Origin of the sequence: Streptomyces sp. MK7, assembly GCF_032658145.1 — a bacterium.
Taxonomy (GTDB): Bacteria; Actinomycetota; Actinomycetes; order Streptomycetales; family Streptomycetaceae; genus Streptomyces; species Streptomyces spiralis.
This window is the reverse complement of the sequence record NZ_JAVACL010000042.1, coordinates 1-57,671: the sequence shown is the minus strand read 5'-3', so window position 1 is coordinate 57,671 and position 57,671 is coordinate 1. Positions and strand designations below refer to the sequence as shown.

The following is a 57,671-nucleotide window of genomic DNA, read 5'->3' as shown; positions in this document are numbered from 1 at the left end:
TCGAAGCGCTTGCGGAAGCCGGCGTCAGGACTTGGGCGGACAAGGGCTGCCAGGGAGCCCGGGGCACGATCCGCGTGCCCTACCGGGGCCGCTGGAGCACGCTCCCGGCCGGCAAGCGAGCGGTGAACTCCTGCCACGCCAAGATCCGCGCCATCGGCGAGCAGGCCAACGCCACTCTCAAAGGCTGGCGCCTCCTGCGCAAACTCCGTTGCAGCACCACCCGCATCACCGACATCGTCAAGGCCGTCCTGGCCTTGCGACTCGCAGGGTCGGTCTGAGACCGGCAAGGCCGCTCACAGTGCGAACGAGGAAAATACCGACATCAGCTACACCAAGGAGCCGGCTCACCGTGGCGGAGGTCAAAGTCACCTATGACAAATCCGTGGACGCAGCGTACGTGTACTTCACCGAGCCCCAAGCCCGAGTGCACTCCGCGAGCATGTACGCCTGCGACCCGGTGGACGTCGACGGCATGATCAACCTCGACTTCGACGAGGAGGGCCGCCTCATCGGCATCGAAGTGTTGGCGGCCAGTTCAAAACTGCCCGAGTACCTGCTCCAGTCCGCAGAGCGACTGGACACCGAAGGCGCATGAGCGGTCGAGCATGGCAATCGCGGCCAACCTGCCGCAGGTTGGAAAAGGCTCACTGTCCCGGATCGAACGCCAGGTGACCAAGCCGACCGTGCCCTGGGCGTACGGCGGCCCGGTGTCGGGCTCGTCGGCTGCGGCAGAGGCCCGCGCCCGAAGGATGGATCTTCACCCCGTGGCGTCCCGGAACGCCACCCGGAGTGCTGCTTCACCTCTTGGTGGAGGAGGGAAGGGTGGGGAGGCTGGCGTCACTGTCGCCCGCCTGGCAGGGACGCGCCACCCGGCCCCCTTGACCACCGTTGGCCCCTGAAACAATCGCCCGCATCGCCCCGAGACCCGCGAGATGGTCGAAGCTCTGCCCCAGCCACATGCGAAACGTTCCGCGTGTCATGTGGCTTGTGACGCAGGTGGGGCCAGTGGCGGACAGCCTCGGGACCCACCGCCGTTCACGGTGTGAATCCGTCAGTCACGCCATCGCCGTTTGCGCGGGCTGGGCGGCCTTCCTCCGGGTGGAAGGATCGGTGCTGGGCTGCCGACGCTGCTCCTCCACCTGCTCGGCTCGCTTCCGTGCCGCTTGCTCGCGCGTGATCACTTCGGTGGCGGCGCCGATGGCGACAGCGACCGGCCACTCCAGGGCTCCGGCCACGGCCATGCCGCCCAAGACCCCGTAGCAGGTCATTTTGCGGAGCGAGGGGAACCGCGAGGTGGCTCCACGAACTCCCTTGAACATGTCGCCCGGGGTCACATACGGGATGGGAATCCGGGGGTGCGCAGTGTGCAAGTGCACCACCTTGCCCATCGGGCCCGCCTGGCGCTGCCCCTCCCCCGGGCGGCGCTCCGTAGCCGCCTCGGGGGCCTGCTGCGTCTCTTCTGCCGTTCGAGGCGTCTCACCCGGGGGCGGTGGTGGTTCTCGCCGTGCCTTTGGGGGAGTCATCTTGTCCTCCCGTGGTGGGGAGCTCGTTTCCCTTCGGCCACGTTCCATGTTTGGAGGTCGATAAACGCGGACCAGGTGGAAGCATGAGGTGGTCAGATACGCATGACCGATCAGGCGTGCGCGGTCGCCGGCTGCCGGCCGGCGGTGAACGTCTTCCAGAGCTGGGCGGACAGGCGAAGCAGCGCGGCCTCCAGCAGGGCGACCGCCACCTGGGTCAGTATCTTGGTGAGAATGTGCGGCATGATCGGCCGTCTTTCATGAGGATTGTGCTGGGGACCTCTCCTTTGTCCGGTCCCACGGCATCTGGCAGGCGGCAGTCACATGACCTGAAGGTGAACTCTCTCTTTCCGGGGTGCCATGTTCCCCGCCTCGGCCGACGGGGGACGTCTGTCACCACGGTGCGTAATACCCCGGATGCCGTCGCCGACGTCAGCGCGATCGTCCAGCCCGTTGAGCCCAGGGGGTCGGCTGCCGAATAAGTGGCTCAGCCCGGGCACTGTCACGATCATGCCCCGCATCATCAGAGATGTCATCACTGCTGCGGCGACCACCGGGTCGCGGCCCGCGTCCTGCAGCCCCTGAAACAACTGGGATGTCACCAGGCGAGCAGGGCGACGGCGCCGCCGCGCCCCCGGGTTCCGGTCGCCCCGGCGACCGCGCAGGCCGCAGTGGCCGCCGCCGTGGTGACGGTGGCACACAGCCGGATGTGGGGCGTGAGAGCCGCGGCGAGCGAAGCCTCGGGGCCCCTCCGCGCGTAGTTTCCCCGCGCGGTCGGCCGGCGGCCGGGCGGCGATGTTCATGGCGGGCACCATGTCCGTGAGCAGGTTGACCAGGAGCAGCTGGCGGGCGTTCGGCGCGCTGTGCCCGGTGAGCAGGCTGGTTGCCAGGGTGAAGGCGATCTCCCCGAGATTGCCGAGCAGCACGCCCGGCGCCTTGCGCACCGAGACCCACATGGCCCGGCCCTCGACGATGGTCTCGATGCGGCCGTTGGTGACCACCACGTCGGCGGCGGAGCAGGCCGCTGGAGTCGCCCGGGAGTCGAACGCGATGCCGACGTGGGCGATCCGGATGGCGGGCGCGTCGTTGGCGCCGCCGCCGGTGACGGCGACGATCCAGCCGACTGAGCGCAGCGTGGTGACGATGCGGACCTTGTGCGCCGGGGTCACCCGGGCGAAGACCATGATGCGCGGCAGGGTCCGCACGAGCGCGGCATTGTCGAGAGATTCAAGTTCCGTCCCCGGTCGTCAGCTGCCGTTCCTCCTCCGACCGCGGTTCCCTCGCGCGCGATGGTGTCCGGCGCGGCGACCACCGCGACGACGCGCTCCAGATCGGCCTGCGCCTTGCAAGCGACGTACACGCAGCCCAAGTGCCGTTCACCCCGGCACGGCATATCCTCGGCAACCCCGCAGCGTGGTCTCCGCCACGCGTATCGCGCCCGCCGTCTCGCGCCATACCGGGCGAAGGACCTCGATATGCACGCCGCCGGGCGTCCGCCAGAGCCGGGGTGCATGCACGGCGCGCACGGGACCGCGGCGGTGCCCCGAAGGTCGGCGCACGGTCTCGTTCAGTGTCGGGGGCCCGTGTGGTGCTCGGGCTCGTGGCGGTGTGCCGGCTCGTCCAGACGGGTGGGCCTATTTTGTGGCTTTTATCCGTTTTTGCGATGCTCTTCTTCTCTGACGCCTGCGGCGCCGTGACGGTCCTGGACATGTTTGCGTGGACTGCGTCCCGGCGAGTGGGGTGCTGTTGCAGGACGAGTGAGAGCAGGAGTTGCCGGTGCCACCGTGGAGCGGGCTTCCTCTTTCCTGGCTGGGCGTGGTTCTCCAGCCGATTCCGACCGCGTTCACCGCGCCCGTGGGAGCGGCCGCGTCGGCTGCCGGCTCGGCGCGAGCCGCGTTGGCCGATACGGCGCAGAGGGGGCGACGCGCGGTGGGCGATGTGGTCGCGGGCGTGCCGGCCGGGCTTGTCGAAGCGGTGAGCGTGCTGCTGGACGCGGGTGCGGACCGTGGGCACCGGCGGGTGTGGGCCCGGTCGGGCCGGGCGCACATTGAGGTGCGTGGACTGAGTGGGTGCGGTGAGCAGCATGAGCGGCCGGCTCACGAGGTGACCGGTGCGCTGTGCGGGCTTCAGGGTGTGGCATGGGCGGAGGTGAATGCGGCACTGGGACAGGTGGTGGTCGGTGTCGAGGAGGACCGCCTGGATGTGGGCGCCCTGCTGGAGTTGGTGGAGAGCGTGGAGGAGGCGCACGGCTGTGGCGGGGAGCCGTTCGCGGGCGATCGTCCGCATCCACCGTTCGACACCGTCCCGGCCGTGCTGGCCGGGGCGTCGCTGGTTGCGGACTCCTTGGGGCTGCTGATGGCCGCAGCCCGCCGGGTGACGCCACTTCCCGTGCTCTCTCCGGTGCTGCGGGTGCCCGTCGTCATGGTTGAGACTCAGCCACGGCTGCGCAGGATGCTGGAAGGCCGGCTGGGGCGGGCACACGCCGAGATGGTGCTCGGGGTGGGCCAGGCCTGCGCGCATGCCGCGACGGCGGGTATCGCACCGCTGGTCCTGGACGGGGTCCAGAGCGCGTGGCAGTTGGCGGAGATCCGCGCCCGGCAGGCGGCGTGGCGGCGGCTGGAGAGGGAGCTGGTCGGCGTGGCGGCGGCTGGAGAGGGAGCTGGTCGGCGTGGCGGGGGGACGGTTGCCGCGGCACGCGCCAAAGCGACAGCCCCGGCCGGTGCCGCTGCCAGCCGGGCCGGTGGAGAAATGCGGAGAACGGACCTCGCCGGCCTCCCTGTTGGGTGCGGCAGGTGTGTGGGCCTGGGTCCGCAGCCCCGAGGCCGCCGCGCAGGCGATCCTGGCCACGGTGCCGAAGGCCACGGGTATGGGGCGGGAGGCGTTCTGCGCGCAGGTGGGCCGGGACCTGGCCCGGGACGGTGTGGTCCCGATGGACGGGGCGGTGCTGCGGCTGCTGGACAGGGTCTCTGCTGTGGTGATCGACTCGTCGGTCTTGTGCACGGCTCACCCGAGGCTGCTGTCGGTGACCGCCACGGATGCCGCGGACGGCCTCGACGAGGCCGCTGTATGGGCCGCCGCGCAGCCGTTGCTGGCAGACCCGCGCACCGCCTCGTAGGGCGCCTCGCGGGCGGCGGACTGAGGGTCCTGGCCGTCGCCCAGCGCACACCCACCACTGCGACACACCCAGCCGATCAGCTGGCCGAACTGGTCGATGAGATGACCCTGCTGGGCTTCCTGGCGATCTCCGACACTCCCCGGCCCGGGGCGGCCGAGACCGTCAAGCGGCTCACCGCCGCGGGTGTGCGAGTCATCATGATCACTGGTGATCATCCCGCCACCGCCGCGGCCATCGCCTGCGACCTGGGCATCCCGCAGAACGACACCGTCCTGACCGGGGCCGACCTCGACGCCCTGCCCGAACCGGAACGCATCGAGGCGACCGACGGGACCGCGGTCTTCGCCCGCGTCTCCCCCAAGCACAAGGTCCGCATCGTCCAGGCGCTGCAGCAGACCGGGCACGTTGTCGCCATGACCGGCGACGGAATCAACGATGCCGCCGCAATCCGCCTGGCCGACGTCGGCATCGGACTGGCCGCCCACGGCTCCACCTCGGCCCGCGCCGCGGCCGACCTCGTCCTCACCGACCTCGACCCCAGCCGCATCCTCGATGCCGTGCACGAGGGCCACGCCCTGTGGCACAGCGTCCGTGACGCCGTCGCGATCCTCCTCGGCGGCAACGCCAGCGAAGTCGCCTTCACCGTGCTCGGCACCGCTCTCTCCGGACGAGCCCCTCTTGGCACCCGGCAACTGCTCCTGGTCAATCTCCTGACCGACATGCTGCCCGCGCTCGCCGTCGCTATCGCTCCCTCCCGCACGCCCCGGTCCGGCGACACCCCCCCATGCCGCCAGACCGACTCCCACGCTCCTGGGACCCGAACTCGCGCGCCTCCTCGCCATCCGTGGCACCGCCACCGCACTCGGCGCCTTCAGCGCCTGGCAGACCGGGCGCCTCACCGGCCGGCCACGCCGCGCCGGCACCATGGGCCTGGCCGCCCTCATCACCACGCAGCTCGGCCAGACCCTCATCACCGACTGGCACAGTCCCCTCGTCCTGGCCACCGCGGCACTCTCCGCCGCCACCCTGATCACCATCGTCCAGACCCCTGGTGTCAGCCACTTCTTCGGCTGCACCCCGATGGGCCCCGTCGCATGGACCACGGTCACCGTCTGCGCCACCACAGCCACCCTCGCAGCGGCGGTGCCCCCTCGCTTCCTGCCGCACCACGCCCCCGAGGCCCCGTGAACGACACCGCTATGCAGGGCTGATTGACCGGTGCGATTCCCTTCCTGAACTCACCGGCGGCAGACGCATGACGCAGGAAAGTGTCACCTCTCACCGTTGAAGCGCTCCGGTACCTCGCTGCTTCAGGCACCGGAGTCACTCGTACACCGTGTGGCGTCGTACCCATTGCGTACCTCCCGAGCGGACAACCACGGTCAACAGCGGTGCCCGTCAGGCCGATGCCCCTTCATGACCTGGAGAACGGGCCAGAGGGCGATGTCGACCGGACCGGCCCGTGGGGTACCAGCTATGCCGGCGGGCACGCCATCCTGTTGGGTGCGACCCACCGCCCACTGCGCGCCGTCGTCTCCAAGGTGCCGATCATTAGCGGGTTCGAATAGGACCTGTCTACTGCTCACGGCGGCGCGTCACGAGGGCCTGGAGGGCCCGGAAGGAAAGGTTCGGCGAACGCTCACAGTGACCGCATCGCGAACGCATCCCAATCCCAACTTTGGTAATAATACGGCTAGTTGTGGTCGTTCATTGTGATCATCCCAACCCGGACCCGGCCTGGGCGCCACTCCCCCACCGCCGTCCGTGGCCTGTCAGCGGAACACCACCGCGGAGTGGGCCATCAATGGCGCCGGCGGATGCGGGGGTGACGCATCCGCATGTGCAGCAGATTTCCGCCTGAACTGGGAAACGCTCACCGCGGAGTGTTGTCCGGGCGCTCGGCTCCGTCGAGCAATCCCCGGACGGCGTCGTTGAATCCCGCCGTGTCGGCCAAGCCGAAGGCCACACGCTGGAGCAGGAATCCGTGCAGCAGACCGATCAATACCCGTGCGCCACTCTCCGGCTCCACGGCTTGGACAGCGCCCGCCGCTTGTCCGCGGCGCAGGGCGTCGGCGATGCTGCGACGGACCCTTTCGAAGCCTTCCAAGGCGCGAGCCTGCAGGCCGTCGTTGCGCAGCAGTTCCGACCAGGTCTGCACGACGCACTGCAGCAGTTCCTCGACCGGCACCACCTGCCCTGCAGCGTCCGTGACGGTCTCGGCACTCAGCGCCTGAAGGGAGGCGGCGAACAGGTCGCCCAGGGAAGGGGCGTCAGCGGCCACGGCCACCCGCTCCATGGGCTCGAAGATCAGCCGGAAGGCGTCTGCGGCGATGGCCAGGATGATCTCCTCCTTGCTTGCGAAGTAGCGGTAAGGGGCACCCGCGGAAACGCCGGCTGCGGCGGCGATGTCCGGCATCGAGGTCTGGTGGAAGCCGCCCCGCGCGAAACACCGGCGCGCTGCCGCCACGATCTCCGCATGCTTGGCTTCCCGACGCTCGGGCGTGATGCGCGGCATATGGCCCGCCTCCCTCAAAGTGAATGATCATTCATCTTGACATCGAACCATATCGGACCCATCGTGAAAATGAAAGGTCATTCACGGAAGCGAGGATCTTGATGAGCATCGAGCTGACCATCGGCACCTACCGGTACGAGCACACCGAGGCGCTCTTTGACGGCCGCGTGAAGATCGACGGGGTGGACGCCACCCTTGAGACGGAGCCCCTGGTCTCGGACCTCTTCCGACACATGCTCGAAGGCCGCTACGACATAGCGGAACTCGGCTTGACCTACTTTCTGCGTACCTTCGACCTGGCGGACGCGCCATTCATGGCGCTGCCGATCTTCCCTAACCGTAACTTCCGGCACTCCGCCATCTTCGTGAACACCGAGGCGGGGATCGAGAAGCCGCAGGACCTCGCCGGCAAGACACTCGGCGAGTTCGCGCTCTTCGGACACGACGCCGGGGTCTGGCCCAAGGGCATCCTGTCGGACGAGTACGGCGTGACCGTCGACCAGTGCCGCTGGGTCATCGGCGGCACCGACCATCCCATCCCCGCGTTCGACTGGCTCCCGCAGCCGGTGCCGGACGGCGTGCACGTACGGCACGCCGACGACGGCCAGACCCTGGGCGCCATGCTCGAGTCCGGAGAGATCGACGCGCTCATCTCGGTCGACGTGCCCCAGGCCATGTTGCGGGGATCGACGAAGATCGCCCGGCTCTTCCCCGACTATGAGAACGTCGAGCGCGACTACTACCGGCGCACTGGGATCTTCCCCCCGATGCACATCGTCGCGGTCCGCAAGGACCTGGTGCACCGTTCCGAGGATCTGCGCTCGGTCTACCGCGCCTTCGTCAAGGCCAAGGACCTGGCCGAACGCAAATACATCGAGGACGCCGCGAAGCAGCACATGAGCCTGGTGACACCCTGGTTCAGCAGCCTGTTCGAACACAACCGCAGCCTGTTCGGCGAGGACTGGTGGCCCTACGGCATGCGCGCGAACCGCAAGGCGGTCGACACCTTCCTGCGCTACCACCACGAGCAGGGCCTCTCCAAGCGCCCGCTGACCAGTCGCGACATCTTCATCCCCGAGTTCCTCGACACCTAGTCGCACCGATTAGGGGGCCAAAAGCACCCACCGGTCCCGCAAGGACACCGTGTTCCATCGCGATGCCTTCGCCGGCAACTGAGACCCGTACAGGGCGGCATGGAAGGCGGCGGCAAGCTCGCGGGCCCGCTCCTCACTCCGCACGCCGTGCAGCATGAAGTACACCGGACCTACGTGATCCACGCCGGCTTAAGGCGCTGAACAGGTCCTCCGCCAAGGTCTCCCGCGAGCGTAGGAGCTCTTCGACCCGGGACTGCTGCGCTGTGGCTGGGGTGCCAGCCGCCGCAGCCCGCACGAGGGCGCCTTGTAGTCTGGCCGCGGTCGGTGTACGTGTACGACGTCACCTTCGGGTCGGTGTCCGTCTCGCTCTTGCCCACCGAGACCGTCTTGACCAGTTCACGCAGGTCGTACGTGTGGATGCGGTCTCGAGGAGGTCGCAGGCGAGCGGCGCGTCGGCCTGGCTGCGCAGGGAGTCGGCCCAGGTCGTGCTCCTACGATGGTCGCGACGGAGCAGGCCAGGAGCAGCGGCCGCACTCCAATAGATCGATGATCAAGGCTGTGACCTGGGCGGATGTTTTTTCGCACCCGCAGGCATGCGCAACGACGCACCCGCTGCCTCGCCCGGCCGTATGCCCTCCCACAGTGTCGTGGCGAGAAAGGCTCCTGCTCCAGCCCGCATATGTGTGCGGGCCGGAGCGGGAGCGGCGGGCGGCGGGTCCCCGGGGGCAGCGGCGCCTGGGGGCAGGGTGCCCGGTCAGCCCCCGGTCGTGGCGTGCGGGGTGACGACCATCCAGTCCAGGATCGGAGTGCTCTGAAGGTAGACGAGTACGCACATGAAGGCCAGGAAGACCAGGCTCCAGACGATCACCCGGCGGAAGAGGATGCCCTCGCGGCCCTCGAAGCCGACGGCAGCGGCCGCGATGGCGAGGTTCTGCGGGGAGATCATCTTGCCGAGGACGCCGCCGGAGGAGTTGGCCGCCGCCATGAGGGTGGGTGACAGGCCGGCCTGGTGGGCGGCGGTGATCTGGAGTGCACCGAACAGCGAGTTGGAGGAGGTGTCGGAACCGGTGACCGCGACGCCGAGCCAGCCGAGGATCGGCGAGAGGAAGGCGAAGGCGCCGCCCGCGCCCGCCACCCAGAGCCCGAGGGTCGTGGTCTGGCCGGACTCGTTCATGATGTAGCCGAGCCCGAGGACCAGCATGACGGTGAGGATCGCGAACTTCAGCTGGTCCAGGGTGCGGCCGTACGCGCACAGGCTGCGGCGGACGCCGACCTGCAGCAGCAGCATGCTGAGCACCCCGGCGATCAGCAGCAGCGTGCCCGCCGCCGACAGGTAGTTGAGCTTGAAAGTGGTCGCGACCGGGTCGCCGCCGGCGTTGGTGATGTGCAGTCCCGGCCAGTTGACGATGTGCGTCACCGATTCGATGCCGGTGCCGGTGTCGCCGGCCTTGGCCGGGGCCTTGCCGGTGATCGCCGGGACGCGGGTGGCCAGCACGAACACCACGATGATCGCGAGGTAGGGCGCGTACGCCTTGAAGATGTCCAACGGCGAGTCGCGGGTGGGACGTTCGGTGTCGGAGCTGACGCGGGTGAGCAGGTCGGAGTCGGAGGAGCCGCTGTACTGGCCCTCGCCGCTGCCGCCCGGCAGCCCGCCCCGGGAGTCGGGTCCCGTGCCGTCGCCGGTGCGGCCCGCAGCGCCGCGGCCGCCGTCGGCCGCGTTGCCGAAGCCGTCGGTGTCGGTGTCCGTCTCCGTGTAGGTCTCGCTGGCGTGCCACAGGCGGGTGAGCAGCAGCAGGGCCAGCGCGGCGGCCAACGCGGCGATGATGTCGGCGAGTTGGACGGACCAGAAGTTCGAGGACAGGTACTGGAAGACGGCGAAGACGACACCGCAGAGCACCGCGGGCTGCCAGGTCTGCCGCAGCCCGCGCCTGCCGTCCACGATGAAGACGAGCGCGAGCGGTACGAACAGGGCGAGCACCGGTGTCTGCCGTCCGACCATGGCGCCCAGGTCGTCGACCGGCAGACCGGTGATGCCCGACAGCGTGGTGATGGGCACGGCGATCGCGCCGAAGGCGACCGGTGCGGTGTTGGCGACCAGCGCGACGCTTGCGGCCTTCAGCGGCCGGAAGCCCAGGGCGATCAGCATGACCGAGCAGATCGCGACGGGTGTGCCGAAGCCCGCCAGCGCCTCCATCAGGGCGCCGAAGCAGAAGGCGATGATGATGGCCTGCACGCGCTGGTCGTCGCTGATCGACGCGAACGACCGGCGCAGGACGTCGAAGTGCCCGGTCTCCACGGTCAGGTTGTAGACCCAGATCGCGTTGATGACGATCCACATGATCGGGAAGAAGCCGAACGCGGCACCGAGCAGCCCGCTGTTGAGGGCGTCCCCGAGGGGCATCGAGTACGCACCGGTGGCGATGACCACGGCGACGACCAGCGAGATCAGCGAGGCCAGCCACGCCTTCATCTTCAGAACGCCGAGCAGCACGAACAGCACGAGCAGCGGGAGGATCGCGACGAGGGAGGACAGTCCGAGCGAGTCTCCCAATGGGCGGTAATCCTGTTGGTAGTTGGCAAGGAGCATGGTGCACCCTTTTTCTACGACGCTGGAGAGGACGGGTTCACGCCACGGGAGGGCTGCTCCGTGGTGACGGTCTCGGGGTGGTGTCGTACGGCAGGACCGTGCCGGGGCCGTCGAGCGCTCGTGCGAGCATCCGGTCCACGGGGACGCCTCTGATCGAGGCGTCGAGCACCTGCACGGTGTGGGCCACGGGCATCCGTTCACCCATGCGGGTCAGGGTGGTCGCGACCTGCATCCAGCAGCCGGGATTCGCAGTGACCATCACCTGGGCTCCGGTCGCCAGCACGGCCTTCGCCTTGCGCTCGCCGAGTTCACGGGCGGGCTCCGGGTGCAGCAGGTTGTAGGTGCCCGCGCTGCCGCAGCAGATCTCCGCCTCCGCCAACTCCCGTATTTCCAGGCCCGGTACGCCGCGCAGCAGGTGGCGGGGCTGGTCCCGGACGGACTGGGCGTGGGAGAGGTGGCAGGCGTCCTGGTAGGCAACGGTCATCGGGAGGGGGTGCCGCGGGGCCACCGGGCCGAGCTGGTCCAGGAGTTCGGTTATGTCCATGGCCTTGGCCGCGAGGGCTTCGGCACGTTCGGCCCAGCCGGGCTCGTCGCGCAACTGGTGGCCGTATTCCTTGAGGTTGGACCCGCAGCCGGCGGCGTTGACGACGACCGTGTCCACGCCCGCCGCCTCGAACGTCTCGATGACGGATTTGGCGAAGCGCTCGGCCTCGGGGGCCCGGCCCGCGTGTGCGGACAGCGCCCCGCAGCAGCTCTGGCGGCGCGGCACGATCACGTCGCAGCCCTCGGCGGCGAGCACGCGTACGGTGGCGGCGTTGACGTCGGGGAAGAAGGTGCCCTGGACGCAGCCGGTGAGCAGGCCGACGGTGCGGCGTCGGGTGCCGACGGCGGGGGTGTGCTCCGGCAGTTTGTCGACGTGGCCGAGCTTCGGGGCCAGCGATTCCATGGCCTGGAGTGGGCGCGGCAGCCACCTCAGCACTCCGGCGCGGGCGAGCAGCCGTCCGATGCCGCTGGCCTGGTAGGCGCGCAGCGGTCCGCGCAGGGCACGCAGGCGGCGGGGGTAGGGGAAGAGGTGGTAGATCAGGGCGCGCAACAGGCGTTCGCCGCGAGGTCGTCGGACCCGGCGTTCGAGTTGGGCGCGGGTGCTCTCGATGAGCTTGTCGTACTGCACGCCCGAGGGGCAGGCGGTCATGCACGCCATGCAGCCGAGGCACTGGTCGAGATGGCGGACGCTGTTGGCGTCGAAGGCGTCGCCTTCCAGGCCACCCTTCATGATGTCGATGCGTCCGCGCGGGCTGTCCATCTCCTCGCCCCACAGCACGTAGGTGGGGCAGGTGGGCAGGCAGAAGCCGCAGTGCACGCAGTCCCCGATCAGCGCGGCGTCCGGCGGGTGGACCGCGTCGAAGGGGCTGCCGGGGGGTGGCGCGCTGGCCGGCATGCCGAGTGCGACGGTGGCGGCGCCGGCGCTGGGTGCTACGGGGACGCCGAGCACGGGCGGCGAGGCCGGTGCGGTGGCCGGACGCTCCACCGTACCGTCTGCCGAATTCCTTGCGGGTAGCGGCCCGTTGGGGGTGTCCGCGGTCATCTAGAGTCCTCCGAGCAGTCGGCCGGGCGACAGGCGCCGCTCCGGATCGAACCGGTCCTTGACCCGTGTCATGAGGCCGAACGAGTCACCGACCGGCCCCCAGTGGTCCGGTGCGGCGCGCGCCGCGTCGTCGGCGGCGATGACGACAGCGGAGCCGTCGTACGGCGCGATCGCCGCCCGCAGCGCCGTGAGGTCGGTGTCCGGCGGCACCGCGAAGTACCCCACCCCGGAGCACGCCGAGACGGTGCCCGAGGCGCCGTCCGGCAGTGCGTCGAGCACCCGTGGCAGCGCGAAGGGCTCGTAGGCCAGCCGCAGGACGAGGGGGCCGGCGGGCCGGATGCCGAACCAGGCGGGCGGCCTATCGGCCGAGGTCCCGGCGCCGAGCAGGGCGATCGTGGCCCGGATCTGCGCCTGCACGGAAGCGGCGGTGCTCTCGAAGAGCACCGCCAACTCCCCTCCGTCCGGGCCCCAGTGCAGTTCGACGGCGGTGGGGGTGAGCGTGGAGCGGGAGAGCAGCGCGGCGTGTCGCCCGGCCTCCGCCGCGTCGTGCACGGGGACGGTGACGGCCCCGCTGGCCGGTGGCAGCGGGTGCAGCCGCCAGGTCGTGGAGGCCAGGACGCCGAGGGCGCCGTGTGCTCCGGTGTAGAGCTTGCCGAGGTCGTATCCGGCGACGTTCTTGACGACCTTGCCGCCGGACCTGGCGACGGTGCCGTCCGCGAGCACGACGGTGACGCCGATGAGCAGGTCGCGGGCGGTGCCGTAGCGCAGGCGGCGCGGTCCCGAGGCGTTGGCGCTGACGATGCCGCCGAGGGTCGCGCCGGGTTCCGGCGGGTCGAGGGCGAGCATCTGGCCGTGTTCGGCGAGCTGTTGTTGCAGGGCGGCGAGCGGGACGCCTGCCTCGGCGACCACGACGAGGTCGCCGGGCGCGTGCTCCACCACCCGGTCGAGCCTGGTCGTGCTCAGCAGCAGATCGCAGGAGGTGGGCGGGGCGGCCCAGCCGGTCTTGGTGCCGGCGCCGACCGGGACGACGGTGCCGGTGGTGGACCGCAGGACGTCGGCGACTTGCGCGGTGGTCGTCGGCTCGACGGCGTCGGCCGGTACGGTGCCCGCCACGGTGACGGCCGGGCGTATGTGATGTAGCGCGGTCATCTCAGAACACCTCACCCAGCGCCGGGTCGTGCGTGTCCGCGGCGGTGCGCACCCCGGGCCGCTCGCCGCACAGCCGGGGTGTCGGGAACTGCTTGCCGGGGTTGGCGATGCCGTCGGGGTCGAAGGCGCAGCGCACGCGGTGCATGGTGTCCAGGTCGTCGGCGGTGAACTGTCGGGCCATCCGGGACTTCTTCTCCAGGCCGACGCCGTGTTCCCCGGTGATGGAACCGCCGGCGTCGACGCACAGGTCGAGGATGGCGAAGCCGAGTTCCTCGGCGGCGTTCGCGGCGCCCAGGACGGTGTCGTCGAAGAGGATCAGTGGGTGCAGATTGCCGTCGCCCGCGTGGAAGACGTTGGCGACGCGTATCCCGGCGGACTCGGCGAGACGACCGACCTCAGTGAGGATCTCGGGCAGCCGGGTGCGCGGGATGACGCCGTCCTGGACGTAGTAGGCCGGGCTGATCCGGCCGACGGCGGCGAAGGCCGACTTGCGGCCCTTCCACATCAGGGCGCGCTCGGCGGCGTCGCGGGCAATCCGGGTCTCGAACGCGTGGCGTGCGGTGGCCAGTTGTTCCACCTGGTCGAACTGCTCGGCCACCTCGACCTCGGGGCCGTCGAGTTCGATGACCAGGACGGCGACCGCTCCTTGCGGATAACCGCAGTTGACGGCGGCCTCGGCCGCCTCGATGGCGAGGGCGTCCATCATCTCGATGGCGGCGGGCACGATGCCCGCCGCGATGATGTCGCTGACCGCTCCGGCGGCGTCCTCCACGGTGTGGAAGCCGACGAGCATGGTCCGTACGGTCTCCGGGGCCTGGATGGTGCGGACGGTGACCTGGGTGGCGATGCCGAGGGTGCCTTCGCTGCCGACGAACGCGCCGAGCAGGTCGAGGCCCGGGTGTTCGGGCGCGGTGCCGCCGAGGTGCACCACCTCGCCGTCGGGCAGGACGACTTCGGCGCCCATGACGTGGTTGACGGTGAAGCCGTACTTCAGGCAGTGGGCGCCGCCCGCGTTCTCCGCGACGTTGCCGCCGATCGAGCAGACCTGCTGCGAGGACGGGTCGGGCGCGTATGCCTGGCCATAGGGCGCGGCCTCCCGGGTGACCCACAGATTGATGACGCCGGGCTCGACGACGACACGGGCGTTGTCGGGATCGACGGCGAGGATACGACGGAGCCGGGAGAGCACGATGAGCACTCCGTCGGCCACGGGTACGGCGCCGCCGGACAGTCCGGTGCCGGAGCCGCGGGCGACGAAGGGGACACCGGCCTCGGCGCACAGCCGTACGGTCTCCACCACGTCGTCGCGGTGGGCGGCGAGGACGACGACGGCGGGCCGCACCCGGAAGTTGGTCAGGCCGTCGCATTCGTAGGTGCGCAGTTGGGCGGGGTCGGTGAGGACTTTGTCGGCGCCGATCCGGGCCCGCAGCCGGGCCGCGAGCCGTAGCGCCTTGGGGGTGGACCGAGCCGCGTCGGCCGGGACGGCGGTCATCGCGATCTCCTCCGCTGTGTTGCCTGGGCCGCTCTGGGTGCGGCGGCCGGGAAGGTGGGTAGAAGGAGAGCCCGGGCAGCGACCATCCGTCGGCTGCCTCCCGGGAACCCGTAGCCGTCATCGGCGACATGCCCTTCGGCGTGTCGGATGACGTGTCCGATGGCCGCCTACTGGTCGTTCTGGAAGCCGAGCGCGGTGCCGCCGACGTAGGCCACCGTCTGCGGGTGGCCGTGGTCGTACACGGTGGACAGGAAGGACAGCGTGCCGGGGGGTGCGGCCGGGAGCGATGTGGCAGCAGCGTCGATCACGGGACCTCCTTGAACCGTGACGAAGCAACAATTAACGAGAAATTCCGTAATTTGAAATGCAGGGATCGCGATACGGAACCTAGGCCCTATGCGTCTATGAGTCAATGCGTCGTTGCATCTATGTTTCGTTTGAGCGGCGGCCCTCGCCGTGAACGGGCCGGCGCATCCACGCACCGGGCGGCGCCGCAACACAGACGCGGCCGTCCAACCGCCCGGCGGCGTTCGATCACCCCGCCCGGACGGCGGCAGCTCCACCTGACTAGGGCGCGATCCTCGGCCGGCGCCGCAACCTCATGCGCCGCCGCCACGCTGATGTCACCCGCCGCGCGATCCGGACCCTCGTCCTGCGCCTGGCCCGCGAAGACAATCGCTTCCCGCCGCGACTCCCCCAGGTGCCCTGCGGGATGTCCGGCCCACGGGCGAACGCCCGGAACCAGCGGGCCGGGCCGACCACGGCCACGGCCCACCGCATCCGCGGTTCCGCTGCGGGCTGCGGCTGTACGCCGTTGCACACACCGCGCGACTGCCGACGCGGGCGCCGGCCGAACCCGAGCCCGGCGGGTACGAGGCACCGGCCGCGATGCCTCAGGCCGATGCCGAACCGGTGCGCGGCGGACCGGGCCTGCTACTGATCAGCGACCAGGGCCTGACCTCGAAGGCCTTCCAGCGGCCACTGCCCGAACCGGCATCACGCTGCTGCGACCGCCGAGGAAGAAGGAGATCCCGCAGGCAAGCTGATGCCCGACAAGGCCCGCCGGCCGGTCCGGTCGGCCGACGAAACCCTCAAGGGCCGGCTCGACCCGGAACAACACAGCGGGTGAACCGCCGACGGCGGCGCCGTCCGCGACGCCCCGCACGTACTCCCCCTGGCCGCCGCGTTCGGGCACACCCTCCGGACCGGCCGGCCGTCCAGCAGCTCACCGACCGCGGATGGCCAGTGCCCATGTCCGGAAAGACCCGTCCGACGCTCACCCCCCGTGCAGAACCGCTGCCCGAGTGCCGCCCAGGTGCTCGCGCAGCGCCTTGCGGTATCCGGCGATGTCGCCGCGTTCCAGCAGGTCCACCAGCTTGATGTGCTCGCGGTTGGTCGTGCTCAGCCGGTCGTGGTCATGCGCCACCGCGGACAGGCCCATGCGCTGCTGCCGGTCACGCAGTCCCGCGTAGAGGTCGAGGAGTATCGGGTTGTCCGCGGCACTGACGATCAGCTGGTGGAAGGCCTGGTCCGCGGCGACGAACCCCTTGCCGTCGCCCGCCTCCCGCAGCTGTGTCTGTTCCTCGATCCGCGTACGCAGGACCTCGACAAGCTGCGCGAGCGCCTCGTCCCCCAAGCGGGCGATCTTCTCCGCGGCGAAGGACTCGATCAGTTCCCGCGTCTCCAGCACGGCCTCCACCTCCTTGGCGGAGACGGGAACGACCACCGCTCCCCGCTTCGGATACAGACGCAGCAGCCCCTCGGCCTCGAGGCGGAGGAACGCCTCACGAACGGGCGTACGGCTGATGCCCAGGGCCTGAGAGATCTGCCCCTCGCTGATCAGGGCGCCGCCGGCGAGAACGCCGTCGAGGATCTGGGCCTTGGTATACGTGTACGCACGTTCCTTTACGGGGACACCCCTGCCCAACGTCATCCCCTCCTCTGCCTCTTGGATTCATTCTTCCATCCAAGAAGACCGACTCACCACAAGGACGCCGTCTTAGTAGGTTCTGCGGCGCAGGCTTTGCACGAAGAGCGGCACCGACAACAGGAGCAGGACGCCTTCGACAGCCAGGCTGACCAGCCCGAGCGGCTCCGTCCAATTGCCGATGTCGTCGCTGTAATCGGGCAGTCCCGGCCCCCTGGAGAGGACGTAGCCCAGCAGGGGGCCGACGGCGACCGCGGCTGCCAGCAGCCATCCCGCTCGGACGAGACCGAAGAGCAGCAGCACGGCCGCGACCACGGCCGCGATCTCCAGGACGTGGTAAGCGACGCCGACATAGTAGGGGTCTCTCGTCGTCGTGATGCCGCCCTGGTCCACAACGTGGATGGCAGCCACCGCGAGACACAATAGAACTCCCGCCCACCTGGCCGTCCAGGTGGCCTCGAGCGTCATCGCAACGTGGTGTGACATGCGGAGGTACCTTCTCCTTCCTTCGGCCGCGCGTGTCCGCCGTACCGCGATCCCGCCGAGCCGGTCGGCTCCACGCCTTCAGCCAGCCACCTTCGCGCGAGCTCGCAGATCATGGCCCCGCATCGGGCGCTGACGGGCAGATCCACGAGCCTGCGCGATCCCAGGGGCGGGCGTAAGGGGCCGTGATCACTCGCGCCCAAGCAGTTCCCGGCGAAAGTTGCTAGGCCGACCGCGCGACTTGCTGACAGGCCTCACGTGGCGCCGAGGCGCCCCTCGAACCCACGGGCCTGCGGATCCATGCTCATCGACCGCAGCCGCCACAGGACGTGCTGACGGAGCGGTCCGCGAAGTCCTTGGTCTCCGGTCCACTCCGCTCCGAGTCACTAGTAGTTGTCAAAATCAGTAACCATGGTCACCGTGGTCGCGGTCACCAAAATCGCGGTCGCGGTCGCCGTGGTCCTCGTGGTCACGGCTCAGAGCGGGGAAGAGAGCCTTGAAGATCGCCAATGGCGTTCCCCTTGTACGCCGAAGGCATATCGAATATGTTCGAGGGTGATACGTACCTGGTTGGGGATTAGATGGCATTTTGAGTAAAAAGACGGCAAACGCCTGCCGGGCCAGATGCTGGCGCTCTGGTCACCGGCTCGACCGAGCCATCGGGACGCCGTCGATCATGTGGGACGACCACCCCGTCGCCAATCTTGGCCTCTGCGCCTTCGGCACGAGCCGCCCACCCCGGGGAAGCTTCAGGCGGGCGGCTCCGTCATGTTCAGGCCACCCAACCGACCCTCCTCCGGCAGCTCTGCCGGAGCCTCTTCCTCTCGGAACGCAAAATCCACCCGGTACGGCATTGCGCACCACCACGCCCGAGACCCGTGATCACGTCACCCGCCTGCCCGACAGGGGCAGGCACCGCCTCGTCGTCGACCTGACGGGGGTGCCGTTCATGGACTCCTGGGGTCTCAGCGCACCTGTCGGCATCCGTAACCGGCTCATCGTGGACGCCGGTGTGCTGCGGCTGGTGATCACGGAGATGGGTGTCCGCAAGATCTTCCTGGTCACTGGGTCCGAGGGCCACGTTTTCCTGATGTATGACTCAGCGGAAGCGGCGATGACATGAAGGACTGGGGGCGGAGACACACGTCGTCGGCGAGGACGAGCGGGACTGCGGCCGCGGCGACGACGAGTGTGCGCCACGGCTGCCGTAAGACGGCTGGGCGGGTCGCCCGGTAGGTGCGCCGGTCCACGCGCAGGCATGAGCAGGGCGCTCCCGCACGCACAAGGGAGGGGGCCGTCCGGCCCAAGCGGACCGCCACGAGGCCGTGCATGCTGGATTTACGGGGCAGTACCCGGAGCTTGCCATGGTGACCCGGCGGCAGGAACCGGCCGGTTGGGGAAGCCCCGACGAGGAGTGAGGGACCATGGCCGAACAGACACCGTCGCATGTCACGGACCAGCCTCTGCAGGGCGACCTCGGACGGCGCATCGAACGGCGGCGCAGGGAACTGGGGCTCACCCGGGAGGAAGTCGCGTTCCGTGCCGACATGACCCCAAGCCGTGTCGCGCACCTGGAGCAGTTCAGCACGGCGGCACCGGATGCGGGCACCCTGCTCCGGCTGGCCGGAGCCCTGCGGACCACTCCGACGGAACTCGGCGGCGGAAACGTCGACCTGCCACCCGGTATCGGGCGCGCCGCTCGCAGTCCCCGCCTCACCGAACTGAACGAGGAGGAGTGCCGCGGACTGCTCTCGACGCACGGCGTGGGTCGCCTGGCGGTGCCCACCGAAGGCGCACCGGTCATCGTCCCCGTCAACTACTCCATCGTCGACGACGCCGTCGTGTTCCGGACCCGGGCGGACTCGGTGCCCGCCCAGGGACGCGGCCGCGAGGTGGCCTTCGAGGTCGACCGTGTGGACGACGCGTTGAGTCAGGGCTGGAGTGTCCTGGTACGCGGGCGCGCCGAAGCCGTGACCGACCCCGACTCCGTACGCCGCTTCGTAGAGCGCGCCTACAGTGAGCCGTGGGCCGGAGGGGAACGCGACCTTTGGATGCGGATCGAACCCACCGCGGTCACGGGGCGCCGCATCGACACGTGGTGAGCTTCCCCGGCAGGCGCCCGAACAGGTCCGCCGCATGCCTCTGGCCTGTCGGACCTCCCGTCCCCGTCGGCCCGGCAGGCTCCCGAGTCTCGCCGCCGAATGGGCCGCCGCGAGGCCCCGCGCCGATGACGGGAGTCGCCGTACCACAACCCAGCCCCGAGCGGTCCGCGTGCCCCGCAGGGCCGGCCCAGCGCCTGCGACGCCGGCCAGGGACCAGGAGATGCGGCAGATCATCGCCGAAGGCTTCAAGGACGTGTATTTCCAGGACTGCGGAGCCCGCGCCATGGGACTGTCGGACTTGGCCATCAACGACATCGACTACCTGGATCCCGACTTCCGGATTCGGAGAACCGCCCAGCTGCTGCCCCGCCTGATCGCCGGACGTGCCCGCGGCCCGCTACCGGTGGGTGGCCGGCGGGCGACCCCTCGACGGTCGGGCCGACGGGGCGTCTGGGACTGGACCGGGAACCGGCCCGCGCTGTCCGGACAGCTGAGGCTCAGCTGTGTGTCGTGCCCGCCGCGCCCGAGCTGGGCGGCGAGCAGCGTGCCCAGGGCGGGCTTGTCGTCCTCGGGCACGAGCACGACGGCCGCCCGCCAGGCGCTCCTGGCCACCTCGTCGTCCGCGTCGCACAGCAGTGCCTCGGTCATCGCCGGCCACGCCTGCCGGTCCCGGATCTCGGACAGGGTGCGCAGCGCCTGGCTGCGCGCCTGCGCCCGCTCCGAGCGGAGTTCGCGCAGCAGCGCGGGCAGCGTCAGGGACACGGGGTGGCGGGTGAGCGCCCAGGTCAGCATGTCGCGGACGAAGAACTCTGGTTCGGCCGCGCAGCGCTCGACGAGCTTGCCGACGAAGCGCGCCTCGAGCGCCGTGCCGACCGCCAGAGCGGCCCGCAGGCGCACCGGCGCACGGTCGTCGTCCAGGCCGCTGAGCGCTCGCATCGCATCCGTGTCCTGCTGCGTCATGGTCATCGGGACCACCTCCATGGGCAGCGGTGAACACCTTGTCACGGTGTCAAGGTCAACCGGCTCAATGGCAGGGGTCGGGAAGGAGCCAGACGGCCGTGTCGGCCGGGATCGTCTGCCGGCCTGATGGGTCCTTCTCCAGGGGGCCGCTGGCCAGGACGACATCGCCCGCGGGCAGGGGTACTGACTCGCTGCCCAGGTTGAGGGCGCACACCAGGCCGGTGTCCCGCTGGAAGGCGAGGACCGCTGCCGCGGGGTCCGGCTTCAGCCAGGTCAGGTCGCCGGCGCCGCCGTGGCGTCGGCGCAGGCGCAGGGCTGCCCGGTAGAGACTGAGCACCGAATCGGGGTCGTCGCTCTGCGCGGCCACCGACCGCTGAGACCAGTCCGCGGGCTGCGGCAGCCACGGCGGCGCGGAGCCGAAGCCCAGCGAGGGCCCGGACCGCTGCCACGGGATGGGCACGCGGCAGCCGTCCCTGCCCTTCCTGGCCCGCCGTGAGCGCACCCGCACCGGGTCCTTGAGGACGTTGTCGGGCAGGTCGGCGACTTCGGGCAGGCCCAGTTCCTCCCCCTGGTAGAGGTAGGCGGCGCCGGGGAGTGCCAGCAGGAGAAGGGCCGCGGCGCGGGCCCTGCGCTGCACGGTCGTGGGGTCCAGCGGGGGCCGCGTGCCGTCGCTGAGCAGCCAGGCGTTCGGATCCGTGCCGGGGGGCAGGGCCAGCCGGGAGGCGTGGCGGACGACGTCGTGGTTGGAGAGCACCCAGGTCGGCGACGCGCCCACGGCGTGGGCGGCGGCGAGGGAGGTGTCGATGACCCGGTGCAGTGCGGACGCCTCCCATGGGGCCTGGAGGAAGTCGAAGTTGAACGCCTGGTGGAGTTCGTCGGGCCGGGTGTAGAGGGTCCGGCGGGGGCCCTCTGCCCAGGACTCGGCCACGGCTGCGCGTGGCGGCTCGTAGGTGTCGAGCAGGGTGCGCCAGCCGCGCAGGATGTCGTGGACCTCGTCGCGGTCCCACAGGGGGTGGTCGCCGTTGGCGCCGGCGCCCACGATGCCGTGGTGCACCTGGTCGGGGCCCAGGTCGCGCAGGGGCTCGACGAGGTCCTTGGCCATGCCGTGGGCGACGTCGATGCGGAAGCCGTCGACCCCGCGGTCGAGCCAGAAGCGCAGGGTCGACTCGAAGTCGGCCCGGACGTCGGGATGGCTCCAGTCGAGGTCGGGCTGTTCGGGGGCGAACAGGTGCAAGTACCACTGGCCGTCTCGAGTGCGCTGCCAGGCGCTGCCGCCGAAGACGGACTGCCAGTCGCTCGGCGGCAGGGAGCCGTCGGGTCCCTTGCCGTCACGGAAGATGTAGCGGGCGCGTTCCGCGGAGCCGGGGGGCGAGGCCAGTGCCTCACGGAACCACGGGTGCCGGTCGGAGGTGTGGTTGGGGACGATGTCCACGATGACGCGCAGGCCGAGCCGGTGGGCCTCGGCGACGAGTTCTTCCGCGTCGGACAGGGTGCCCAGGGCCGGGTCCACGCCGCGGTGGTCGGCGATGTCGTAGCCGCCGTCGGCCATCGGGGAGCGGTAGAAGGGTGTCAGCCACACGGCGTCGGCCCCCAGGTCGGCGATGTGCGCCAGCCTGGACGTGGCGCCGGGCAGGTCGCCGACGCCGTCCGCGTCAAAGTCGGCGAAACTGCGGACGTAGATCTGGTAGATGACGGCGTGCCGCCACCAGGGGTCGCGCCCGGCTCCGTGTGCGGCAGGCCGGGCGGCGGGGGCAGGGGAGCTTTTCATGCGGCCTCGCCTTCCTTGGGGCGGGCGGGCCAGTGCACGCTGTGCCGCTTGGCGAGGTCGGTGATCTGCGCCGGGTCCAGGGGGCGCGTTCGGCGGCCGTGCAGCAGCAGGTGCAGGCGTGCGGTCTCCTCCACCTCGATCGCCGACCAGACCGCCTGCTCCACGTCGGTTCCGGTGACGACGAGTCCGTGGTTGGCCAGCAGTGCCGCGCGGAAGGGGAAGGGGACGGCCTGGACATGGGCGGCAAGGGCCGGATCGCCGGGGGCCGCGTAGGGGATCAGCGGAGTGCGGCCCGCGCGCATCAGGAAGTAGGCGGTGAGCGGCGGGAGGCAGCTGTCGGGGTCGTCAGGTTCCAGGCAGGAGACGGCGACGGCGTGGGTGGAGTGCAGGTGGACGACCGCCCGTGCCGACGGGTCACGGGCGTACAGGGCCAGGTGCAGGGGCACCTCCTTGGTGGGCGGCGGTCCGGAGGTGTGTGCCCCGTCGGCGTCCAGTGCGGCCAGTTCTTCCGGGGTCAGTTCGTCCAGTCCGCGGCCGGTGGGGGTGAACAGGATGCCGTCGGGGGTGCGCACGCTGATGTTGCCCGAGGCGCCGGGGCTCAGGCCCAGCGCGTGCAGGCGGCGGCCGGCCTCGGTGACGGCACGGCGCGGGTCGTTCACTTCAGGGCCTCCTGGGCGGTGGTGAAGAAGTCCGGGGCGCCGAAGTTTCCTGATTTCAGCGCCAGGTTGACGGTGTGGCCTGCGTAGGTGGCGGAGGTCCAGGGAATGCCGGGGGCGGCGGCGGGGCCGATGCGCAGGCTTCGCAGGCCGAGAGCGGAGACGACGGCGCCGGAGGTCTCCCCGCCGGCGACGATGAGCCGCCGTACGCCGGCGTCGAGCAGTCCGCGGGCGCAGTCCGCCAGTGCGTGTTCGACGAGAGCGGCGGCCTCGGTGGCGCCCAGGGCCCGCTGGGCCTGCTCGACGCCGGCGCGGTCGTCGGCGCTGTGCAGCAGGACGGGCACGGCCGGGTCGAGGTGGTCGCGGGCCCAGGCCAGCGTCTTGGCGAGGGTGCCCGCCGGGTCCGCGCGCAGGTCCTCCCACGCGAGTTTGCGGTGCGGCAGACGGCGGCGCGCGTGGGCCGTCTGGTCGAGGGTGGCCACGGAGACGCTGCCGGCGAGGACGGCCGCGGGGCCGGAGGCGATCTCGATGCGGTCGGCCGGGGCCCGCTTTCCGGCTGCCCGGGGCGGGGGAAGAACATGGGCCAGGCCGGACCCTCCGGTGACCAGGCGCAGGTGGCGGGTGGCGCGTTCGATGACGGGCAGGTCCTCGTTGCCGGTGGTGTCGGCGATGACCATGCGTATGCCCTGTGCCGTCAGCCGGTCCAGATGGGCGCGGGCGGCTCCTTCGGGGGCGCGCAGCACGGCGTGCGGCAGCAGCCCGACCGGCTGGGTGCTCTGGGCGGCGAGGATGCGGCGCAGGTCGGAGTCGGTCATCGGGGTGAGCGGGTGGTGCCGCATGGCCGACTCCGACAGCAGCGTGTCGCCGACGAACAGGTGGCCCTGGTAGACGGTGCGCCCGTTGTCCGGGTAGGCCGGGCACAGCACGGTGCACTGTTCTCCGAGGGCGTCCAGCAGGGCCTCGGTGACCGGCCCGATGTTGCCCTGAGCGGTGGAGTCGAAGGTGGAGCAGTACTTGAACCAGTAGCGCTCGCAGCCGAGGGCGGTCAGGTGGCGCAGAGCGGCGAGGGAGGCGGCGACGGCCTCCTGCCTGGGCGCGGTGCGGGATTTGAGGGCCACCACGACGGCGTCGGCGTCGCGCTCGTGCGGAAGGGGCCGCTCGGGTACGCCGACGGTGAGGGTGGTGCGGAAACCGGCGGCGACCAGGGCCGCGGCGATGTCGGTGCCGCCGGTGAAGTCGTCGGCGATGCACCCCCACACGGGGTGGCCGCGGTGCCCGCTCACCGGGCGGCTGCCTGCGCGCCGGGCAGGGCGGCGAGTTGGGCGGCGCCCGACCGCGGGGAGGTGAGCACGGGGACGGTGAGGCGGTCGGTGGGCAGGCTGCCGACCGCCTGTGCCATGGAGGCCTGTGCGAGGACCAGGACGTCGGTGCGGGCGGCGAGCCGTTCCGCCTCGGCGGCGATCAGCCGGTCGTGCTCCGCCACGTCGCCCGCGCTGCGTGCTTCGTACGCTCCGGGGCATATGGAGGTGATCAGTTCGACGTCGGCGCCCTCCTGGGCGGCTGTGCGCCGGATCAGGTCCTCGGTGGGGCCGAGTGTGGAGGGCAGGGTGGCGAGGACGCCGATGCGGCGACCGGTGTGCACGGACTGCCGTGCCATGGGCTCGTCCACGCGCAGGACGGGGATGTTGACGTGCGGGCGGACGAGTTCGGCGGCGCCGCCGATGGAGGAGCAGGTCACAAGGACAGCGCTCGCGCCCGCTTCCTCGGCGAGCGCGGCGTAGGCGGCCAGGCGGCGCACCGTGCGGGGCAGCATGCCCTGGGCGACGGTGTCGGCGAGCAGGCTTTCGTCCACCACGTGGTAGGCGTCGACGCCGGGGGCTTCCTGCGGCAGAAGGGCGGCGAAGACGGCCGGCAGGGTGGTGACGGTGTGCAGCACGCACACCCTGGGCCGGTGGGTGGTGGTTGTCATGCCGCGCCTCCCGGCGCCGTGGCGGCCCGCGCCTGCTGCCAGGGGCGGCCGTACCGGTCGACGATGTCGGCGAGTTCGCGCAGCCGGGCGGCGGAGGCGCCGCGCAGCACGGGCAGCGGGTCGGGGCCGGCGAGGGCGTCGGTCCACAGGGCTCTGCCGGCCAGGAAGCCGGAGGCCCCGGCCTGGCAGACGGCTTTCACGGCGTGGGGGAACGCCTGCGGGTCGACGCCCTGGGAGAGCACCACCCAGGGGCAGTCGACCACGGCGTCGATGCGTTCGGCCTGCCGTGCGAGGTGGGAGATCGACCCGATGCCGCGGTCGGGCACCTGGCACTTGTACAGCGAAGGTCCCAGCGGGGCGAGTTCGGCGGCCGCCTCGACGATGGAGGCGTTCAGGTCGAAGGTGCCTGCCGCCTCCTCCGCGGGCGTGGGGCGGGTCACGGGCTCGAGCACGGAGGCCAGGCCTGCCTCGCGGCAGCGGGCGATGAACCGGGCGGCCAGTTCGACGCGCTGCTCGCGGCGCGCGTCCCGCCGCCAGACGACGAGCAGTTTGAGGGCGGCGGCTCCGTCGGCGCGGGCCTGTCCCGGGTCGACCTGCTCGTCCAGGTCGGTATCGGTGACGACGCCGCCGGGCTGGTCGAGTGCGTCCGCGGCGAGGACGAGGGCGCAGTCGGCGGGGAGCAGCCGGTCGGCCACGACCCGGTCGTGGCCGTATTCACGGTCGATGAGGAACGCGGAGGCCAGCGGGGCGAGTTCGCGGGCGACGGACAGTTTGAAGGCCACCATGGCCTCGTCGCTCACGTGGCCGTCGGCTATGTGCCGGCTCATCATGACGCGCAGTGACTCGCGCTGGTCCATGGCGATCATGGCGAAGGTGCCGGACGGCCGGGCGAGGGCGGCCGGGGCGAGCGATCCCGAGGCCAGCGGTGGGACGGGCTGGACGATGGTCACGGTGAGTACTCCATGAGGTGGTGGCCAGGGGGCAGAGGTGCGGATGCGGTTCGAGGGGGATCAGCGGCCCGCGCCGGGCGCCGGGCCCGCGCCGGGCCGGGATGCGGTGGCAGGGGCGGTGACGGTGGGCAGGAACACGCTCTGGTAGGCACGTCGGTAGGCGTCGGCCGCTTCGCGAGGAGCGTCCACCGGGCGGCGAGCGGCCACCGGCGCGGCGGGGTCGAGGCCGAGGGCGGCACCCGCCCAGGCGGCGGCGCCCAGGCATGCGGCATCGGGCGCGTCGCACATCAGGGTGCGCCACGGTGAGACGGCGGCCTTGATCGCCGTCCACGTCCGCTGGCGTACCGAGCCGCCGAGCAGGGTGAGGGTGTGCGGTGGTCCACCGGCCAGTTCCCCTTGCACTTCGGCCATCCAGCGGGCCTGGTACGAAGCGCCCTCGAGGAGCGCCTTGGCCACCTCGGGCAGCCCGTGGCGGGGCTGAAGGCCGTGCAGAGTCAGCCGCCGGGCGAGGTCCGGGTGCGGGGCGGAGCGGCCGTGGAGATACGGTTCGGCGCACACTCCGGTCGGCTCCTGCCCCGCCTGTTCGACGAGCGCGGCGAAGCGCCGGTAGCGCTCCTCGGGCGAGGCGTGGCCAAGGCCCAGCAGCCGGTCGCAGAACCATTCCACCAGGGCTCCGGAGCTCGACATGCCGGCGACCGTGCACCAGCGGACGCCGTCCACGTGCCGACCGTAGGACATGCCCTGGCGGCCGGTGGCTCGCGCGTCCGGCGCGGCGTCGGCCAACGTCACGACGGCTTCGGCGGTGCCCATCGAGTCGGCCGCCTCCCCGGCCGTCCGTACGCCCGCCGCCCAGGCTCCGACCAGGTGGTCGTGCCCGGCGACGACGACGGGCACGCCCGCCGTCATGCCCAGGGCGCCGGCGGCGGCGGTGCCGATACGGCCGACCGGCGCCCCTGGGGGGTGCACCGCCGGCATCCGGTCGGCGTCCAGGCCCGCGAGAGCGAGCAGGTCGGACCGCCAGACGCCGGTATGCACATCCCAGGCCATGGTGCGCTGGGCGAACGTGGCGTGGGTGCCGACGGCCCCGCTGAGGGCGTGGGCCACCAGGTCCGCCGCGCCGGCCCAGGTCCGCATGCGGCGCACCACTTCGGGGTGTTCCTCGCTCAGCCACAGCCACTTGGCCAGCGGCACCTTGGGGCTGGGCAGCACGCCGGTGGCCTCGTGCAGTTCGGCGGCGCCGTGCTCGCGGCGCAGGCGCTCGGCGTGGGCGGCCGGCCGCGGATCCGACCAGGACAGCGCGGGCAGCAGCGGGGTGCCGCCGGCGTCCAGCGGTGCGCCGGTCTCCGCCATGCCGGTGATCCCGACGGCGTCGGGGCCGTATCCGGCGGCGGCCGTGCAGGCGGCGAGCGCATCCAGGGCGGCGCCGACCAGCCGGTCCGCGTCGTGGGCGTGGCCGGAGGCGTCGACGGGCGTGCGGCGCTGGGCCTGGGCGAGGACGGTGCCGTCCGCCGTGCACAGCACGGCCTTGCAGTGCGTGGTGCCGACATCCACTCCGGCCAGCACCGGGGTGCGCCGCCTGCCGCTCATGGTGTCGGCCCGCCTTCCGGCCGGTCGGCGAGCTCGGGCAGCTCCAGTGCCGCCTCGGCCGCGTACAGCAGCAGTCCGGCGCACCAGGCGTGCGAGAGGGTCAGCAGCATGCCTTTCGCCTGGAAGCAGGAGGTCTGGTAGAACCGCTCGCTGACCATGCCGCGGTAGGCGTCGAAGTCGCCGTCCTCGCGGGCGACGAACTGCCGGAAGCAGTCGAGGTTCTCCCGGGTGGACTCCAGGTAGTAGCGGTCGCCGGTGCGCCGGGCCAGGCGTGCCATCTCGGGCAGGCACACCAGGCCGTAGGAGTGCAGGTGCTGGTTGGAGGGGGAGGCCTGGTCGCCGCCACGGGTGCGGAAACCGTAGCGGCCCAGCAGGGTGCGCGGGGAGAATTCCACGTCGTACGTGTAACGGAAGGTCAGCATCCAGTCGGCGCTGCGGCGCGCCAGGTCGAGCCATTCGGGTGTGCCGTCGGCCTCCAGCAGCGCGGTGTAGGCCATGACCGCGGTGTAGCCGTCCTCGGAGGTGGGGGCGAGATCGACGTCCTCGGGGGCCCCGCACAAAAACTCCGAGCGCACGTCACGGGCGTAACAACGCCCGGCGCGGCGGGCCGCCTCCAGGTGGCCGGGCAGTCCGAACGCCTCGGCGGCCTCCACCAGAGCCGGCACCCAGGTCAGCCCGGCGGCCCCGGCGCGGGAGAGGACGGCGCCGGTGGCCTGGTGGTAGGCGGAGCCGAGGTGGCCGTCGGCGTCCTGCGCGGCGAGCGCGACGGCGAGGTTGCTGCGCACCGCGTGCTCCCAGGCGGGGTGGTCGCTGCCGTGCCGCCGCTCCTCGGTGAGGGCGCGGAGCATGAAGAGGGTGGCCTCGGCGAGGGTGCGGGCGTGCAGCCGGTCGCGGTCGGGGTGCCAGCCGGTGGTCCAGCCGCGCGTGGCCGTCCACTGTCCCCAGAAGGTGCCGCCGGGGGCCAGATGGCCGGCGATGTGGTCCAGTACCGCCTCCGCCGCCTTGCGGTAGTCGGCGCGGCCGGTGCGCCGGGCGTGGCGCAGCAGGGCGTACGCGTACGGCACTCCGCTGACCCAGCCGACGTGCATGGCCTGCCGGTCGCCGCGTTCGCCCAGCGCCTCGCGGTCGAAGGCGGCGGTCTCCAGCAGCACCGGCGGATCGGGTCGGTAGTGCCAGCGGTACAGGCCCCAGGCGGCCAGGTCGGCGGCCTCCCCCAGGCCCACCCAGGCCGCCGGGCCGCGCTCGGGACGGTCGCGCTCGTGCACCTCGCGCAGCACCGGGGCGTAGGCGTGCGGGTCGGCGTCGAGCAGGCCGATGCGGAAGGTGACGGTGCGGCTCTCCCCCGGTTGCCAGGTGTGCAGCCGGGCCTCGGCGGGCAGCGGCTGCGCGGAGCCGTAGTAGACGACCGGCTCTTCGCGGTAGGGGAAGTGCAGGCGCAGGGCGGGGCGCGCGGTGTCCGGGTCCAGGGACAGGCCCACGCCGGACAGACCGAGTTCACTGCGTTCGCCGGTCACCAGCACCGCCCCTCCGTGGGTGTCGCGGGCGAAGACGGCGGGGGTGGCGCAGCGGTCGGCGCGGAAGGCCCAGGTGTGGCTGACCATGGCGTCGGGGTCGTCGGCGCCGGCCTCGAAGCGGGGGAAGACCCGGTCGCAGTCGGGTACCCGGTTCTCGCCGTAGAACAGGCCCGGTATCAGCCAGCCAGGGTCGTCGATGGTTCCCAGCTGGACCTCGACGCGCAGGCCGGCGGTGGCGGGCTGCTCGCCGGTCCGCGTGACGGTGAGTGCCATCTCGCGCAGCCCGGCCGCTCCGGCGGGTGGGGCGAGCACGGCACGGGCGCGGAAGCCTGCGGCCTCACCGGTCAGCACCATGGAGTCGTCGGCGGCGTCGCTGCTCTCCTCGACGGGTACGGGCACGGCAGTGCCGTTCGCGTCCAGGAGGGCCACGAGATAGGGAAGCCGGACGCATCCGCCGTCGGCCTGCGTGCGCAGCTCCACTGCGGCGGCTCGGCCGGAGGTCACGTCAACGGACATGGCGTTCTCCCGTGTTCCAGCCCGATACGCGCACGACCCGGTCGTCGGGAGGCGCCTCGCGCCACACCACGTCCACGGATGTCTCCTCTCCGGGCAGCAGGTCGATCACGTTGTCGCCGAACACCGCCCAGCCCGGGCGGTCGTAAGGGCGTGCGTCTTCCAGGAGCAGACCGGTCGCGGCGGGGCCGTCCACATGCCGCAGCCGGATTCTGCCCCGGTCGTCGCTTCCCTCGTGGGGTTCGGCGACGGCTTCGATGCGTGCGGGTGGCAGATCGAGCAGCGGGGCCAGGTCGGTGGTGCGGCTGCACAGGTAGCGGTTGCCGGCCAGTGGTGTCCCGGCGCCGTCGTACAGGGCCAGGTCGAGGAAGAAGACGTCGGTGCAGACGGCTTCGAGGGGGGCGCAGAGGGTGCCCAGGTGCAGCGGCCGGCCGGGCTCACCGGCTGCCGTCGGGGTGAGCGGCCAGGTGCGGCGGGCGGCCTCGGTGCCGTGGGCGTCCACGATCCGGGCCACGGCCGTGCCGGCGGGCAGCGATGCGGTCGCCCACGCCCACACCTCGGCCGTCACCGTCTCGCGTCCGCCCCAGGCGGGTCCGGTGAAGGCGGCGCACACGTGCAGCGGGCCGTAGGCGCGGCGTACGCCGTGATAGGCGGGCTTGGGATCACCGCGGTGGTCGACGGCCGCCGTGCACCAAGCGTTGGGGACGGGCTCGTTGAACTGCCAGGGAAGGGTGCCGCTGCTTCTGAAGGCGCGGCGCCGGTTGGCTTCCAGGGCGTAGCGCAGCCCGTCGTACTGCAGATGCTGGCTGGCGCGCCGCATGGTGTCGACGTCGTCGATGCGTGCGCCGAAGGAGTCCTGGACCAGCGAAGCGTTGTTCCACCAGGCGCCGAGGTGGGCGTAGAGCGGGTTCTCGCGGCCGGCGGGCCAGCGGTCCGCCGCGTCGGGGAGAAGGTGTTCGAGGGTGCGGCGGTTGGCCATGCCCTCGACGCCGAACTCGCTGTGCAGCAGGCAGGTTCCGGAGTCGTACAGGCGGTTGTGCTCCACGAGGCCCTGGTGTTCCCAGGGTCCGTGGACGTCGTGCAGGCCGTCCGGGTTGCGGGCGATGTTGTCGGCCCGGTTGAGGAACTCCACGCCGGAGGGCGAGCTGGGCAGCCAGGCCCGCTCGGGGTCGAGCCGGCCGATCGCGTCGCGAAGGGCGCGCAGCACAGGGGGCGGACTCGTCCAGGGGGTTGCCCTTCTCGTCCTGCAGTTCGTTGCCTCCGCACCACAGCACGAGTGAGGGGTGGTGGCGGCGCGGCGGTACGACGGCGTGCGCCTCGCGCACCATCAGGTCGACGAACTCCGGGTCCGAGGCCGGGGTGGAGGCCATGCCGGAGCTGGACATGCTGAACTCCTGCCAGACCATCAGGCCAAGTTGGTCGCAGAGGGTGTAGAACTCCTCGGTCTCCAGCAGTCCCCCGCCCCATACGCGCAGCAGGTTGACATGCGCGGCACGGGCCAGGTCCAGCAGGTGGGCGAGCTTGGCCGGGCGCGGGACGCCGTACTGGGCGTCGAGGGGCACCCAGTTCCAGCCGTTGGCGTACAGGCGGCGGCCGTTGACGGTGAGGGTGTAGGGCAGCGCGTCCTTCGGGGCACCGTCGTTGGGGACCAGTTCGACGCGCCGGAAGCCGACCTGGAACCGGCGCGTGGTGGTGTGCGGCCCCGAGGTGAAGGTGACCTCCACCTCGTGGAGGTGTTGCTCGCCCGCGCCGTTGGGCCACCACAGCCGTGGCTGCGGCACGCTCAGTTCGATGTGCGCGCCGGCGTCCTCGGTCATGCCCGTGAGGTCGCGTTCGGTCTCGGCGACGACCCGGTCCCCGTCGCGCACTCGTACGGCCAGCCGGGTGCCGTCGGGTGCGCGCTGCCCTTCGGCGAGGGTGAGGTCGGCCTCGATGCGCACGGCGCCCTCGCGCAGCCCTTCGGTTCCGGGCCCGAGCGAGGCGCTCGCGGTGACGCCGCGCAGCCGCGCCGGCCCGCTCACCACCAGCCGGACACCGCGCCAGACGCCCTGGTGGACCATGGGCGGGCAGAAGTCCCACCCGTAGCCCATGCGCGCCTTGTGCACGCGGACCCGGTCGGTGCGGCCGACCTGCGGCTCGCTCTGAGGCGCGGGGTGCACGACGACGGCCAGCAGGTGCTCTCCCCCGCCGCGGACCAGGTGGGTGATGTCGGCCTCGAAGGGACGGAACATGCCTTCGTGGCGGACGACGACGGTGTCGTCGACGAGCACGGTGGCCTCGTGGTCGACACCGTCGAAGCGGAGCACCGCCCGTTCGTGCGGCTCCAGCGGGGGCAGCGTGAAGGTGCGGCGGTAGGCCCAGTTGCGGTTGGGCACCCACTCGCTCAGCAGGCTGTTGCGGCCGACGTACGGGTCGGGGACCTCGCCGGCGCGGTGCAGGTCGTCCAGGACGCTCCCGGGGACGCGGGCCGGGAGCCAGCCGGCCGTCGTGAACGGCTTGTGGGGGCCGATGTGCCACTGCCATTCGTCCCCGACGAAGCCGCGCAGCTGCCAGGCGCCGTCGGCGTCGTCCAGCACTGTCTCGGTCATCCGGCGGCCTTCCCCGCCGTCGCGCCCGCGCCGCCGGATTCCTGGCCGGCGCCAGCGGGGGCCGTCCCGATGGGCTCGTCCAGCGGCCACTCCAGCAAGTCGGTCTCGGTGACCGGCTGTTCCGGGTCGAGCGGCACCCGGAAGGTCTTGATCTCCGCCGGGCCGAAGTCGGCCTCGACCGAACGGGAGAGCAGCGGCAGGTCGATCGTCGTGCGCACCGGCTGCCCTGCCGTCTCCACGGCCCTGACGACGAGGGCGTCGCTGTCGTCCTCGTCCCCCTTGACCACGCTGACGACCACCGAGTCCGCCGCCACCTCCACGTATCCGCTCCTGCTGGGCAGCGGGCCGGGGTGGTAGGTCTCCAGCAGCGGGAAGGCGGGCTGGTTGAGCTGGGCGGCCAGCCGTACCGTGCCGGCGGCGCGCCAGTCCCCGGCGTGGGGCACCAGGCGGTAGCGGAACTCCTGGCGGCCCTGGTCGAGGTACTCGTAGACGCCGTCCTCGGCCAGTCCCATCGGCTCGTGCCAGGCGTAGGCGGGGCTGCGCAGCGCGGTCATGCCGATGGTGCCGCCGCGCGCGTCGTGGCCGTACTTGCCGTCGTTGAGCACGGAGAGTCCGGCCCGGCGCCCGTCGGGCAGCGTGCCGCTGACGTCCACCCACGCCTGCGCGGACTCCTCGGCGCCGTCGGCGGGGCGCTCGATGTGGCCGTAGGGGATCTCGAAGGTCGCCGACGCGGTGTCGATCGCGGTCGGGAAGCGCAGCTTGAGCAGGCGCAGGCGCTCGTGCCAGTCGACGACCGTGCGCACCTCCAGGGCGCGGGCGCCGGCGGACAGGACCAGTTCCTCGGCGAGAGTGGAGTTGCCGTATGTGCTCTCCACCCGGAGCACCGCGCGCACGGGGCCGTGCTCGATGAGGCGCACGCGGGTGCACCCGAAGGAGCCGAGCTCCTTGTCGTAGGCGTCGATTCGGTGGCCCCAGGTGTCGGAGGGGTCGTCCACGACGACGGCGTGCGGGCCGGGGGCCTCGGGCAGCAGCTCGGCGTCGTTGTCCTTGTCGTACAGGCGGCGCAGCCAGCCCGTCGACGGATCGACCTCGACCAGGAGGTGCTCGTTCTCCAGGACGGTGTCCGTGGCCCGTACGGCGGTGCCGGGTGCGGACTCGCCGGGCAGCAGCCGGTAGACGCGGTAGCCCAGCGGCGGGATCTCGGCGCGGAACGCGAGGCGTCTGCGGCTGCCGGCCATGGTGGCGTACGAGCGTGTGCGCTGCACGGGCACGTCGGTGCCCTCGTCGTCCACCATGCGGGCGGGAGCGTTGCCGGGGAAGCCGGTGAACTCGAACTCGACGTCCTCGGTGAGCGTCCAGGGATGCGGGTTGAAGACGACCAGCGGGTACATGTCCGCTTCGGCCGGGATGTCGATGAGCCGGCTGATCGACTGGACGGCGCGGTTGAAGGCGGTCGCGGCGATCGAGCAGGCGTGGCCGTACTGGTCGCGGCTGTCCTCGTAGGCCGGGGCGATGGACGTGCCGGCGAGGATGTCGTGGAACTGGTTGAACAGCACCAGCTGCCAGGCCTCGGTCAGTTCGGCGCGCGGGTAGGGGACTCCGGCGACGACGCGGGCGACGGCCGACCACTTCTCGGCCCGCTGCAGCAGGTTCTCGGCGCGGCGGTTCCACCGCTTGACACCGGAGTGCGCGGAGTAGCAGCCCACGCCGTGGTGCTGGAGCTCGCCGGTGTGGACGGGTATGTCGTCGCGGTCGCGGACGGCGTCGAAGAAGGCCTGGGGGTGGCTGAGCGGCAGGCGCGGCAGCCCGCCGAGCTCGTCGAGCCGGCGGATGCTGTCGAGATTGGCCTTGGTGGGGCCGCCGCCGTGGTTGCCGACGCCGTAGAAGATCATCAGCTCGGGTTCGTCCGGCGGCATCACGGCCAGGGACTTGTCGATGTGGTTGCCGATGTCCGAGCCGGGCGTGCAGTACTCGTGGGGGATGCGGTAGGCGAGGACCCGCGAGCCGTCGGCGGACTCCCACCAGAAGTGCTGGCCGGGCAGCGGCAGTTCGTGGGGGCCTGGGCGCAGGAACGTGTAGGAGTCGATGCGGCTCTTGCGCAGCAGCTGCGGCAGTGCGGCGTTGTGTCCGAACGGATCGACGTTGCAGCCCACCGTGGCCACGATGCCGAAGCACTCGTGCAGGTAGCGCTGCGCGTACAGGGCCTGGCGTGCGAAGGACTCGCCGCCCGGGATGTTGCAGTCGGGCTCGATCCACCAGCCGCCGACGATCTTCCAGCGTCCTTCGGCGACCCGCTTGAGGATGGCCTCGAACAGCTTGGGGTCGCTCTCCTCGACCCACTTCAGGTACAGCACCGAGTCGCAGGTGAAGACGAAGTCCGGGTACTCGTCCATGCGGTCGATGGCGGACTGGAACGTGGCCCGCACCTCCTGGTAGCCCTCGGGCCACTGCCAGAGCCAGACGGGGTCTATGTGTGCGTTGCCGACCATGTGCATGGTGCGCTGACGGGGTCGCATGGGTGTTCCTCTGCTGGGGCGTGCGGCGGTTTCAGGGGCGGGCGGTGGACGGGGGTAGCGGGGTCAGGCGGGGGTTTTCTCGGCGGCCCAGGCGTCGATCTGCTCGCTGAGCAGGTGCAGGAGCAGCAGGTGCATCTCCTGGGTGCGGGCGGTGGTGGTGGAGGGGACCAGCAGCGCCAGGTCGGCGTGTTCGGCGGCCGGCCCTCCGTCGCCGCCGCCGAACAGGACGGTGAGGGCCCCGCGGTCGCGGGCGGTCTTCAGCCCGCGCACCACGTTCTCCGAACGGCCGGAGGTGGTGAACGCCAGGACCATGTCGCCGGGGCCCGCGAACGCCTCGATCTGCCGCGAGAAGAGGTCGTCGAAGTCGTAATCGTTGCTGATGCAAGTGGTCACGGACGGGTCGACGGACAGGGCGAGCGCGGGCAGCGGGCGGCGCTCACGCAGGTAGTGGCCGACGAGCTCCGCGGCCAGATGCTGGGCGTCGGCCGCGCTGCCGCCGTTGCCGAAGGTGTACAGGCGCCCGCCGGCCTCGTAGACCGCCACCAGGCGCCGGGAGATCTCCAGCAGCTGCGGCAGAAGTTGCTCGACGCGGCGGGCAAGCTCGACGTGGTCGGTCAGTTGCTGCCCGGGATCCTTAGCCATGGAGGCGGTTTCCTTCCGGTCCGTGGGGTCGGTGGGTGGTGGTGACGACTCGTTCGAAGGCCACGGCTGCCGCCCCGAGGACGCCGACCCGGTCACCGCCGTGGGCCTCTTCGATGCGCACCGCACGCGCGGCCGGACCCATCGCCCGCTCGCGCACGATGCGGCGGACAGGAGCGAGGAGTTGCTCGCCGGCGCGCGTGACGCCTCCACCGAGGACGACGAGCTGGGGTTCGAAGACGTTCACCAGGGAGGTGACTCCGCAAGCCAGGGCCTGGGTGGTGGCCACCCACACCTGCGTGGCGACGGCGTCCTGCGCGGCGGCCTCCCGCGAGACGTCCTCCGCTGTGAGGGGTGAGCATGCCGAGAGCGTGGTCGGCCGGCCGGCGGCCTCGGCCTCGGCGACCGCCTCGCGGGCCCGTTCGGCGATGGACGTGCCGGAGACGTAGGCCTCCAGACAGCCGGCGCGTCCGCAGCCGCGGCAGTACCGGCCGTTCCGGTCGACCGTCACGTGCCCCAGTTCTCCCCCGTTGCCGGCGGCCCCCCGGTACGTGCGGCCGTCGACGACGACGCCGCCGCCGACTCCCGTGGAGACGGTCAGGTAGATCATGTGGCGGGTGCCGCGACCGGCCCCGAAGCGGTGCTCCCCCGCCGCGGCGGCGGTGGCATCGTTGTCGAGGACGGCCGGGAGCCCGTAGCGGTCCTCGGCCAACCGGGTGATCGGTACGTCGATCCAGCCGGGCAGGTGCGGGGGGCACAGCAGCACGCCCGCCTCCGGGTCGAGCGGGCCGCCGCAGCCGATGCCGACGGCGGCGATGTGCTGCGGGGCGAGCCCGGACTCGTCCACCGCCTTGTGCCCCAGGTCGAACAGGCGGGCCAGGACCGCCTGGACGCCTTCCTGGACCAGGGTGGGCGTGGCGAGGAAGGAGTGGACCGTTCCGTCGGCGCCGACGACTCCCGCCGCCAGTTTGGTGCCGCCGATGTCCAGGCCCAGGACCGCCGAGGTGGCCTCCGCGGCTTCGGAGTTGTGTTTCGCTGCCACAGATCTTCCGTCCGTTGTCGTAGTGCCTGTGTGGTGACCCAGTGCTGACCGGATGTGGCATCGTTCCCACATGAGAACGTACCCATAGCGATCAGGCCCGTCAACCAGCGAGCGGCAAGTGATCAGGAATCCAACTGGTGCGGGCTGCTCGGGGATTCGGCGACCGCCGAGTCGCCGGCCGCCGCCGGATCGGTCCATATCTCCGCCTCCCGCGAGGCGTGCACGATCGTCGCGGGCCAGTCGGGCTCCCACCGCCCGGCGGCCCGCACGCGCGCGACGCTCTTCGCCTTGTCCGCCCCGGTCGCCACGAGCCGTACCCGCCTGGACAGCCCGGCGATCGTCGCCGGTCCCACGCTGACGCCCCGGCGCGGCACCTGATCCAGCGTCCCCAGATGCGGGAAGGTGACCAGGTTGTCGCGGCGGGTGGACTCGGCGAGCCGGATCACACGGGTGCCCTCGGCCAGGCCGCAACCGGGCGGGTTGAACGCGACATGGCCGTCGGAGGCGCCGGTGGCCAGCAGGAACAGGTCGATCCCGCCGGCAGCCGCGATCCGCTCGTCGTAGCGCGGCGGGTCGCCAGGATCGGGAACCCACACGTGCTCCTCCCGGATGCCGCGCCCCGGGCCCACCGCCCGGCTCCACGGCTCGGCGATCCGCAGGCGGGCGAAGCGCTCGCAGCTGTGCAGCGCGTCGGCTGGCACCCGGCGCACCGGTCCAGGCACGTCGTCCAGGTAGTCGTCCATCATCACGATCACGACGTGCGCCAGGTCCATGGGTGCGGAGCGCAGCCGGCCGGCGACGGCCTCGTACGTCCCGATCAGGCTGCGACCGCCGGGGCAGCCGAGCAGATACCGGCGGCCCTGTGCCGCGGCGTCGGCCATGCCGGCGACGATCTCGGCGGCCAAGGCCGCCCCGAGCGCTTCAGCGTCGGGGAACACCGTGAGCAGGCTCATCGTGTCACGTCCTCCGCCGCGACCCTACGCGGCCTCTCTTGCGCCCCGGCCCGACGCGCCATCTCCTCCGGTGCGGTCATACGCGGTTCGGCGTCGCGGAAGGCACGCCACACGGTCTGCGCGGACGCGCCCGCCGCCACCCGGTCCAGCCCGAGCAGCGCGGCACCGGCCACGGGGGGCGCGTCCGGGACGGCGATCCGGAACTCCTCGTCCAAGCCGGGCGCGGCCGCGCGGAGCGCGGCGAGCATCCGGCCGTCCGGGTCCCGGAACAGCCCGCCTCCGAGGACCAGGGTCCAGTCGGCCGGGACCGGCGCGAACCGCCTGTGTGCGCTGCGCGCCAAGGTGGCGACCTCCACGGCCAGGCCGTCCACAAGGGTGACGGCCACCGGATCGCCGTCGCCGGCCAGGGAGAGCACCACCGGGACCAGCACACCCAACTGGCGCTCCGTCAGCTCCTTGGCCAGGAGCCGCTCGGCGACCTCGCCGACGGACGTGACGGCAAGACGCTCGCAGACCGCCTGCCGCAGTCCGGTGGCCGGGCCGCGACCGTCCTCGTCCCGCGCCGCGGCCCGGACCGCCTCCCGGGCCAGGAGGTCGCCCGCACCACTGAGGTCACCGCTCTGCCAGCCCAGCCCGGGGAACTCGAAGCGGCGGCCCTCGGCACGCGCGACGCATTTCAGTCCCGCCCCGCACACGACGCCCACCGCGCGAGCGCCCGGCTCGGCACCGGTGCGCAGCAGTGCCCAGGCGTCGTTGCACACCTCCACCGAACCCCAGGCCCGTTCGGCCGTCAGCGCCGTGTGCAGGGCCTCGACCTGTACGGGCAGATCGGCCCCGGCCAGGCAGCAGGCGGCGTGCGCGCCGGCGAGTTCGCCCGGATCCAGTCCGGCGTCGTGCGCGGCCGCGGTGGCCAACTGTGTGACGACGGCAGCGCTTTGCCGCGGTCCGAGGGCGCTGCCCGGCCCGCGCACCCAAGACAGCAGCGATCCTTCCTCGTTCAGCAGCGCCACGTCGGTCTTGGAGTTGCCGCCGTCGACCGCGAGGACGAGGGCCATCACACCGCCCACGGCAGGTGGTCGCGGTTGGCGGCGAGGATCAGGTCGGTCAGCCGGTCGGCGACGTCGTGCTGACCGATCAGCGGGTGGGCCAGCAGGGCGCGGAACACCCGGTCGCGGCCGCCGTGCACGGCGGCGTCCAGTGCCAGATGCTCGTAGGCCGTGACATGGGCGACGAGCCCGGCGATCAACGGTTCGAGCGGCTCCACCGGCAGAGCCACCGCCTCGTTCTCGCCGACCGTCGCGGGCACCTCGATGACGGCGTCGTCCGGCAGGAACGGCAGCGTCGTGCCGTTGCGCAGGTTGACGACGTGGGTGCGACCGTCTCCGCCTTGCAGCGAGGCCATCAGGTCCAGCGCGGCGTCCGCGTAGAAGGCACCGCCGCGCCGGGTCAGCAGCTCGGGCTTGGTCTCCACTCGCTCGTCGGCGTACCGGGCCAGCAGTTCGTCCTCGATCTCCATGACTTCCTGGGCGCGGACGCCGTCCTTCTGCTGCCGTGCGACGACCTCGTCGTGGCTGTAGTAGTAGTGCAGGTAGTACGACGGCACCGTGCCGAGGCGGCGGACGAGGCCGGCGGGAAGCCCCGTGGCCGGAGCAACCCGGTCGGCGTGCTCGGCGAGCAGGCGCGGCAGCACGTCGGTGCCGTCGAGCAGCACCCGGCGCTCCCACGTCAGGTGGTTGAGACCCACGTGGTCGAGCGTGATGCGGTCGGGGGTTACGCCGAGCACCTTGGCGAAGTGCCGCTGGAAGACCGCCGCCGCGCTGCACAGTCCGACCACGCGGTGGTGTCCGGCCTGCAACAGGGCGCGGGTGACGATGCCGACCGGGTTGGTGAAGTCGATGAGCCACGCGGTCGGGTTGACCGCCCGTACCCTCTCGGCGATGTCGAGCATCACCGGCACCGTCCGCAGCGCCTTGGCCAGCCCGCCCGCGCCCGTGGTCTCCTGCCCCAGGCAGTCGCACCGCAGCGGGAGGGTCTCGTCGCGCAGACGCGCGGTCTGCCCGCCGACGCGCAGCTGCACCAGGACGATGTCGGCGCCCTCCACCGCAGGTTGGAGATCGGTGTGCGTGGTGACGGCGGCCGGATGGCCGCCGGCGGACAGCATCCGCCGGCTCATCCCCGCGAGCACGCCGAGCCGGTCCTGAGAGACGTCCTGCAGCGCCAGTTCCGTCACCGCCAGGCGGTCTCGCAGGCGTATCAGGCCGTCGACGATCTCGGGGGTGTAGGTCGAGCCGCCCCCGACGATGGTCAGCTTCACGTTCTGCCTTTCGGGCCGCCGGCGGCGGCCGGTTCTCGTCGTGCCCTCACGTCGGAGCGCCGTTCGGACCCGGGCCCTCAGCCCTTGCGGCCCTGGGTGGCGATGCCGTCGATGATGTGCCGTTGCGCGAAGGCGAAGATGATGATCATGGGGATGGTGGCGATCAGGCTGGCCGTCGCGATGATCTCCCAGTGCTGCTCCCCACCGTTGCCGAACGTGTCGATGATCGACTTCAGACCGCGCGGAATCGTGAACAGCGAGGAGTCCTGCAGGTAGACCAGCGGCTTGAGCAGATCGCTCCAACTGGCCTGGATCTCGAAGACGAAGACGATCGCCAGAGCGGGCCGGGACAGCGGCAGGGCGATGCGCCAGAACAGCCCGAAGAAACTGCAGCCGTCGACACGTGCGGCCTCGAACACCTCCCGGGGCAGCGACAGGAAGAACTGGCGCAGCAGGAAGATGTAGAACGACGAGCCGAAGATGTTCTGCGCCCACAGCGGCATCTGGGTTCCGGTCAGCCCCAGGTGGTCCCAGATCAGGTAGACCGGGATCAGGGTGACCGCCTGGGGCAGCATCATCGTGCCGAGCACCAGCCCGAAGAGCACGTTGCGCCCCGGGAACTGGAAGTACGCGAAGCCGAAGGCCACCAGCGCGCTGCTGATCGTCACCGTCGCGGCCGCCGCCAGTGCTACCACGACGCTGTTGCCCAGCCACGTGAGCATCGGCGCGTAGTTCCACACCTCGGTGTAGTTCGACGCCTGTACGTGCTGAGGGACCAGGAGGTTGTCGAACACCTCGGTGCGCGGCTTGAGCGAGGCACTGATGAGCCAGATGAACGGGTAGGTGAACACGACGGCGGCCAGGGCCAGGACGACGAGGTAGGGGCCCCGCTTGAGCAGGGGCCGCACATCCCGCCTGCGGGCCGCCGTACGGCCGGCGGGGCCGGCCTCGTTCCGGGCGCCGGCCCTGCCGCCGTCGGTACCGGGAGCGGGTGCCACCGCGGTGCGTGGAATGCTCATCAGTGCTTCTCGCCTTCGTAGTAGACGTACCGGCGCGAGGCACGTACTTGCACGGCGGTGATGACCATGGTGATCAGGAAGAGCAGCCAGGCCAGGGCGGACGCGTATCCCATGTGCAGGAACTGGAACGCCTGCTGGAACAGGTAGATGACGTAGAACAGGGCCGCTTCGTTGGCGTACGTGCTGTTCTGCTGGGCGCCGAAGAACATCGTGTAGGCCTGGTCGAACATCTGCAGCGCCGCGATCGTCTGGACGATCATGGTGAAGAACAGGGCGCCGCTGATCATCGGGATGGTGACGTGGCGGAACCTGGTCCACGGCCCGGCGCCGTCGAGTTCGGCGGCCTCGTAGAGCTCCTTGGGCACCTGCCGGAGGGCCGCCAGGTAGATGACGACCATTCCGCCGACACCCCAGAGCATGGTCATGGCCAGTCCGGGCTTGACCCAGTGAGTGTCGGTCGTCCAGTTGGGGCCGCTGATGCCGACCAGGGCGAGGGTGCGGTTGAGCAGTCCCTGCTGGCCGTTGAGCAGCAGCAGGAACAGCGCGCCCACGGCCACGGTCGGCGTCATGACCGGCAGGTAGAAGACGGTGCGGAAGAAGCCCGCCGCCCGGCCCACCCGGTTGAGCACCATCGCCAGGCCCAGGGCCACGGCCATGGCGGTCGGCACGTAGATGACCACGTACACGAGTGTGTTGCTCAATGCGTGGGCCACCTTGGGGTCCTGGAACAGCTCGCGGTAGTTCGCGAAGCCCACGTTCTTCGCGGTGCCGATCGAGTTGTAGTCGGTGAACGACAACACCAGGCTGGCGATCATCGGGCCGAGCGTGAAGACGAGGAAGCCGACGATCCACAGGGAGATGAAGCCGTAGGCGGCGCGGATCTGCCGCCAGTCCCTGGTGCGGGAGCGGGGCGCGGCCGGGGCCGGCTGCGAAAGGGTGGCCTGCGTGGCCATCACTTCGCCGCCTCGAACGCCTTGCTCGCCTCGGCCTGGGCCTGCTTCATGGCCGCGGCCGGCTTCTGCTGACCGGACAGGGCCCGGTTGACCGCCTCCTGCCAGGCCGTCTTGATCTCGCTGCCGGCCTTGGAGCCCGGGATGGCGAAGGCGTAGTCGGTGGACGCGTAGTAGTGCTCGATGGCCTGGTGGAAACCGGTCCGGCCGCCCTTGACGTACTTCGCCTTGACCTTCTGGTCGGCCTCCTTGTTCGCGGTCCACAGCCCGGTGAACATGGTCTTGTTCTTCTCCACGGTGGCCTGGCGGGCCGCCCCTGCCTGCAGCCAGGTGTCGGTGCTCGTCATGACCTTCATCCAGTCGACGGCCGCTTCGGGGTTGCCGGCGCCCTTCGGCAGACACCACGCGCTGCCGTTCTCGAAGCTGATCGGCGTGCCGTGCCGGTCGGTGAAGGGGATCGACCGAAGGTCCACCTTGGGCGAGGCCTGCACCAGGACGTTGACGTACCAGCCCTCCCAGGGGAACGCTCCGGCCTGGTTCTTCACGAACTGGTTGCCGGATCCGAAGAGGTCCCAGGTGTCGCGGAACGCCTTGAAGCGCGACCAGCCGCCCTGCTCGTCGATCAGGCTCAGGGCGTACGTCAGTGCCTCGACGATCCGCGGGTCGTCCAGGTTCGGGGAGCCGTCCGGATGGACCAGGTCCGCGCCGTTGGCCTTCGCCCACAGCGGGAGGAACTCGGGGAGCTTGGGGTCGAACCCGATGCGGGTGATGCGGTGGCCGGCGGCCTTGTACAGCTTCACGGCCGTGCTGTGCAGCCGGTCCCAGTCGCTGGTGCTCAGGTCGGACAGCGACAGACCCGCCTCGTCGAGCGCCTTGCCGTTCACCAGGATGTTGCGGGTGTTGTAGAACTCGGGGACGCCGTAGATCTTCCCGTCGATCGTCACCTCGTCGAGGGCGGCCCTGCGGTAGGCGCCGGTGTCGATGTCCGCGGCGGCGATCCGGTCGTCCAGGGGCTGGATCACCCCTTTGGCGGCGTAGCTGCCGACGAGGTCGCGGTCGAGGTAGACCAGGTCCGGCGCGTTGCCGCTGGAGACCGCCGACAGGAACTGCTGCGGGTCGAAGTCGCCCTCGTTGATGCGGAGCTCGACCTTGGGGTAGGCGCTCTTGAACGCGTCGATGCGGGCCTGTCCGACGTCGTCGGGCTTGCCGAAGCCCTGGGTCGACAACGCTCCCGCGCCGGCCTTGCCGCCCCCGGTGCCGCTCTTGGCGCCGACACCACCGCAGGCACTGGCCGAAGCGAGGGCGAGCGCTCCTATCGAGCCGGCCAGAAAGCGTCGTCGAGTGACCATGTCGAACTCCTCATTGAGTGGCGGATCTTCTGGGAAGGGCGGATCTTCGAAGGGGACGCGGACGGTCCTCGCGCCTACGGCGGACCGGTCGTGCTCACGCGGTCACGGCGGCCGGGATCGCGTTGGCGCGCGCGACCCGGGCGTACCAGTGGCCGCTGTCCTTGACGGTGCGGCGCTGTGTCGCGTAGTCGACGTGCACCAGGCCCATCCGGGGCCGGTAGCCCATCGCCCACTCGAAGTTGTCCATCAAGGACCAGTGGAAGTAGCCGCGGACCGGGCAGCCCTGCTGGATCGCGCGGTGCACGGCGATGAGGTGGCGGTGCAGGAAGTCGGTGCGCCGTGCGTCGTGCACGGCGCCGTCCTCGCCGGGCTCGTCGTTGAAGACGGCGCCGTTCTCCGTGATGAGAACCGGTATGTCCCCGTAGCTGTCGTGGAGTTGGACCAGCAGGTCGGTGAGGGCCTCCGGCACGATCTCCCAGTCGAGGTCGGTGCGCGCCACGTCCGGCCGGCCGGGCTCGACCCGCCAGGGGAAGGGGCCGTCGGTGGGCTGCCGGCGGGCGCTGACGATCCGGCGCGTGTAGTAGTTGACCCCGATGAAGTCGCTGCCGGCGCCGATCACGGGCAGGTCGCCGTCGCGGACGAAGTCCAGCGGGCCGGCGGCCCGTTCCCAGTGCTCGCGCATGTCCTCGGGGTAGCGGCCGTTCTGCACGGCATCGAGGAACCAGCGGTTGACGTAGCCGTCGGAGGCGTGGGCCGCCAGCCGGTCCTCCTCGCCGGCGGTGTGGGGCACGTGCGGGAAGAGGCTGAACGCCACGCCTGCCCTGCCCTGCGGACGGCTCGCCCGCAGGGCCTGGACGGCCTTGCCGTGGCCCAGCAGGAGGTGGTGCATCGCGCACACCGACCCCGCGATGTCCCGCTCGCCGGGTGCGTGCAGACCCAGCTGATGTCCGAGGAGGCCCACGATCCAGGGTTCGTTGATCGTCACCCAGTCCTGCACCCGGTCGCCGTAGGCCTCGAAGCAGAGGGCCGCGTACTCGGCGAACCGGTCCGCCGTCTCGCGTGCCCGCCAACCGCCGCGCTCCTGCAGCACCTGCGGGAGGTCCCAGTGGTAGAGGGTGACGAGCGGGCTGATGCCGCGGGCGAGCAACTGGTCGATCAGGCGGTCGTAGTGGTCGACGCCCCGCTTGTTCACCTCGCCGTGCCCGTCGGGGACGATCCGGGGCCAGGACAGCGAGAACCGGTAGGCGTTGACGCCGAGGCCCGCCATCAGCTCGATGTCCTCGGCCGCCCGGTGGTAGTGGTCGCAGGCGACCGCGCCGCTCTCCGCGCGCTCCACGGCCCCGGGGACGCGGCAGAAGCGGTCCCACACGGACTCGCCGCGTCCGTCGCTGTCCGTGGCGCCCTCCACCTGGTAGGCGGAGGTGGACGTGCCCCAGAGGAAGCCGTCGGGGAAGTCCAGAACGCGGCTTGGTTCGGTGCTCACCTGTGGTGTCAGTCCTTCGATCCGTTCGTGGCGGTGCCGGAAAGGCCCGGCGGGCCGTGGTCCTGCGGACGGGACGAGCCGCCTCGGCTGCTGCGACAGGTCGGGAGGGCTCGCCGAGGGTGCGGCAGGGTGCCGTCCGGCCGCGGGGCCGGTATGGCATCGTTCCCACATGGGAACGTACTCAGGTCGTTGAAGGCCCGTCAATACTCCGGCGGCACTTGATGTGGGCCCGCGCGCGTCAGCGCACGTCACCCGCCCCGGGGCGGCCGGGACACGCTGGGACAGCGGCCGGGACGGCCGTGGTTCAGGCTCTGGCCGAACCGGCCGGCGCCGCGGTCGAACCGCGCAGCACCAGCGTCGGGTCCAGCGTCTCCTGGATGCGGCGCCCTGCCCGGCCCCTCTTCGGCTCCGCGGCGGCTTCCCGCTCGGCGATCCGCCGGAGCAGCAACTCGGCCGCCCTGCGCCCCATCTCGTAGGTCGGCTGCGCCACGGCGGTGAGACCGGGCTCCACCATCCGCATCCACGCCAGGTCGTCGAACGACACCAGCGACACGTCGCGGGGCACGGCGAGACCGCGTCGGCGCAGCTCCAGCCAGACCGTCTCGGCCATCAGGTTGTTGACGGCGAAGATCGCGGTGACGTCCGGGTGGCTGTCCAGCAGTTCCGCCACCCGGGACCTGGCGTCCGCAGCTTGGAACTCCAGGTCGAGCACCAGCCGCCGGTCGACGGGCACGCCGGCGGCGCGGTGGGCGGCGCGGTAGCCGCGCAGCCGTTCGGCGCCGGTGGCCCATTTCGTCTCGTCGATCAGCAGCGCGATACGCCGGTGGCCGAGGTCCAGCAGGTGCTCGGTGGCCTCCCGGGCACCGTGCTCGCTGTCGATGACCACCGAGTCGCACCCGCGGGCCCCGGAGCGCCGGTCGGCCTCCACCACGCTCACGCCCCGCTCGACGAGCAGTTCGGTGGCCGCCGCGGCAGCCGGAGTGAGCACGACGCCCGTGGCCCGCATCGCGACGAACGCCTTGGCTCCGTCGAGTTCCTGTCCGGGGTCACCGTGGTCGTCCACCAGCACCATCTGGTACCCGGCCGCGCGCAGGGCCTGCTCCACGCCCGCGGCGAGCTCCGCGTAGAACTGGTTGCGCAGATCGGAGACGAGCAGCCCGACGACATTGCTGCGCTGCCCCTTCAGCGTGCGCGCCAGAGCGTCCGGAACGTAGCCGATGCGCTGAGCGGCCGCGAGCACGTCCGCACGGATGTGCGCGGCCACATAGCCCTGCCCGCTGAGCGCCCGCGACGCGGTGGAGCGGGACGTGCCCGCCTCCCTGGCCACGTCGTGCAGGGTGGGGCGCCGTCGCCCGACCGCGGACGTGTTCCTGTCGTCTTCGCCCCCGGCGACCGGTACGTCCCATGCGCGATCAGCCATCCGCCGCTGCCCCCTCGCCCCGATGTCTGCCCTGCCTCCACACCGTCCGGCGGCCGTGTCCGCGCACGGTGAAAGGCGCTGCTGGCACAATAACGTGATCGCCGCGCCGTACCGCGGTCGAGCGCGTCCTTGGGTGGCCTCGCCTCACGATCCCGCTCCCCCGGGCGCGTCGCCGTCCTGCCACGGCCGCCGTGGGGCCACCGTGACCAGTGCCTCGGCCTGCTGTCCGAACCGCATCCGACCGACGGTGAGGTCCGCGGCCACCCGCTGCCGAACGCCGCTCTCCCCCGGGGGGACGGTCACCTCGAACACCAAGGTGGCCTCGCCGCCCCCCTGCGGTTTCACCTCCTGCTCGGCGGGCCGGGCCGCCCAGCCCCGCGGGAGGACCATCCGCACCCGGGCGGTGCGTGCCGTCGGGAAGGGGTTGCGCACGCAGACCTCCAGCACCAGGGTCCGGCCCGGCTCCACCGCCGAACGGTAGGGAGTGATCCGGGCGCCGAAGCCTTCGGCGTCAAAGTCGATGTCCGAGGGCAGCAGTTCGCGGTGCAGCCGCGCCACCCGCTCGCCCTCCTCGAGGAGCATGTCCAGGTAGTCCGGGGTGACCTTGCGAGGCGTCCAGTGGCCGCTGATCATCAGTTCGGGGTTCAGGGCGCGGTACAGCTCGGCGCTGCGGCGGAAGTCGTCGATCCTGAAGCGGTTGCGGTACTGGTAGTTGAGCACTTCGGGCTGCTCCCCCGGCCGCCATTCCGTGGTCTGCTGGTCCCCGGTCGCCACGACACGGCGCCCGTCCGCCTCGAAGGCGTACGCGGCCGCGTACAGGGTGTGGCCCGGCAGTTCGTGCACGCCGATCTCGTACTCGCGCCAGGTGACGGGCGCGCCGAGCGGGAGATCGCGGTCCACCGGGATGGGGTCGAACCACAGACAGGGCAGGTCCCAGCGTTTGGGGTCCTGGAGCACCGGGGTCACGTTGGAGGGCGACCAGACGGCGGTGCCCTCCACCTCGCGCAGCAGGTTGAATCCGGCGATGTGGTCGTCGTGGTAGTGGGTGGGCAGTGCCACCTCGACCCGGTCGATGCCGTGAACGCGCCGCAGCGACTGCAGGCACGCCAGCAGGGGCCGCCGACTGGAGCGGTCGTGCCCGCCGGGCAGGCCGGTCGTCAGGTCGTATCCGAAGTCCAGCAGCAGGGCCGTGCCGTGGTCGGAGAGCAGCGCGTAGGTCAGCGCGTTGCTGGTGCGGTTGCGCAGCAGGTGGGGCGTCACCTGCTCCCAGGGGTCGTCCAGCATGGCGTCCAGATCCCAGGGGCGTCTGCGGCGTGAGTCCAGCAGTTCCTGGAGTCCGGACCGCAGCCGGGCCACTGCGGCACGCGGATGGGTCACCGGCTCCCCGTGCGAGGGAAGCAGCATGGCGGGCGCGTGGTCGAGCAGTTGCCGACAGGACAGGGCCGTGGCGGCGACGCCCTCCATGCCGGCGCTCTCGCCTCCCGTGTACGCCCACTGGGTGGCCGCCAGCGACCACACCCGGCCCTCACCGTGGATCAGGTCGCCGACGAAGGCGAGGCGCTTTCCGCCGACCTCCACCAGGTAGCTGACGGAGCCGACCGTGTGGCCGGGAGTGGGGAGGGTGAACACCTCGAACGGCCCGTAGGAGCGGGTGCGGTACTCGGCCACGCTGCCGGTCACCGGCACCTGCTCCAGCAGGGAGAACCGGTCCTGGCGCACGTCGTAGTCGTTGTCGAGCGGCCGGGTACGCCAGTGCTCGTCGACGTTCTCGATGAGGTCCCGCTCCACCGGCGGCACCCAGATCCTGATGCCGGCGCGCGCCGCCCGTGCCAACCCCTGCACTTGATCGCGGTGGTGATGGGTGATCAGCACGTCGGTGACCCGGTCGACTCCGTAGTCGCCCAGGCGGTCGAGGACCTCGCCGCTGCCGAAGTCGATGAGCACCGCCTCCCGCCCACGGCGCAGCACGTACACGTGGCAGGTGTCCTGGAAGCGGAAAACGTCCGTGCCGATCAGCATGGTTCTCCCGTGGTCCCGGTCGGATGAGGGGTGTCAGGCGTGTGCGCGGCGGCGCCCGTCCCAGGCGCGCCACGCGGACCGTAGGGCGGCGTAGTCCTCGGGTCCGAGCGACTCCCCGGTGCGGTCGATGTGGGTGCTGTAGTACAGCGCGGGTACGCCCAGGTCGGGCTTGGCGGCCAGGTAGGCCCGCCACTGCTCCCGGTCGGGCACGCACCAGTCGTCGGTGTCGACGAGCAGGTCGGGGCAGGCGGCGGCGACCACGGCGGCCCGGTGTCGCATCTGCGGCACGATCGGGGCGTCGGGTTCGGGGTCGTCCAGGCGCAGCATGTCGTTGAGCCGCACCATGTCGGTGACGTCGGCGAAGCTCGGGTGGGGGGTGTGCGTGATGACGAGCGCGTCCGGCTTCACGCGCTTGGCCGCGTCGTACACCGTGGACAGCATCTGGTGCAGCAGGGCGATCCCCCAGCGCGGACCGTGGTGGGTCAGCGCCGCACCGCTGGGCGTGCGGGCGGTGAAGTCGGTCTTCAGCCCGTCCGCTCCCAGGCCGCCCGGCCCGTCGCCGAGCATGCGGGCCACGCCATCCTCGAGCGCCTTGCGGGCCACGGGGCTGCCCGGGTCGAGTGCGACGGGCACGCCCTCGGGGTTACGGACGCACAACTCGTCGGCGAGGCCCTCCCACAGCCAGGCGGGCCACCACAGCAGGACGCGCTGGCCGCGTTCTCGGCGGGCCGCGATCCACCCCCGCAGGTCGGGCCACTTGTCCGGGTCCGGCTCGCAGGTGCCGTACTGCAGCTGCCACTTGTCGTCGATGACGATCGTGCCCGGCTCGATGCCCTGGTCGGCGAGGTGCGCGAGATAGCGGTCGTACTCGGCCTGGCCGGCCAGGGCCTGGGCAGCCCGTCCGGTCACGCGCGCCTCGTGGTTCTGCGCTCCCCAGCCGCAGAACATCGGCGCCGACCACCAGTCGGGGCGCCGGGGCCTTGGTACTGCCGGCACCGAACCGCGGGAGACGAGCCGGGCCCGGTAACGGCGCAGCGCCTCGTAGGGGTCGGGGCTGCCCGGTGTGAACACCACGGCAGGCGTGCGGAATTCGCCGTCCACCCTGGTGTGACCCTCGTAGTCCAGACGCAGGGCGAACCCGCCGTCCGCCGGGACGTAGGCGAGCTGCGTGAACGTCATGTCCGATACCGGGGCGTCGACGGCGAGCGACCACCACCCCTCGGGAACGGGGCGCCCGGGGTCCTCCACCGCCGGCGCGGTGGTCAGCGCCAGGCAGAGCGGAGCGGGCGTGAAGAACCAGTGCCCGCGCCCCGGCCGGGCGTCCCCCACCACTCCCACGACCGCGCTCTCGCCGGCGCCACGCACCAGGCGGCGGGGGTCGCCCGGGTTCGGCGAGAAGAGCGTGCGGAAGGAACTGCCGCTCGGCAGGTACCCGCCGCCACCGGGCAGCACGGAACGCCCGGCCAGCAGGTGCACCTCCCCCAGGGTCCCGCTGCCCCGTACCGACCAGGACAGTTCCACCGCTTCCGGGCGGCACTCGATGCGCACGGCCGCCTTCTCCCAGCGGGTGCTGCGCCGCTCGGCCTCGATGACGGGGTACGGATGCCGACGCAGGAGCACCGGCGGGGTCGTTCCGGCGGTCTCATCCGGCCCGTCCAGCGTGTCCAGCGCCCCGAACAGCTGGAGAACGGCCACCTGTGGACCCCGGCCATCGGCGTCCGAGCCGCCGTCGGGGGCGAACACTCGGGCAGTGCGGCCATCAGCGGCCACACTCATGCCGTAGGTCTCGGTCCGTATCTCGATGCGGCCCTCCCAGCGATCCAGCCACGCCCCGCCCGATGCTGTCGCCACCACAACTCGCCCCTCTGTCCGCGCGGCGTCCGAGGTCGCCCGACTGGAATCGTTCCCATGTGAGAACGTACCCAGGCCGCCCTCGCATGGTCAACCGGCAGGCATGATGCAACGGTCGTGTCCTGTCACACCTCTCCGCCTGGTCGACAGACACCCGCACCCGGGACGGCACGGACGCGACGGCATCCATGACGGGCTGAGTCCGGTCGACCGCATGCACCGCGAGTTCGACGAGCCTTGAACGTGCCGTCCGGCTTCGTCGTGGCGTCTCGGCGAGGGCGGGCTCAAGGCCACAGCCTCCTTACGAGCGGGGCGAGCCGGTCAGCAACTCCTCGTTGTAGGCGCACAACGGCCGGCGTCCATTCCGAGGACGCACTTCAGTGGTCGCCGTGGAAGGTGGATGAGGCGGGGAGCGTGGTGTCCGTGCAGTCGCGGCGGGCGGCGACGTCCGAGACGTAGGCTCGGAAGACCTGCTCGAACGGCGTCTTCCTGAGCTCTTCGTACCCGTAGGCCATGGTCATCGTGTGGATCTGGGGTTTTCCGTCGCAGACGGAGGACGCCCACCAGCCGAAGTCATCACTGTGGCCGGCCTTGCCCGGTACGGTCTCGGCAACCTTCTTCGCCTGCTCCCCGGAGTACGTGTGCAAGGAGACCCACCATTCGCCGACCATGTCCGGGTGTGGCGGATGATGATGGCGCGTGTCCGCTTCGTCCCGCCAGAGCCCGTCCGCATGAGCGCCGCTGAGCACAAGGAGGCACCGTTCGTCCCAGAGCTTGCCGTCCGTCCGGGCTTCCAGGACCTGATCCGGGAAACCGTCCTGGCGCGCGAAGCCGCCCTCCCGATACCAGGCGCAGGTGCCCTCGGCCCGAGCGGCCGGGATCGGGCCCTTCGGCAGGGCGGGGATGTTCTCGGGGGGAGCAGGCAGCCTGTCCGCACAATCCAGGCGCTCTGCCAAGTTGTTCGCGGTGTCCACGGCGATGCGGGCGAGGGTGTCGCGATCGTGGGAGGTCACCTGACCGTCTTCCGTGAACGGCGGCTTGCGAGCTTCCAGCGTCGCTCGTGCCCACAGTGCCTTGATCGACTGTCCACTCGCCTTGCCCTCGGCGCACGGCAGCTCCACGGTGACACCCGAGTTCGTGACCACGCCGGCGATGCCGCCACCGAGCGGCTCGTCGGGGTAGTTGGGCCCCTGGTCACGAAGAGGCCGGTCCATCCAGTCTTCCGGCTTCCAGGTCTCGTCCGAGGGCAGGACACCCACCGCGCCCGTGAAGAACCACCGCTCGCCGCTGTGCGTGCGGTACGCCTCGCCTGCTTTCGTGCTGAAGATCTCGCAGTCCTGGGGCATGCCGGCATCGAGCTCGATCGTGCCCTCCTCGGCCGTGCGATGCGAGATGGTCCCTCCCGCCGGGGAGAGCGCGAGGACTCGTCCGGCCGGTACAAGCCCGGCGCAGGCCTCATCGATCTTCTGGTGCGCCCGCCATGTGTGCCACACATGCGTCCCGCTCCAGCCGATCGCCACCACCGCAACCAGGCACGCCAGTGAGATGACGGGCTTTCGAAGACGTTGTGGAACCGCCACTGCTCCCCCTCGACCGACAGCGCGCCGAAAAGTAGCAGAAGGCGTGAGTACGAACACCGGCGGGGTCTCTCGCCGACGCGCTGCCCTCCTCCCGCCCCTGTCACGTCGTCCCGGCCCATGGCGGGCATCGCCGCGGCGGCGGCCGACGGCAGACCGTCCGGGACCCGGAAGGCCGAACCGGGATGGCCGACGGCGCGCGCTGGATCATGGTGCACATGACCTTCATCAACGGACGCCGCCACTACGGCCGCAAGGGACCTCTGCTTCCCACCATGCACCCGACGGCTACTCTGGACTAAATAGTCCTCTTCTTTGGCGAACGCAGGTACAGCCCCTGCCGAACCCGGCTGCGTTCGCGGGGCTGGGCTCGGTTTCAGCGCCTTCGCCGACCCTCACCGGGCGGAGTGGTGTCGTCGCCAGCGGCCGCGAACACCTTCACGTGGTCGATGGCCATATCAAGGGCAATCCTCATGGGCCTCACGTTCCGGGTCGTCTGCGCAAGGAGGTGGCCGCCTTGAAGAGCAGCCATGAGGCCGGTGGCGAGCTCTCCGGTATCCGCGTCCGACCGGAGGACTCCCGTGTCCTTCATCCGATCGAGGCCGGCCTTGAGCAGCCCTTCCCAGGTGTCGAAATATCGGAGGATCGCCTTACGCGCGGCTTCGTCCTGATCGCCCAACTCGCTCGCGAGTGAGCCGAGTGGACAGCCGTATGCTCCGTTTCGGAGCGCGTTGTGTTCGACCACCGCATCCCGCCAGCGCTCCAGTCCTCGAAGGGAGCTCAGCTTCCGCAGCAGCTGCTGTTGACCTTGGAGCACTTGTGCAGCCTGCAACGCGACAACGTCCCGCACCAGCGCATCCTTGTCGAGGTAGTGACGGTAGAGCTGCGACTTACTGGTCCCGCTGGCCGCCCTGACATCGTCGAGGGTTGTCAGAGTCACGCCTTTGACGTGCATCATCTCGGCGGCCGCGCGCAAAATGCGCTCTCGAGTCGCCCGCCCGCGCGCAGTCAGCCGGGCGCCGTTACCGCTCGCCTTTTCCGCCACGCTGGAAAGACTACTGCGTGTGCAGGTTAGCAGTGACGAATAATGGACTTCGAGGTCCTTTTTCCGGAGCACACCTATGTGTAGCGCCGACGAAGTCGAGGGGAATGTCTGCTTCCCTCCGACCGCGGTGATGCGGGACCTCCTTGCGACGTCGCTTGGAGCTAGGGAGTGTCTCTTGTTGTGATCAAGCTCGGGGGTGGGCGCCGGTCCGGTAGGACTGTGGTGTGACGCGTGCGCAACTCACGGACGAAGAGTGGGAGTTCATCGGGCCGTTACTGCCGGTCGGCAGGTTCGGCCCGTACCCCGAGCGGCTGCGTGAGCAGTTCGAAGGGGTGATCTGCCGGTTCCGCACCGGCAGCCAGTGGAGGGAGATGCCCGAGCGGTCGCGCCTGGCAGACCGACTACAACCGCTTCATGCGATGGCGGGACGCGGGAGTCTTCCAGGCCCTGCTGGACGAGGCGATCACCGAAGCCGCCCGACGGGACGAGATCGACATGTCCCTGGTCAGCGTGGACTCCGCCATCACGCGAGCCCATCACGACGCCGCCGGCGTGCGGGTCAGCGAACAGACCCTGGCCGCACTCGAGGAGGCAGCCTCGCAAAAAGGGGAGCGTCGAAGGGACAAGACGGGCAGGACGACGAAAGCGATCTGGCCCGCGCCGAACGCCGACGCATCCGCTTACGACGGCGGGCCCGACTGAAGGCCGCCCTCCTCGGGCGGTCCCGCGGCGGGCTGACCAGCAAGATCCACCTGGCCGCCGACCGGCGCTGCCGGCCGATGGCACTCCTTCTGACCGCCGGACAGGCCGCCGACAGCCCCCACTTCATCCCGGTCCTGAGCAAGGTGCGGGTGCGTGTGCCCATCGGCCGTCCCCGCACCCGGCCCGCCGCCGTGGCCGGCGATAAGGCCTACTCCTCCCGAGCCAACCGAGCCCACCTGCGCAAACGCCGCATCAAGGCGGTCATCCCGGAGAAGAAGGACCAAGCCGCCAACCGCAGGAAGAAAGGCAGCCGGGGCGGCAGGCCCGTCACCCACAACGCCGATCTCTACCGCGACCGCAACACGGTCGAGCGTGCCATCAACAGGATGAAGGACCGGCGAGGCATCGCGACCCGCTACGACAAGACGCCCGCCAGCTACCTCGCCGGACTCCATCTCCGCGCAGCGACCATCTGGATCAGCAGCCTCCTGAAAACCCAATGATCACAACTGGAGACGGTCCCTAGTGCCACAGGTGTCCTCCTTGCGAGCGCCGGTGTGACGGCCGGCGCCCTTTGCAGGCCGAGTCGCCAAAAGGCCGGTAGAGCCCTGGTAGACACGGGGTGCACGCTCAGGAGTGTCGTTCCCGGGACGCACCTGGTTGTTCCGGACTTGCGGCGCATACAACACCGAGAGAGAGACGCGGTAGCCGCCGGCCGGTCCGAGGCGCGCAGAGGGGTCAGGACGCCGCGCCGGGCGCAGTGGTGCCGTGCCTGCGTTCACGGCGCGGAGGTTCCGCCGGCGTCGTCGGCCGGGTCAACTTCTGCCGGGAGTCGGAGGACGCTGTTCGCATATGCTGCCGTGACGGCGCCGGCCCGCACGGATCTCGCGAGGCCACGACGGCGGGACCGCGTAGCCTCTCCACAGAGCGCGTCGGCGCCGCTCAGGAGTCTGCCCGGCAGGCAGGTCCGGGTGTCCGGCCTGCGCACCGGACGAGGACAGGAGGCGGCACATGCACGACGACACGCTGGCTGCGAAGGTCGCCCGTCTGGGGTGTGCCACGCTCGTGGACGCCATGGGCCGGGTCCACGGTCACCGCGCCCACATCCCCTCCATGGTGAGCCCCGACCCAGGCCGCCCGTTGTTCGGACCCGCAGCCACCATCTCGTTCATGCCCTACCGCGAGGACCTGACCGGGCCGGGCCTCGACTTCGGACATTTTTACCGAGGGGCGCTGGGTGACGGACCACTCTCGGGCCAGGTTCTCGTGCTCTCCAGCGGTGGCTACCCTGACGTGTCACACGGCGGCGGCACCAAGCTGTCCAGGGCGGACGGTAGCGGCCTTGCCGGCGTCCTGGCCGATGGCCGGTTGCGTGACTTCGGCCAGTTGCGCGGGTACAGCTTCTCCACATGGTGCAGGGGGGAGGCCGTCCGCTGGGGCGGCGACACCGTGATGCCGCACGCGTTCAACGTGACCGTCGAGGTCGCCGGCGTGTGCGTGAGCCCCGGTGACTACGTGTACATGGACAGCGCGGGGGGTGTGGTGATCCCCTCCGCGAGTCTGCACCGGGTTGTCGGCATCGCGGAAGAAGTGGAGGCCGAGGAGGCGGAGGCCGAGAGGAGCATCAGGGGCGAGGCAGCGCAACCGGACAGGTAGGAAGGTCCTCCCGACGTGTCCGTCCGCTGCACGCCGCACGCCGAACCACAGGGACGACGACGCGCGTTGCCGGACGCAGAGTAAGAAGACAGGCGCCGTGTGACGCGATACCCCCGGAAGACCGATGCATCGCGCCATCTGGGAGGTAGGCATGCCGGGGTACCACAAGAGCTCAGAGCGCGTCTCGCAGTTCACGGACCAGCAGTACCCCGTGACCCAGCATGATGAGACCGAGCCCCCGTTCGCCAACGCCTACTGGGACAACAAGGCGCCGGGAATCTACGTGGACATCGTCTCGGGTGAGCCCCTGTTCGCCTCGGTGGACAAGTACGACAGCGGAACCGGGTGGCCCAGCTTAACCAAGCCCCTCGTGGCGGACCACGTCGTCGAGAGGCCCGACTCGAACCACGGCACGATCCGCGTCGAGGTCCGGTCGGCCAGGGGCGACAGCCATCTGGGACACCTGTTCTCCGATGGTCCGCGCGACCGCGGCGGACTGCGGTACCGCATCAACTCGGCGTCCCTGCGCTTCATCCCCGCCACGGAACTCGCACATGAGGGCTACGGCCAGTACTCGAGCTTGTTCAGCGTGTCCGAGGAGGACGCTGCCGAAGCATCGGGGCGGTCTGCCGCCTGACACCACTCATGGCGAACGGCAGCCCCACCGAGTAAGGCGAGCGTCCTCGGCGACGCAGATCAGGTGGACAGACATCGCAGCACCGGTCGGCCCAGCCCGCTCTTCCAGCGGCACCGATGGAGGCCGGGCGAGCCGACAGGAGTACCGCACTGTGATCGAGAACCTCAACGGCATCTCCGCCGAAGACGGCGCTCAAGTACCATCCGACCAGATCGCGGCCGCCGTCACCGCGGGGAACATCGTCTACGAAGACGGCGCCACGCAGACTTTCCATTCCGACGGGACCACCCAGTACACCGAGCACGGACGTGAGACAACGGGTACGTGGACTGTTGACGAGGACGGACACTTCTGCTCCTTCTGGCCACCCAGTTACCGTGCCTCCTACGACCTTCGGTGGATCGTGGAAGAGCGGCGCATCGTCGGCCTACGGTTCTCTGACCTCAGGAACGGGGCCCGTTTCGACGGCCGATACCGGTGAGCGGCCACAACACACTCTCCGGACGGGGCCCCAGCAACAACATCGGTACCCGCCCGAACCCTCAGCCGCTCAAGATCGTCGACCGGAAGACACGCGCGGCTCAACTCAGCGCAAAAGCCCTGGATTTGCCCTGCCTGACCCACTGAAGACGCCGCCGCGCATGGACGCGTGGCGGAAAGCACGGTTGACCCGCCCAAGAATCTGGGAGCCCGCGCCCCAGAGGCATTCGGATGCCCTGCAATCACGTCGTCGAACGACAGAGGAAATCCTCGGGAACGGATCGCAGCGTTTCAGCACAAGCACACCCGAATGTGCATCTTGACGTTGACCGGCACTGAGGCAGCAAGCGCGACGAGTCCACCAGTCAGCTTTCAGCAGATTACCGGCGCCATGAAGAAATCTCAGGAGAATCTCGATATGCCCGATTCGATCGGTGACAGTATCTGGCCGCGTGCCGCAGTCGGCGAGACCGAGGCCGAGGCGCTCATCCACGCCATCTGTTTCAAGACGGGTCCCCCGAGGCTCTTGGGCGTCGAGGTGGAGTGGCTCGTCCAGGAGCTGCGCGCACCTCGACTCCCCGTATCGCAGAAACGACTGCGGACGGTCTACGACACGCTGCGGACCGTCCCCCTGCGGTCGACCCTGACCGTGGAGCCGGGCGGCCAGCTGGAGCTGAGCTCGCCACCTGCCGGCTCGCTGATGGAGTGCATCGCCACCGTCTCCGCCGACCTCGACACCGTCCGCGCAGTGCTCCAGCGGGACGGCCTGGGCCTGGTCGGCCTCGGCCACCACCCCTGGCACGCGCCGCGTCGCTATCTGAGACAGCCGCGCTACGACGCCATGGAGGCGTACTTCGACCGTACCGGGCCGGCTGGTCGTTTCATGATGTGTGCTTCTGCGTCCGTGCAGGTGTGTGTGGACGCCGGGTACGAGGAGCCGGGCCCTTTCGGCCATGTGCGGCGCTGGTGGCTGGCACATCTCCTGGGTGCGGTCCTCCTGGCCGCGTTCGCCAACTCTCCGCTGTCCTGCGGGCGACCGACCGGCTGGCGGTCCACCCGGCAGCTCCGGTGGACACAGATCGGCTTCGGCCGGTCGGCCGGCCCTGTGCTGGACGCCGACCCGCGCGGCACCTGGATGCGCCACGTTCTCGACGCACCGGTCATGTGTGTACGCCGCGACGGCAAGCCGTGGCACGTGCCCGACAATCTGACCTTCCGGGAGTGGACGAGGTCCGGCAGCCCCAGACCGCCGACCCGTGACGATCTCGACTACCACTCGACGACCTTGTTCCCTCCGGTCAGGCCGCGCGGCCACCTGGAACTGCGCATGATCGACGCCCAGCCCGGAGACAACGGCTGGATCGTGCCGCTCGCCGTAACCGCTGCGCTCTTCGACGACCCGGAGGCCACCGAGACCGCCTACCGGGCGGTGAAACCCCTGGCCGAGCGCACGCTGGGCTGGCCCGCGCCGTACAACCCGTTGTATGCGGTGGCGGCCCATGACGCCCTGACCGATCCCGAGTTGCGCGAAGCCGCCGTCACATGCTTCACCGCGGCGCTGGCCGCGTTGCCCCGCCTCGGTGCGACAACCGAGGTCACCGACGCCGTTGCCGGGCATCTGGAGCGCTACGTCCTCCAGGGCCGGTGTCCCGCCGACGATCTGCTGGAGATGCCGGACAGTGCCGTCCTCGGCCCGCATGCGAGGGAAACATGCTCATGACCGACCCCATCGACAACAGCGCTGGGGCTGGGGAAGCCACTGTGGACATTGAGACTCAGCGCGAACGCGCAATCGCCTCGCTGATCACCGCCCGGGAGCGTACGACGCTGCTGACCAGCTGCGTCGAGGAGCCCGATCTCACCGCGCAGCACTCGCCGTTGATGTCGCCGTTGGTGTGGGACCTGGCGCATATCGGCAATCAGGAGGAGTTGTGGCTGCTGCGCG

The 57,671-nt window shown here is 70.9% G+C and carries 47 protein-coding genes and 2 pseudogenes (1 of these 49 running past the window's edge); 13 read left to right on the top strand and 36 right to left on the bottom strand.

The features are described from left to right. Both R2S09_RS32220 and R2S09_RS32215 read left to right on the top strand, forming a co-directional pair. Positions 1–278 carry the end of a transposase family protein gene (locus R2S09_RS32220; protein ID WP_316744833.1) on the top strand. It extends 505 nt beyond the left edge of the window, so the window shows 278 of its 783 coding nt (coding positions 506–783); its start codon lies beyond the left edge, outside the window; its stop codon occupies positions 276–278. 71 nt (positions 279–349) lie between these two features. After that, a complete protein-coding gene (locus tag R2S09_RS32215; protein ID WP_306192627.1) occupies positions 350–595 on the top strand; it encodes a DUF2283 domain-containing protein in 246 nt (81 codons plus the stop codon). Between the two features lie 460 nt (positions 596–1,055). Here the strand turns inward: R2S09_RS32215 and R2S09_RS32210 are convergent, their stop codons facing one another. The 3 genes from R2S09_RS32210 to R2S09_RS32200 all read right to left on the bottom strand — a co-directional run bounded on the left by R2S09_RS32210 (position 1,056) and on the right by R2S09_RS32200 (position 2,725). Continuing rightward, the gene (locus R2S09_RS32210; protein ID WP_306191836.1) at positions 1,056–1,388 is read right to left on the bottom strand and encodes a hypothetical protein; all 333 of its coding nucleotides are present in this window, start codon (positions 1,386–1,388) and stop codon (positions 1,056–1,058) included. Between the two features lie 245 nt (positions 1,389–1,633). After that, complete coding sequence (locus R2S09_RS32205; protein WP_306191837.1) at positions 1,634–1,765, bottom strand: hypothetical protein; 132 nt, start codon at positions 1,763–1,765, stop codon at positions 1,634–1,636. A 75-nt stretch (positions 1,766–1,840) separates the two neighbouring features. Next, complete coding sequence (locus R2S09_RS32200) at positions 1,841–2,725, bottom strand: hypothetical protein (protein WP_316744830.1); 885 nt, start codon at positions 2,723–2,725, stop codon at positions 1,841–1,843. Positions 2,726–3,875: 1,150 nt separating this feature from the next. On the opposite strand from R2S09_RS32200, the pseudogene R2S09_RS32195 reads away from it, so the two are divergent. Then, positions 3,876–5,237, top strand: a pseudogene (locus R2S09_RS32195) (HAD-IC family P-type ATPase); the annotation flags it as partial. Positions 5,238–5,445: 208 nt separating this feature from the next. Next, positions 5,446–5,823 carry a cation transporting ATPase C-terminal domain-containing protein gene (locus R2S09_RS32190; RefSeq protein ID WP_316744840.1) on the top strand — a complete coding sequence of 126 codons (378 nt, stop codon included), beginning with the start codon at positions 5,446–5,448 and terminating at the stop codon, positions 5,821–5,823. A gap of 685 nt (positions 5,824–6,508) precedes the next feature. Here R2S09_RS32190 and R2S09_RS32185 read toward each other — a convergent pair. Further along, positions 6,509–7,150, bottom strand: coding sequence for a TetR/AcrR family transcriptional regulator (locus R2S09_RS32185; protein WP_316744829.1), 642 nt, complete (start codon positions 7,148–7,150; stop codon positions 6,509–6,511). A 101-nt stretch (positions 7,151–7,251) separates the two neighbouring features. On the opposite strand from R2S09_RS32185, the gene R2S09_RS32180 reads away from it, so the two are divergent. Next, entirely contained in the window at positions 7,252–8,244 is a 993-nt protein-coding gene (locus tag R2S09_RS32180; protein ID WP_316744828.1) for a 4,5-dihydroxyphthalate decarboxylase, read from the top strand. A 754-nt stretch (positions 8,245–8,998) separates the two neighbouring features. On the opposite strand, the gene R2S09_RS32175 is transcribed toward R2S09_RS32180, so the two are convergent. From R2S09_RS32175 to R2S09_RS32145, 7 genes are all read right to left on the bottom strand, one after another. After that, positions 8,999–10,831, bottom strand: a complete 1,833-nt coding sequence (locus tag R2S09_RS32175; protein WP_316744827.1) for an L-lactate permease — start codon at positions 10,829–10,831, stop codon at positions 8,999–9,001. 37 nt (positions 10,832–10,868) lie between these two features. Further along, positions 10,869–12,416 carry a heterodisulfide reductase-related iron-sulfur binding cluster gene (locus R2S09_RS32170; RefSeq protein ID WP_316744825.1) on the bottom strand — a complete coding sequence of 516 codons (1,548 nt, stop codon included), beginning with the start codon at positions 12,414–12,416 and terminating at the stop codon, positions 10,869–10,871. After that, entirely contained in the window at positions 12,417–13,565 is a 1,149-nt protein-coding gene (locus tag R2S09_RS32165; RefSeq protein WP_316744824.1) for an FAD-binding oxidoreductase, read from the bottom strand. Between the two features lies 1 nt (position 13,566). Next, positions 13,567–15,057 (bottom strand): FAD-linked oxidase C-terminal domain-containing protein, encoded by a 1,491-nt coding sequence (locus R2S09_RS32160; protein ID WP_316744823.1) that lies wholly within the window; start codon positions 15,055–15,057, stop codon positions 13,567–13,569. A gap of 167 nt (positions 15,058–15,224) precedes the next feature. Continuing rightward, entirely contained in the window at positions 15,225–15,365 is a 141-nt protein-coding gene (locus R2S09_RS32155) for a hypothetical protein (protein WP_306191847.1), read from the bottom strand. A 968-nt stretch (positions 15,366–16,333) separates the two neighbouring features. After that, positions 16,334–16,990: a GntR family transcriptional regulator gene (locus tag R2S09_RS32150; RefSeq protein WP_316744821.1), complete on the bottom strand. Its 657-nt coding sequence runs from the start codon at positions 16,988–16,990 to the stop codon at positions 16,334–16,336. A 66-nt stretch (positions 16,991–17,056) separates the two neighbouring features. After that, positions 17,057–17,470 (bottom strand): hypothetical protein, encoded by a 414-nt coding sequence (locus tag R2S09_RS32145; protein WP_316744819.1) that lies wholly within the window; start codon positions 17,468–17,470, stop codon positions 17,057–17,059. A gap of 850 nt (positions 17,471–18,320) precedes the next feature. Between R2S09_RS32145 and R2S09_RS32140 the strand changes: the two genes are divergently transcribed. Next, positions 18,321–18,590: an STAS domain-containing protein gene (locus R2S09_RS32140; protein WP_316744818.1), complete on the top strand. Its 270-nt coding sequence runs from the start codon at positions 18,321–18,323 to the stop codon at positions 18,588–18,590. 301 nt (positions 18,591–18,891) lie between these two features. Further along, on the top strand, positions 18,892–19,569 hold the full coding sequence (locus R2S09_RS32135; RefSeq protein WP_316744817.1) for a pyridoxamine 5'-phosphate oxidase family protein: 678 nt from the start codon (positions 18,892–18,894) through the stop codon (positions 19,567–19,569). 318 nt (positions 19,570–19,887) lie between these two features. Here the strand turns inward: R2S09_RS32135 and R2S09_RS32125 are convergent, their stop codons facing one another. The 25 genes from R2S09_RS32125 to R2S09_RS32005 form a co-directional block, all read right to left on the bottom strand. Then, positions 19,888–20,535 carry a HEAT repeat domain-containing protein gene (locus tag R2S09_RS32125; protein WP_316744815.1) on the bottom strand — a complete coding sequence of 216 codons (648 nt, stop codon included), beginning with the start codon at positions 20,533–20,535 and terminating at the stop codon, positions 19,888–19,890. A 58-nt stretch (positions 20,536–20,593) separates the two neighbouring features. Then, complete coding sequence (locus R2S09_RS32120) at positions 20,594–22,297, bottom strand: glycoside hydrolase family 13 protein (RefSeq protein ID WP_316744814.1); 1,704 nt, start codon at positions 22,295–22,297, stop codon at positions 20,594–20,596. After that, positions 22,294–22,956 carry an aldolase gene (locus R2S09_RS32115; RefSeq protein ID WP_316744813.1) on the bottom strand — a complete coding sequence of 221 codons (663 nt, stop codon included), beginning with the start codon at positions 22,954–22,956 and terminating at the stop codon, positions 22,294–22,296. The genes R2S09_RS32120 and R2S09_RS32115 overlap by 4 nt, the downstream gene beginning before the upstream one ends. Further along, entirely contained in the window at positions 22,953–24,236 is a 1,284-nt protein-coding gene (gene otnK / locus R2S09_RS32110) for a 3-oxo-tetronate kinase (protein ID WP_316744811.1), read from the bottom strand. The genes R2S09_RS32115 and otnK overlap by 4 nt, the downstream gene beginning before the upstream one ends. Then, complete coding sequence (locus R2S09_RS32105; protein ID WP_306191856.1) at positions 24,233–24,922, bottom strand: aspartate/glutamate racemase family protein; 690 nt, start codon at positions 24,920–24,922, stop codon at positions 24,233–24,235. The genes otnK and R2S09_RS32105 overlap by 4 nt, the downstream gene beginning before the upstream one ends. Beyond that, the gene (locus R2S09_RS32100; RefSeq protein WP_316744809.1) at positions 24,919–25,872 is read right to left on the bottom strand and encodes a hypothetical protein; all 954 of its coding nucleotides are present in this window, start codon (positions 25,870–25,872) and stop codon (positions 24,919–24,921) included. The genes R2S09_RS32105 and R2S09_RS32100 overlap by 4 nt, the downstream gene beginning before the upstream one ends. Positions 25,873–25,932: 60 nt before the next feature. Then, complete coding sequence (locus tag R2S09_RS32095; RefSeq protein WP_316744808.1) at positions 25,933–27,459, bottom strand: FGGY family carbohydrate kinase; 1,527 nt, start codon at positions 27,457–27,459, stop codon at positions 25,933–25,935. Beyond that, positions 27,456–29,489: a hypothetical protein gene (locus R2S09_RS32090; protein WP_316744806.1), complete on the bottom strand. Its 2,034-nt coding sequence runs from the start codon at positions 29,487–29,489 to the stop codon at positions 27,456–27,458. The genes R2S09_RS32095 and R2S09_RS32090 overlap by 4 nt, the downstream gene beginning before the upstream one ends. Beyond that, entirely contained in the window at positions 29,479–29,988 is a 510-nt protein-coding gene (locus R2S09_RS32085) for a hypothetical protein (RefSeq protein WP_316744838.1), read from the bottom strand. Before R2S09_RS32085 ends, R2S09_RS32090 begins: the two co-directional genes overlap by 11 nt. Before the next feature lie 160 nt (positions 29,989–30,148). Further along, complete coding sequence (locus R2S09_RS32080; RefSeq protein ID WP_316744804.1) at positions 30,149–32,074, bottom strand: glycosyl hydrolase 2 galactose-binding domain-containing protein; 1,926 nt, start codon at positions 32,072–32,074, stop codon at positions 30,149–30,151. Then, complete coding sequence (locus tag R2S09_RS32075; RefSeq protein ID WP_316744802.1) at positions 32,071–34,590, bottom strand: glycoside hydrolase family 38 C-terminal domain-containing protein; 2,520 nt, start codon at positions 34,588–34,590, stop codon at positions 32,071–32,073. Before R2S09_RS32075 ends, R2S09_RS32080 begins: the two co-directional genes overlap by 4 nt. A 63-nt stretch (positions 34,591–34,653) precedes the next feature. After that, a complete protein-coding gene (locus tag R2S09_RS32070; protein ID WP_306191862.1) occupies positions 34,654–35,232 on the bottom strand; it encodes an SIS domain-containing protein in 579 nt (192 codons plus the stop codon). After that, positions 35,225–36,271: an ROK family protein gene (locus tag R2S09_RS32065; protein WP_316744801.1), complete on the bottom strand. Its 1,047-nt coding sequence runs from the start codon at positions 36,269–36,271 to the stop codon at positions 35,225–35,227. Before R2S09_RS32065 ends, R2S09_RS32070 begins: the two co-directional genes overlap by 8 nt. Before the next feature lie 122 nt (positions 36,272–36,393). Further along, a complete protein-coding gene (locus tag R2S09_RS32060) occupies positions 36,394–37,224 on the bottom strand; it encodes a 6-phosphogluconolactonase (protein WP_316744800.1) in 831 nt (276 codons plus the stop codon). After that, entirely contained in the window at positions 37,221–38,279 is a 1,059-nt protein-coding gene (locus tag R2S09_RS32055; RefSeq protein WP_316744799.1) for a BadF/BadG/BcrA/BcrD ATPase family protein, read from the bottom strand. The genes R2S09_RS32060 and R2S09_RS32055 overlap by 4 nt, the downstream gene beginning before the upstream one ends. Next, positions 38,279–39,538, bottom strand: a complete 1,260-nt coding sequence (locus tag R2S09_RS32050; RefSeq protein ID WP_306191865.1) for a 6-phospho-beta-glucosidase — start codon at positions 39,536–39,538, stop codon at positions 38,279–38,281. Before R2S09_RS32050 ends, R2S09_RS32055 begins: the two co-directional genes overlap by 1 nt. Positions 39,539–39,615: 77 nt before the next feature. Continuing rightward, positions 39,616–40,557 (bottom strand): carbohydrate ABC transporter permease, encoded by a 942-nt coding sequence (locus R2S09_RS32045; protein ID WP_316744796.1) that lies wholly within the window; start codon positions 40,555–40,557, stop codon positions 39,616–39,618. After that, positions 40,557–41,510, bottom strand: a complete 954-nt coding sequence (locus tag R2S09_RS32040; RefSeq protein WP_316744795.1) for a sugar ABC transporter permease — start codon at positions 41,508–41,510, stop codon at positions 40,557–40,559. Before R2S09_RS32040 ends, R2S09_RS32045 begins: the two co-directional genes overlap by 1 nt. Further along, on the bottom strand, positions 41,510–42,856 hold the full coding sequence (locus R2S09_RS32035; protein WP_316744794.1) for an extracellular solute-binding protein: 1,347 nt from the start codon (positions 42,854–42,856) through the stop codon (positions 41,510–41,512). Before R2S09_RS32035 ends, R2S09_RS32040 begins: the two co-directional genes overlap by 1 nt. Before the next feature lie 94 nt (positions 42,857–42,950). Then, positions 42,951–44,339, bottom strand: coding sequence for a GH1 family beta-glucosidase (locus R2S09_RS32030; protein WP_316744792.1), 1,389 nt, complete (start codon positions 44,337–44,339; stop codon positions 42,951–42,953). Positions 44,340–44,643: 304 nt separating this feature from the next. Further along, a complete protein-coding gene (locus R2S09_RS32025; protein ID WP_306191870.1) occupies positions 44,644–45,759 on the bottom strand; it encodes a LacI family DNA-binding transcriptional regulator in 1,116 nt (371 codons plus the stop codon). Between the two features lie 144 nt (positions 45,760–45,903). Then, the gene (locus R2S09_RS32020) at positions 45,904–47,778 is read right to left on the bottom strand and encodes an MBL fold metallo-hydrolase (protein WP_316744790.1); all 1,875 of its coding nucleotides are present in this window, start codon (positions 47,776–47,778) and stop codon (positions 45,904–45,906) included. A 33-nt stretch (positions 47,779–47,811) separates the two neighbouring features. After that, a complete protein-coding gene (locus R2S09_RS32015) occupies positions 47,812–49,629 on the bottom strand; it encodes a hypothetical protein (protein WP_316744788.1) in 1,818 nt (605 codons plus the stop codon). Positions 49,630–50,006: 377 nt separating this feature from the next. Further along, complete coding sequence (locus R2S09_RS32010) at positions 50,007–51,266, bottom strand: hypothetical protein (protein ID WP_316744786.1); 1,260 nt, start codon at positions 51,264–51,266, stop codon at positions 50,007–50,009. A 316-nt stretch (positions 51,267–51,582) separates the two neighbouring features. Continuing rightward, complete coding sequence (locus tag R2S09_RS32005) at positions 51,583–52,251, bottom strand: TetR family transcriptional regulator C-terminal domain-containing protein (RefSeq protein ID WP_316744784.1); 669 nt, start codon at positions 52,249–52,251, stop codon at positions 51,583–51,585. Positions 52,252–52,475: 224 nt separating this feature from the next. On the opposite strand from R2S09_RS32005, the pseudogene R2S09_RS32000 reads away from it, so the two are divergent. The 6 genes and pseudogenes from R2S09_RS32000 to R2S09_RS31975 all read left to right on the top strand — a co-directional run. Beyond that, positions 52,476–53,456: pseudogene (locus R2S09_RS32000) on the top strand (IS5 family transposase). Positions 53,457–53,964: 508 nt separating this feature from the next. Continuing rightward, entirely contained in the window at positions 53,965–54,609 is a 645-nt protein-coding gene (locus tag R2S09_RS31995) for an RraA family protein (protein WP_306191875.1), read from the top strand. A 151-nt stretch (positions 54,610–54,760) separates the two neighbouring features. Next, the gene (gene msrB / locus R2S09_RS31990; protein ID WP_399145139.1) at positions 54,761–55,246 is read left to right on the top strand and encodes a peptide-methionine (R)-S-oxide reductase MsrB; all 486 of its coding nucleotides are present in this window, start codon (positions 54,761–54,763) and stop codon (positions 55,244–55,246) included. A 151-nt stretch (positions 55,247–55,397) separates the two neighbouring features. Then, positions 55,398–55,727 (top strand): hypothetical protein, encoded by a 330-nt coding sequence (locus R2S09_RS31985; protein ID WP_316744781.1) that lies wholly within the window; start codon positions 55,398–55,400, stop codon positions 55,725–55,727. Positions 55,728–56,144: 417 nt separating this feature from the next. After that, complete coding sequence (gene egtA / locus R2S09_RS31980; RefSeq protein WP_306191878.1) at positions 56,145–57,446, top strand: ergothioneine biosynthesis glutamate--cysteine ligase EgtA; 1,302 nt, start codon at positions 56,145–56,147, stop codon at positions 57,444–57,446. Next, positions 57,443–57,671 (top strand): DinB family protein (locus R2S09_RS31975; RefSeq protein WP_316744779.1); only part of this gene is annotated, 229 nt, incomplete at its 3' end. The genes egtA and R2S09_RS31975, both read left to right, overlap by 4 nt.

Excerpts from the sequence above, each read along its gene's own strand:
- R2S09_RS32145 (WP_316744819.1), bottom strand. The coding sequence starts at position 17,470 with ATGTCACACCACGTTGCGATGACGCTCGAGGCCACCTGGACGGCCAGG.
- R2S09_RS32170 (WP_316744825.1), bottom strand. The coding sequence starts at position 12,416 with ATGACCGCGGACACCCCCAACGGGCCGCTACCCGCAAGGAATTCGGCA.
- R2S09_RS32150 (WP_316744821.1), bottom strand. The coding sequence starts at position 16,990 with ATGACGTTGGGCAGGGGTGTCCCCGTAAAGGAACGTGCGTACACGTAT.
- R2S09_RS31995 (WP_306191875.1), top strand. The coding sequence starts at position 53,965 with ATGCACGACGACACGCTGGCTGCGAAGGTCGCCCGTCTGGGGTGTGCC.
- R2S09_RS32040 (WP_316744795.1), bottom strand. The coding sequence starts at position 41,510 with ATGGCCACGCAGGCCACCCTTTCGCAGCCGGCCCCGGCCGCGCCCCGC.
- R2S09_RS32090 (WP_316744806.1), bottom strand. The coding sequence starts at position 29,489 with ATGTCCGTTGACGTGACCTCCGGCCGAGCCGCCGCAGTGGAGCTGCGC.
- R2S09_RS32175 (WP_316744827.1), bottom strand. The coding sequence starts at position 10,831 with ATGCTCCTTGCCAACTACCAACAGGATTACCGCCCATTGGGAGACTCG.
- R2S09_RS32105 (WP_306191856.1), bottom strand. The coding sequence starts at position 24,922 with ATGACAACCACCACCCACCGGCCCAGGGTGTGCGTGCTGCACACCGTC.
- R2S09_RS32135 (WP_316744817.1), top strand. The coding sequence starts at position 18,892 with ATGGCCGAACAGACACCGTCGCATGTCACGGACCAGCCTCTGCAGGGC.
- R2S09_RS32185 (WP_316744829.1), bottom strand. The coding sequence starts at position 7,150 with ATGCCGCGCATCACGCCCGAGCGTCGGGAAGCCAAGCATGCGGAGATC.
- R2S09_RS32070 (WP_306191862.1), bottom strand. The coding sequence starts at position 35,232 with ATGGCTAAGGATCCCGGGCAGCAACTGACCGACCACGTCGAGCTTGCC.
- R2S09_RS32025 (WP_306191870.1), bottom strand. The coding sequence starts at position 45,759 with ATGGCTGATCGCGCATGGGACGTACCGGTCGCCGGGGGCGAAGACGAC.
- msrB (WP_399145139.1), top strand. The coding sequence starts at position 54,761 with ATGCCGGGGTACCACAAGAGCTCAGAGCGCGTCTCGCAGTTCACGGAC.
- R2S09_RS32045 (WP_316744796.1), bottom strand. The coding sequence starts at position 40,557 with ATGAGCATTCCACGCACCGCGGTGGCACCCGCTCCCGGTACCGACGGC.
- R2S09_RS32060 (WP_316744800.1), bottom strand. The coding sequence starts at position 37,224 with ATGAGCCTGCTCACGGTGTTCCCCGACGCTGAAGCGCTCGGGGCGGCC.
- R2S09_RS32180 (WP_316744828.1), top strand. The coding sequence starts at position 7,252 with ATGAGCATCGAGCTGACCATCGGCACCTACCGGTACGAGCACACCGAG.
- R2S09_RS32055 (WP_316744799.1), bottom strand. The coding sequence starts at position 38,279 with ATGGCCCTCGTCCTCGCGGTCGACGGCGGCAACTCCAAGACCGACGTG.
- R2S09_RS32205 (WP_306191837.1), bottom strand. The coding sequence starts at position 1,765 with ATGCCGCACATTCTCACCAAGATACTGACCCAGGTGGCGGTCGCCCTG.
- R2S09_RS32125 (WP_316744815.1), bottom strand. The coding sequence starts at position 20,535 with ATGACCATGACGCAGCAGGACACGGATGCGATGCGAGCGCTCAGCGGC.
- R2S09_RS32120 (WP_316744814.1), bottom strand. The coding sequence starts at position 22,297 with ATGAAAAGCTCCCCTGCCCCCGCCGCCCGGCCTGCCGCACACGGAGCC.
- R2S09_RS32075 (WP_316744802.1), bottom strand. The coding sequence starts at position 34,590 with ATGCGACCCCGTCAGCGCACCATGCACATGGTCGGCAACGCACACATA.
- R2S09_RS32080 (WP_316744804.1), bottom strand. The coding sequence starts at position 32,074 with ATGACCGAGACAGTGCTGGACGACGCCGACGGCGCCTGGCAGCTGCGC.
- R2S09_RS32095 (WP_316744808.1), bottom strand. The coding sequence starts at position 27,459 with ATGAGCGGCAGGCGGCGCACCCCGGTGCTGGCCGGAGTGGATGTCGGC.
- egtA (WP_306191878.1), top strand. The coding sequence starts at position 56,145 with ATGCCCGATTCGATCGGTGACAGTATCTGGCCGCGTGCCGCAGTCGGC.
- R2S09_RS32020 (WP_316744790.1), bottom strand. The coding sequence starts at position 47,778 with ATGCTGATCGGCACGGACGTTTTCCGCTTCCAGGACACCTGCCACGTG.
- R2S09_RS32160 (WP_316744823.1), bottom strand. The coding sequence starts at position 15,057 with ATGACCGCCGTCCCGGCCGACGCGGCTCGGTCCACCCCCAAGGCGCTA.
- R2S09_RS32165 (WP_316744824.1), bottom strand. The coding sequence starts at position 13,565 with ATGACCGCGCTACATCACATACGCCCGGCCGTCACCGTGGCGGGCACC.
- R2S09_RS32035 (WP_316744794.1), bottom strand. The coding sequence starts at position 42,856 with ATGGTCACTCGACGACGCTTTCTGGCCGGCTCGATAGGAGCGCTCGCC.
- R2S09_RS32210 (WP_306191836.1), bottom strand. The coding sequence starts at position 1,388 with ATGGGCAAGGTGGTGCACTTGCACACTGCGCACCCCCGGATTCCCATC.